The 44,740-nt window shown below is 68.7% G+C and carries 42 protein-coding genes and 1 tRNA gene (1 of these 43 running past the window's edge); 27 read left to right on the plus strand and 16 right to left on the minus strand.

The genetic code is table 11. The features are described 5' to 3' along the window. Nucleotides 1-2,510, minus strand: partial view of a YhgE/Pip domain-containing protein gene (locus AAY78_RS07185; RefSeq protein WP_046747626.1) — the 5' portion only. It extends 457 nt beyond the left edge of the window; 2,510 of the gene's 2,967 nt are visible here — the first part of the coding sequence; it begins with the start codon at nucleotides 2,508-2,510; its stop codon lies off the left edge, out of view. Nucleotides 2,511-2,576: 66 nt separating this feature from the next. Next, on the minus strand, nucleotides 2,577-3,131 hold the full coding sequence (locus AAY78_RS07190) for a hypothetical protein (RefSeq protein ID WP_046747627.1): 555 nt from the start codon (nucleotides 3,129-3,131) through the stop codon (nucleotides 2,577-2,579). A gap of 122 nt (nucleotides 3,132-3,253) precedes the next feature. Here AAY78_RS07190 and AAY78_RS07195 point away from each other — a divergent pair, with 122 nt between their 5' ends. Next, nucleotides 3,254-4,081, plus strand: coding sequence for an SDR family NAD(P)-dependent oxidoreductase (locus AAY78_RS07195; RefSeq protein ID WP_046747628.1), 828 nt, complete (start codon nucleotides 3,254-3,256; stop codon nucleotides 4,079-4,081). On the opposite strand, the gene AAY78_RS07200 is transcribed toward AAY78_RS07195, so the two are convergent. Then, nucleotides 4,082-4,735, minus strand: coding sequence for an NADPH-dependent F420 reductase (locus tag AAY78_RS07200; protein WP_046747629.1), 654 nt, complete (start codon nucleotides 4,733-4,735; stop codon nucleotides 4,082-4,084). Between the two features lie 11 nt (nucleotides 4,736-4,746). Then, nucleotides 4,747-5,847, minus strand: a complete 1,101-nt coding sequence (locus tag AAY78_RS07205; RefSeq protein WP_082108608.1) for an LLM class flavin-dependent oxidoreductase — start codon at nucleotides 5,845-5,847, stop codon at nucleotides 4,747-4,749. 96 nt (nucleotides 5,848-5,943) lie between these two features. On the opposite strand from AAY78_RS07205, the gene AAY78_RS07210 reads away from it, so the two are divergent. Next, nucleotides 5,944-6,444 (plus strand): MarR family winged helix-turn-helix transcriptional regulator, encoded by a 501-nt coding sequence (locus AAY78_RS07210; RefSeq protein WP_046747630.1) that lies wholly within the window; start codon nucleotides 5,944-5,946, stop codon nucleotides 6,442-6,444. Between the two features lie 49 nt (nucleotides 6,445-6,493). Here AAY78_RS07210 and AAY78_RS07215 read toward each other — a convergent pair whose 3' ends face one another. Further along, nucleotides 6,494-7,066, minus strand: coding sequence for a GNAT family N-acetyltransferase (locus tag AAY78_RS07215; protein WP_046747631.1), 573 nt, complete (start codon nucleotides 7,064-7,066; stop codon nucleotides 6,494-6,496). Nucleotides 7,067-7,068: 2 nt separating this feature from the next. After that, a complete protein-coding gene (locus tag AAY78_RS07220) occupies nucleotides 7,069-7,380 on the minus strand; it encodes an NIPSNAP family protein (RefSeq protein WP_046747632.1) in 312 nt (103 codons plus the stop codon). A gap of 77 nt (nucleotides 7,381-7,457) precedes the next feature. On the opposite strand from AAY78_RS07220, the gene AAY78_RS07225 reads away from it, so the two are divergent. Continuing rightward, entirely contained in the window at nucleotides 7,458-8,351 is an 894-nt protein-coding gene (locus tag AAY78_RS07225) for a formylglycine-generating enzyme family protein (RefSeq protein WP_046747633.1), read from the plus strand. 87 nt (nucleotides 8,352-8,438) lie between these two features. Beyond that, nucleotides 8,439-9,941 (plus strand): arylsulfatase, encoded by a 1,503-nt coding sequence (locus AAY78_RS07230; RefSeq protein WP_046747634.1) that lies wholly within the window; start codon nucleotides 8,439-8,441, stop codon nucleotides 9,939-9,941. A gap of 44 nt (nucleotides 9,942-9,985) precedes the next feature. Here the strand turns inward: AAY78_RS07230 and AAY78_RS07235 are convergent, their stop codons facing one another. Further along, nucleotides 9,986-11,014 (minus strand): LacI family DNA-binding transcriptional regulator, encoded by a 1,029-nt coding sequence (locus AAY78_RS07235; RefSeq protein ID WP_046747635.1) that lies wholly within the window; start codon nucleotides 11,012-11,014, stop codon nucleotides 9,986-9,988. Nucleotides 11,015-11,141: 127 nt separating this feature from the next. Here AAY78_RS07235 and AAY78_RS07240 point away from each other — a divergent pair, with 127 nt between their 5' ends. From AAY78_RS07240 to AAY78_RS07270, 7 genes are all read left to right on the plus strand, one after another. Beyond that, entirely contained in the window at nucleotides 11,142-12,377 is a 1,236-nt protein-coding gene (locus AAY78_RS07240) for an amino acid ABC transporter substrate-binding protein (protein WP_046747636.1), read from the plus strand. 7 nt (nucleotides 12,378-12,384) lie between these two features. Beyond that, a complete protein-coding gene (locus tag AAY78_RS07245) occupies nucleotides 12,385-13,269 on the plus strand; it encodes a branched-chain amino acid ABC transporter permease (protein ID WP_046747637.1) in 885 nt (294 codons plus the stop codon). Next, the gene (locus AAY78_RS07250) at nucleotides 13,253-14,368 is read left to right on the plus strand and encodes a branched-chain amino acid ABC transporter permease (protein ID WP_231589676.1); all 1,116 of its coding nucleotides are present in this window, start codon (nucleotides 13,253-13,255) and stop codon (nucleotides 14,366-14,368) included. Before AAY78_RS07245 ends, AAY78_RS07250 begins: the two co-directional genes overlap by 17 nt. Next, nucleotides 14,365-15,144, plus strand: a complete 780-nt coding sequence (locus AAY78_RS07255; RefSeq protein WP_046747638.1) for an ABC transporter ATP-binding protein — start codon at nucleotides 14,365-14,367, stop codon at nucleotides 15,142-15,144. The genes AAY78_RS07250 and AAY78_RS07255 overlap by 4 nt, the downstream gene beginning before the upstream one ends. Next, nucleotides 15,134-15,886 carry an ABC transporter ATP-binding protein gene (locus AAY78_RS07260; protein WP_046747639.1) on the plus strand — a complete coding sequence of 251 codons (753 nt, stop codon included), beginning with the start codon at nucleotides 15,134-15,136 and terminating at the stop codon, nucleotides 15,884-15,886. The genes AAY78_RS07255 and AAY78_RS07260 overlap by 11 nt, the downstream gene beginning before the upstream one ends. A gap of 261 nt (nucleotides 15,887-16,147) precedes the next feature. Continuing rightward, entirely contained in the window at nucleotides 16,148-20,266 is a 4,119-nt protein-coding gene (locus tag AAY78_RS07265; protein ID WP_231589677.1) for a PQQ-dependent sugar dehydrogenase, read from the plus strand. A 139-nt stretch (nucleotides 20,267-20,405) separates the two neighbouring features. Then, nucleotides 20,406-21,704, plus strand: coding sequence for an MFS transporter (locus tag AAY78_RS07270; RefSeq protein ID WP_052748684.1), 1,299 nt, complete (start codon nucleotides 20,406-20,408; stop codon nucleotides 21,702-21,704). Nucleotides 21,705-21,719: 15 nt separating this feature from the next. Here the strand turns inward: AAY78_RS07270 and AAY78_RS07275 are convergent, their stop codons facing one another. Genes AAY78_RS07275 through AAY78_RS07285 form a run of 3 tightly spaced genes read right to left on the minus strand, consistent with a single transcriptional unit; the run spans nucleotide 21,720 to nucleotide 25,044 of the window. Continuing rightward, the gene (locus AAY78_RS07275) at nucleotides 21,720-22,937 is read right to left on the minus strand and encodes an LCP family protein (protein ID WP_046747640.1); all 1,218 of its coding nucleotides are present in this window, start codon (nucleotides 22,935-22,937) and stop codon (nucleotides 21,720-21,722) included. Between the two features lie 59 nt (nucleotides 22,938-22,996). Beyond that, a complete protein-coding gene (locus tag AAY78_RS19220; protein WP_052748685.1) occupies nucleotides 22,997-24,382 on the minus strand; it encodes a sensor histidine kinase in 1,386 nt (461 codons plus the stop codon). Continuing rightward, nucleotides 24,379-25,044 carry a response regulator transcription factor gene (locus AAY78_RS07285; RefSeq protein ID WP_052748686.1) on the minus strand — a complete coding sequence of 222 codons (666 nt, stop codon included), beginning with the start codon at nucleotides 25,042-25,044 and terminating at the stop codon, nucleotides 24,379-24,381. The genes AAY78_RS19220 and AAY78_RS07285 overlap by 4 nt, the downstream gene beginning before the upstream one ends. A 125-nt stretch (nucleotides 25,045-25,169) precedes the next feature. Here AAY78_RS07285 and AAY78_RS07290 point away from each other — a divergent pair, with 125 nt between their 5' ends. Continuing rightward, nucleotides 25,170-25,550, plus strand: a complete 381-nt coding sequence (locus AAY78_RS07290; protein WP_046747641.1) for a hypothetical protein — start codon at nucleotides 25,170-25,172, stop codon at nucleotides 25,548-25,550. A gap of 27 nt (nucleotides 25,551-25,577) precedes the next feature. After that, the gene (locus AAY78_RS07295; protein WP_046747642.1) at nucleotides 25,578-26,429 is read left to right on the plus strand and encodes a hypothetical protein; all 852 of its coding nucleotides are present in this window, start codon (nucleotides 25,578-25,580) and stop codon (nucleotides 26,427-26,429) included. Nucleotides 26,430-26,457: 28 nt separating this feature from the next. On the opposite strand, the gene AAY78_RS07300 is transcribed toward AAY78_RS07295, so the two are convergent. Then, the gene (locus AAY78_RS07300) at nucleotides 26,458-26,823 is read right to left on the minus strand and encodes a winged helix-turn-helix transcriptional regulator (RefSeq protein WP_046747643.1); all 366 of its coding nucleotides are present in this window, start codon (nucleotides 26,821-26,823) and stop codon (nucleotides 26,458-26,460) included. A 99-nt stretch (nucleotides 26,824-26,922) separates the two neighbouring features. Between AAY78_RS07300 and AAY78_RS07305 the strand changes: the two genes are divergently transcribed. Continuing rightward, a complete protein-coding gene (locus tag AAY78_RS07305; protein WP_052748687.1) occupies nucleotides 26,923-28,278 on the plus strand; it encodes an MFS transporter in 1,356 nt (451 codons plus the stop codon). Nucleotides 28,279-28,288: 10 nt separating this feature from the next. Here AAY78_RS07305 and AAY78_RS07310 read toward each other — a convergent pair whose 3' ends face one another. Further along, the gene (locus tag AAY78_RS07310; protein ID WP_046747644.1) at nucleotides 28,289-28,888 is read right to left on the minus strand and encodes a TetR/AcrR family transcriptional regulator; all 600 of its coding nucleotides are present in this window, start codon (nucleotides 28,886-28,888) and stop codon (nucleotides 28,289-28,291) included. Nucleotides 28,889-28,934: 46 nt separating this feature from the next. Here AAY78_RS07310 and AAY78_RS07315 point away from each other — a divergent pair, with 46 nt between their 5' ends. The 4 genes from AAY78_RS07315 (at nucleotide 28,935) to AAY78_RS07330 (ending at nucleotide 33,121) form a co-directional block, all read left to right on the plus strand. After that, entirely contained in the window at nucleotides 28,935-29,954 is a 1,020-nt protein-coding gene (locus AAY78_RS07315) for a DMT family transporter (protein WP_231589678.1), read from the plus strand. A gap of 77 nt (nucleotides 29,955-30,031) precedes the next feature. After that, nucleotides 30,032-31,333: an aspartate--tRNA(Asn) ligase gene (gene aspS, locus AAY78_RS07320; RefSeq protein WP_046747645.1), complete on the plus strand. Its 1,302-nt coding sequence runs from the start codon at nucleotides 30,032-30,034 to the stop codon at nucleotides 31,331-31,333. A 188-nt stretch (nucleotides 31,334-31,521) separates the two neighbouring features. Further along, a complete protein-coding gene (gene trpS / locus AAY78_RS07325; protein WP_046747646.1) occupies nucleotides 31,522-32,562 on the plus strand; it encodes a tryptophan--tRNA ligase in 1,041 nt (346 codons plus the stop codon). 91 nt (nucleotides 32,563-32,653) lie between these two features. Continuing rightward, a complete protein-coding gene (locus tag AAY78_RS07330) occupies nucleotides 32,654-33,121 on the plus strand; it encodes an acetyltransferase (protein WP_046747647.1) in 468 nt (155 codons plus the stop codon). A gap of 21 nt (nucleotides 33,122-33,142) precedes the next feature. Here the strand turns inward: AAY78_RS07330 and AAY78_RS07335 are convergent, their stop codons facing one another. Then, complete coding sequence (locus AAY78_RS07335; RefSeq protein ID WP_046747648.1) at nucleotides 33,143-33,757, minus strand: HAD family hydrolase; 615 nt, start codon at nucleotides 33,755-33,757, stop codon at nucleotides 33,143-33,145. A gap of 85 nt (nucleotides 33,758-33,842) precedes the next feature. On the opposite strand from AAY78_RS07335, the gene AAY78_RS07340 reads away from it, so the two are divergent. After that, nucleotides 33,843-34,613, plus strand: a complete 771-nt coding sequence (locus AAY78_RS07340) for a glycosyltransferase family 2 protein (RefSeq protein WP_046747649.1) — start codon at nucleotides 33,843-33,845, stop codon at nucleotides 34,611-34,613. Between the two features lie 25 nt (nucleotides 34,614-34,638). Here the strand turns inward: AAY78_RS07340 and AAY78_RS07345 are convergent, their stop codons facing one another. Continuing rightward, nucleotides 34,639-35,529: an alpha/beta fold hydrolase gene (locus AAY78_RS07345; protein ID WP_231589679.1), complete on the minus strand. Its 891-nt coding sequence runs from the start codon at nucleotides 35,527-35,529 to the stop codon at nucleotides 34,639-34,641. 93 nt (nucleotides 35,530-35,622) lie between these two features. Between AAY78_RS07345 and AAY78_RS07350 the strand changes: the two genes are divergently transcribed. The 4 genes from AAY78_RS07350 to AAY78_RS07365 all read left to right on the plus strand — a co-directional run bounded on the left by AAY78_RS07350 (nucleotide 35,623) and on the right by AAY78_RS07365 (nucleotide 39,568). Beyond that, nucleotides 35,623-37,377, plus strand: coding sequence for an MDR family MFS transporter (locus AAY78_RS07350; RefSeq protein ID WP_218867287.1), 1,755 nt, complete (start codon nucleotides 35,623-35,625; stop codon nucleotides 37,375-37,377). Between the two features lies 1 nt (nucleotide 37,378). Continuing rightward, on the plus strand, nucleotides 37,379-37,834 hold the full coding sequence (locus AAY78_RS07355) for a MarR family winged helix-turn-helix transcriptional regulator (protein ID WP_046747651.1): 456 nt from the start codon (nucleotides 37,379-37,381) through the stop codon (nucleotides 37,832-37,834). Between the two features lie 66 nt (nucleotides 37,835-37,900). Next, on the plus strand, nucleotides 37,901-38,416 hold the full coding sequence (locus AAY78_RS07360; RefSeq protein WP_046747652.1) for a MarR family winged helix-turn-helix transcriptional regulator: 516 nt from the start codon (nucleotides 37,901-37,903) through the stop codon (nucleotides 38,414-38,416). A gap of 63 nt (nucleotides 38,417-38,479) precedes the next feature. Beyond that, nucleotides 38,480-39,568 (plus strand): alkene reductase, encoded by a 1,089-nt coding sequence (locus AAY78_RS07365; RefSeq protein WP_046747653.1) that lies wholly within the window; start codon nucleotides 38,480-38,482, stop codon nucleotides 39,566-39,568. 15 nt (nucleotides 39,569-39,583) lie between these two features. Here the strand turns inward: AAY78_RS07365 and AAY78_RS07370 are convergent, their stop codons facing one another. Further along, nucleotides 39,584-40,369 carry a DNA/RNA non-specific endonuclease gene (locus tag AAY78_RS07370; RefSeq protein WP_046747654.1) on the minus strand — a complete coding sequence of 262 codons (786 nt, stop codon included), beginning with the start codon at nucleotides 40,367-40,369 and terminating at the stop codon, nucleotides 39,584-39,586. 99 nt (nucleotides 40,370-40,468) lie between these two features. Here AAY78_RS07370 and AAY78_RS07375 point away from each other — a divergent pair, with 99 nt between their 5' ends. From AAY78_RS07375 to AAY78_RS07385, 3 genes are all read left to right on the plus strand, one after another. Further along, nucleotides 40,469-41,830: an aminotransferase class I/II-fold pyridoxal phosphate-dependent enzyme gene (locus AAY78_RS07375; RefSeq protein WP_046747655.1), complete on the plus strand. Its 1,362-nt coding sequence runs from the start codon at nucleotides 40,469-40,471 to the stop codon at nucleotides 41,828-41,830. Then, nucleotides 41,827-43,077, plus strand: a complete 1,251-nt coding sequence (locus AAY78_RS07380) for an aminotransferase class I/II-fold pyridoxal phosphate-dependent enzyme (RefSeq protein ID WP_231589680.1) — start codon at nucleotides 41,827-41,829, stop codon at nucleotides 43,075-43,077. Before AAY78_RS07375 ends, AAY78_RS07380 begins: the two co-directional genes overlap by 4 nt. A gap of 13 nt (nucleotides 43,078-43,090) precedes the next feature. After that, nucleotides 43,091-43,161 (plus strand) — tRNA-Cys (locus AAY78_RS07385). A 30-nt stretch (nucleotides 43,162-43,191) separates the two neighbouring features. Here AAY78_RS07385 and AAY78_RS07390 read toward each other — a convergent pair. Then, the gene (locus AAY78_RS07390; protein WP_046747657.1) at nucleotides 43,192-44,043 is read right to left on the minus strand and encodes an AraC family transcriptional regulator; all 852 of its coding nucleotides are present in this window, start codon (nucleotides 44,041-44,043) and stop codon (nucleotides 43,192-43,194) included. 123 nt (nucleotides 44,044-44,166) lie between these two features. On the opposite strand from AAY78_RS07390, the gene AAY78_RS07395 reads away from it, so the two are divergent. Beyond that, on the plus strand, nucleotides 44,167-44,712 hold the full coding sequence (locus AAY78_RS07395) for a carboxymuconolactone decarboxylase family protein (protein ID WP_046747658.1): 546 nt from the start codon (nucleotides 44,167-44,169) through the stop codon (nucleotides 44,710-44,712). Nucleotides 44,713-44,740: the final 28 nt, after the last annotated feature.

Here is a 44,740-nt window from a genome sequence, read left to right on the forward strand (position 1 = left end):
CGGCGCAGCTCGGTGTCGTCGAGCGCCGCGACCTCGGCACCGTTCTCGAAGCTGTGCTTGATGTATTCGATGGCGACGAGGAATCCGATGACGAGGAGGATCCACAGGGTCCACAGGCCCAGCAGCAGGGCTTTGGATCCGGGGAGAGCCCAGGTGAGGACACCGAGCACGACGAGGCCCGCCACCCCGGTGAGCACCGTGCCCTTCAACAGCATCGGGTACCGGCGCGTGAACGGTTCGGCGCGCCGTGCCAGATCGTCGCGGTAGTCGCTGCGGTTCGAGAGGGCGCGGATCACGTCGGTGAGCCGGTATCCGTTCCCGACGACCTGCACCTTCTCGCCGATGAGCAGGTCGGTGGCGAGCACCTGTCGGTTGAAGAGCAGGGTGAAGTTCGCGAGACGGCGGCGCAGGACGAGTCCGATGAGGAAGGCGAGCACCACGAACACGGCGAGGGCGCCGAGGAAGCGCCAGTAGTGACCGTCGTAGAAACCGCCGATGGTCTCGCGCATCGCGTCGATGCCGTAGGAGAACGGCAGGAGCGGATAGATCGCGCGGAAGAAGCCTGGCATCAGCTCGATCGGGTACAGGCCGGAGGCGCCGGGGATCTGCATGATCACGAGGAGGATGCACAGTCCGCGGCCGACGTGCCCGAACGCCACGCACAGGGCGTAGACGATGCTCACGTAGGCGAGGGCGATGAGCACGCCCGTGCCGACGAAGGCGAGTGCGCTGACCGTCTGCACCCCGATGATGAGGTTCCCGGTGCACACGATCAGCGCTTGGCCGACGGCGAGCGTCGCGAAGAGGAAGAAGCGGCCGAAGTAGGCCTCTCGCACCGTCACACCCTCGACCCCCTCGGTGTCGACCTCGACGCGGAAGATGACCATGAGCACGAAAGCGCCGATCCACAGCGACAGGTTCGTGAACAGCGCGGCCATCGCCGAGCCGTAGGTGTCGACGGGGAACACCAGGTGCTCGTCCACCTCGACCGGGGAGGAGATGAACTGGGCGATCTGCTCGGGCTCCAGGTCGGTGAGGGTGCCGAGCAGACCCCATTCGGATGCGGCGTTCAGCGCGACCACGTCGGTGCGCGAGGTCTGCAGGCCCTGTTCGATGCCGGCGAGGTCGCCGTCGAAGCTCGTGAGTGCCGCGGAGGTCGCGACGAGCTGTGAGTCCAGTCCGCCGAGCAGCTGGTCCGCCTGGGCGAGCACACCCTTCTGCGCATCCAGAGCGGCGGAGAACGAGCCGACGCTCGCCGACAGCTGCGCCATGGCGCTGTTCAGCGCGGGGACGGTGCCGGTGAGGATGTCGCGCATCGAGGACGACGCGTCCCTGGTGTCCTGCATCGCGCGGTCCACGGCATCGGCCGTCGCCTGGATCGAGCCGACGGTGTCGGCGGCGCCGGCCTTGAGGGTCTTCAGGTCGGCGAGCAGCTGCTGGTCGGTGGCGTTGCGCTCCTGCAGGGAGGCGATCACCTCGGTCAGGCGCTGCTTCGTGTCCTCGCTGAGGTCGGTGTCGTCGAGGAGCGCCTGCAACCGGGCGGCTGCCGCCTCGTTCGCCTTCAGCACGGTGGAGACGTCGTCGATACCGGCATCGATGCGCACGCCTGCCTGCTCGAGGCTCTGGGTGAGGCGCGTGATGGAGACGTTCGCCTTCGAGGAGGCGTCGGCGAGCAGGGTCGTCCCCTGCAGGAACGCGGTGGTGGCGCTGTCGGTAAAGGTGATCACCTCCTTCTGCGTCTCGGCGATGATCGACTGCGTCTGGGCGAGCGATCTCTGTACGTCACCGAGGGTCGTGTCGACGTCGCCGAGGGTGCTCCGTGCGGACGAGAGCGTGTTGCGGGAGGAGGCGAGACCGTCCTGCGTCTCGGCGAGGTTCTCTCGAGCCGAGGCGAGTGTCTGCGCTGCCTGGTCGAAGGCGTCGAGGGTGTTGTCCCTCGCGTTCAGCAGGCGGAGCTCGGTGGAGTCGCCGACCTCTTTGAGGGCGTTCGTCGCCGCCAGGGCGACCTGCTCCTTGAAGGCGCTCGTGACCTGCTTGTCGAGCTCGGAGGCACCGACATCCGTGATCTTCGGGGCGATCGCCCCGGCCTTCTCGTTGACGTAGTACTTCAGCGCCGGCTGCGTGAAGTCGTCGCTGGTGATGCTGATCAGGTCTTCGCTGAACGACGCCGGGATGACGATGGCGGCGTAGACGTCGCCGCTCTTCACGGCCTCCTGGGCTTCGTCCTCGCCCATGAACGTCCACCCGAGCTGGTCGTTGTCCTCGAGCTGTGTCGTCACCTGCTCGCCGATGTCGATGTGGCCGGTGAGATCGGAGGTGGCTCCCTCGTCGAGATCGACCACCGCCACGCGGATGTTCGCCGTATTGGCGTAGGGGTCCCAGAACGCGTTGATGTTGAACCACGCGTACAGGGCCGGCGTGATGAGCACGCCGATGATGATGATCCACGCCTTGGGCACGCGGGAGAGTCTCTTGACGTCGCGCTTGTAGACCCGCCAGCTCTGTTTCACAGGACGAGTTTACACATTACGTGCACACCAACGTGCAAGTTAGCTGAAGAAACGGCGTCGCGCACATCAGTCGAGAGTGGTGACGGTCATCTCGTTGGTCGCGGTATCGCACATCGTCAGCTGCCACGACGGTGCGCCGTCCTTCATGACGCGCGCCATCTCGACGATGAGCGGACTCGGATAGGTCTCACCCGAGAGCTGGGCCGCGCTGTAGGCGCTGCTGCCGTCCATCTGCTGCTCCGCTGCGGTGAGCTCGGTCTCGCCCGTGGCGATGACCTCCAGCGTGCGGACATCGACCAGGGACTCCTTGCCGAAGCTCGGATCGTCGACCGGCTCGCCGAACATGTCGTGCCGGGTGTCGGCGCTGCGCAGGCGCCAGACGAAATCCCCGTCGACCCACTCGAGGCGAAGGCCGACGATGCGCCCGCCGATCGCCTCGGACTCCCCGGGGAGGGATTCGAGGAAGTCGGAGGGCCACGAGACCTCCGCCGGCAGGAAGGTGCCGGGGAAGCCGTCGCCGACGGCCGTCGGCGCGCTCGGGATCGCGGCGGAACACCCGGCGCACGCCAGGACTCCGGCGAGGAGGAGCGCGCTCGCGCGCAGGCGGGGGGAGCTGGGCATCGGTGCCTCCATGGTCTGTGGTGCGCGTCGTGATCGGCCGCTGACGGGCCGCGTCGTCGCGCTCCTGGGATCCTAGCCGTGGGCTCTCGCCCGGTCAGCGGCGACAGGTCTAGAGTCACCCCATGAACGACATCGCATTGATCACCGGCACTTCATCGGGCATGGGGCTGCACGCCGCCGTCGAGCTGGCACGGCACGGGCTGCACGTCGTCGCCACGATGCGCGACACGGGGAAGGCCGCAGCGCTGCGGGAGGCGGCGGCCGTGGCCGGCGTGGAGCTCGACGTGCGCGCCCTCGACGTGGTCGACCACGGGGCGGCGGCACGTCTGGTGGCCGAGGTCGAGGCCGAGCTCGGCGGTATCCGCGTGCTGGTGAACAACGCGGGGCAGGGGAGCGTCGCCACCGCGGAGCAGCTGACGATGGCGCAGATCCAGGCACAGCTGGACGTGAACTACCTGGCGCCGGTCAACCTCGCCAAGCTCGTGCTGCCCGGCATGCGCGAGCGCGGCACCGGTCGCATCCTCACCGTGACGAGCGTGGGCGGGGCCGTCGGGCAGCCGTTCGCCGATGCGTACTGCGGGGCGAAGTTCGCCGTGGAGGGATTCATGCAATCGCTGGCGGTGGTCGCCGAGCGCTTCGGCGTGGGGGTCAGCGTGATCGAGCCGGCCGCAGTCGCGAGTGCCTTCGTCGAGAACGCCGTGCGTCCGGAAGGCGGTGGACCTTACGGCGCGCTGTTGGATGCGTACATCGCACGGACCGCCGGCGCCTTCGCGAACGCGCAGACCGCGGAATCGGCAGGGGCCGCCATCGCCGCCGCAGCGCTGGCGGACGAGTACCGGTTCCGTTGGCAGAGCTCGGAGGGGGCGACGCGATTCGTCGGCGTCTCGCTCGCCGACACCGACGGCGGCGCGGTGCTCGACTTCACCCGCCCATGGATCGCCGCGGGCTGATCACCGCGCCGCCACCTGCTGCAGGATCAGCCCGCGCAGCTCCGCCGCCGTGACGTCGGCGCCGAAGGCGCGTGTGCCCGGCTGCAATGCGGCTCCCGATGCCAGGGTGTCCATCACCACCGGATCGAAGCCGAGCCTGTCGATGAGCGCCGCGACGACGGCGGTGTCCGAGGCGTCGTCCCCGGCGATGGCGATCGCCTTCCGTCCCGGCGCTCCTGCCGGTCGGGCCTCGTCTTCCAGGTCGTGGTAACCCATGTGGTTCAGTGCCTTCACGACGCGTGCGCCCGAGAGGTGCTCCTGCACCAGCTCGCTGGTCGAGGTGCGCGGATCGCTCAGATCGTCGCGGATGCCGTCGGTCTCCCACCAATAGTTCATGGCATCGAGCACGAGCGTGCCGCGCAGCTGCTCGACCGGAAGGGTGCGGTACCTGCCGAGCGGGAGAGCGAGGATCACGGCGTCCGCTCCGGCTGCCGCCTCCTCGGCTGTCGTCGCGACCGCACCGGGGGCGAACACGTCGACGGTCAGGGCGATGCGCTCCGGAGCGCCGGAGCCGGCGATGAGCACGCGGTAGCCCGCAGCCAGCGCCAGGCGTGCGATCGTGGTGCCGACCTTGCCGGCGCCGAGGATCCCGATGGTCTCGATCGTGTCGTTCATGACGCTCTCCTTCAGGCGTGGACGGCCTTGCCGTCCTTCGTGATGCGGGCGAGACCGGGGTCGGCGAACGCGCCCTCTCCCGGGTCCTCCGCGAGCAGTTCGCGCACGCGCGGCGCGACCACCTCCCCGAAGAGGCGGATGCTGCGCTCCCGCACATCCTTCGGCAGGTGCATGATGTCGTACTTCAGGTCGAACCGCGACAGGTGGTTGCTGCGAACGGCCGCCGCGACCTTGTGCGCGACCGACTCGGGGGAGCCGACGTAGAGGGCACCGGTGTCGACCTCCTCCCGGTAGCGCTCGAGGGTGGGTGCATAGAAGCCGCGTTCCTTGCTCATCTGCGTCACGACCGGCTCCCAGAACTTCCAGTGCACGTTCTTGGCCTCGTCGTCGGTGTCGGCGATCAGGCCGATCGAGTGCTGCCCGATCGGGAGCTCGGGCCGACCGAACTGCTCCAGCGCGCGCAGGTACAGGCGTGCGTGCCCGGCGAACCGCTCAGGACGACCGCCGATGATCGCCATCATGAGGGGCAGTCCGTGCTCGGCGGCACGGATGACGGAGTCGGGGCTGCCGCCGATGCCGATCCACGCGGGGATGCCGCCCTCCGGCATCCGAGGGTGCAGTCGCACGTTCTCCAGGGGACTGCGGTAGGCGCCGTTCCAGGTGACGCTGTCCTCCCGCATCAGGCGCAGGAACAGGTCGAGCTTCTCCTCGAAGATCTGCTCGTACTCCGCGATGTCGTAGCCGAAGAGGGGGAACGACTCGATCGCCGATGCGCGCCCCAGGATGAGCTGCGCTCGGCCGTTCGAGATGCCGTCCACCGTGGCGAACTCCTGGTACAGCCGCACCGGATCCTGCGTCGACAGCACGGTCACCGACGTGCCGAGCCCGATCGTCGACGTCGCCTGCGCCGCGGCAGCCAGCAGTACGGGGGTCGCGGAATCCACCTGCCCCTCGCGGTAGTGCTCGCCGATGCTGAACACGTCGAGGCCGACGGACTCCGCCAGCTGCGCCTCGTCGATGAGCAGCCGTACCGTCTCGCCGTCGGACATGACCCGGCCTGCGTCCGTCGCCACCTCGCCGAAGGAGTTCAGTCCGAACTCGAGTTCCTTCATGTCCGCCACGACCTTTCTCGCGTCACCGGCCACTCCGGATTGACGTGTCAATAGGCTGCAACCGTAGGATTGACACATCAATTCCCGGGAGGTCGCATGACCGACGAACGTCATCGCCGTACGCCGACACCCGAGCAGCTGCGCGTCTGGCGAGGCTTCGTCGAGACGTCAGCGACGCTGCGGGAACGACTCGCCGCCCGACTGCAGACGTCATCGGCGCTCTCCACCGGCGATTACCAGGTGCTCCTCGCCCTGAGCGAAGCGCCAGGACACACGGCGCGGTCGTCGGAGCTCGCTGCCCTCATCGACTGGGAGCGCAGCCGCCTCTCGCACCACCTCGGGCGGATGGAGAAGCGGGGCCTCGTGCGACGGGCCCCACGTGCCGATGGGGTGCACGGGGTCGAGGTGCACCTCACCGACGAGGGCGCCGCCGCGTTCCGGTCCGCGAACGTGCCGCACCTCCGCGCCATCCGAGACGTCTTCGTCGACGCGCTGTCCCCGGAGCAGCTCGCGAACCTCGACGACATCACCTCCGCCCTGCGTCGGCACCTCGACCTCGAGAGGGAGGACGGGAACGACGGGCCGGGTCGGCGGTAGCGCCGATCAGAGGTCCCGCCTGGGCGGACGACCTTCCGTCTCCTCCCGATCAGCGTGCGGGGCGCTCGTCCGTGCTCAGCGCCGACATGAGGATGGAGTCGACCCACTCGCCGTCCCAGAACAGCGTGTGGCGTTGCCGTCCTTCGTACCGGAACCCGGCCTTCTCGTAGGAGCGCTGGGCGCGGGGATTGAACGAGAAGACATCGAGACTCACGCGGTGCAGCCGGATGCGGTCGAACGCGTGGTCGAGAACGGCGTGCGTGGCCTCGGTGCCGAAGCCGCGTCCGAGGCGACCGGGGTTCAGGGCGATGCGGAAGTTCATCGCCGCATCGTCCGCCTCCAGTTCGTTGAGCACGACCTCGCCGACGTACCCGCCGGTCTCGAGGTCGATGATCGCCCAGTCCGCGCGGTCGTCTCTGCCGCCGATCGATTCGAGATGCCGCACGACCGCCTCGCGGGTGAACGTCTGGCGCGTGCCGGTGAGCCGCATGCTCTCCTCGTCGAACAGCCCCTCCCACACGCCGTCGATGTGCGCGACGCCGAGCGGTTCCAGTCGCAGCCGCGGGGTCGTCAGGGTGGCGACTTCCGTGAGCGCGGAGACGTCGACGGCCGGTGCGTCCACGCCTACGCTCCGTCGAAGACCGGGCTGAGGAAGCGGCGCTCGTATCGACGGATGCACTGCGTCCTGCGCGCGAAGTCGAAGGCCTCGATGCACTCCGGATCGGTCTTGGATGCCGTCCGATACACCTCGTACTCCGCGAGGGAGGGGAAGGTGAACAGGGCGAAGGCCTCGTCGCTGTCGCCCTCGCTCGGCAGGAAGTAGCCGTGGTGGGTGCCGCCGTGCTTCTCGACGAGACGGATCCAGGTGCGGCCGTAGTCGGTGAACTCGTCCAGCTTGTCCGGATCGATCTCGTAGCGCAGATGAACGGTGATCATGCGGATGATCTTCCCAGATCACCCGGACCGCGGGCGAACCGGACACTACGCTCGGTCTCGTGACGAACTCCCGCGACATGGTCCACATCCCCGGCGGTACGTTCCTGATGGGATCCGAGGACTTCTACCCCGATGAGCGCCCGGTGCACGAGCGCGAGGTCGCCTCGTTCTTCATCGATCGCTACCAGGTGACCAACGCCCAGTACGCCGAGTTCGTCGATGCGACCGGGTACGTCACGGTCGCGGAGCGTCCACTCGATCCCGCGGCCTTCGCCGGTGCGGATCCGGCCGACCTCGTGCCCGGGGCGATGGTGTTCACGCCGACGTCGGGCCCGACGAACCTCGGGGACTGGCGCAACTGGTGGCGCTGGCAGCCGGGAGCGTACTGGCGTCGGCCGTTCGGCCCCGACTCGTCGATCGACGACCGGCTGCAGCATCCGGTCGTGCACGTCGCCTTCGAGGATGCGGTCGCGTACGCCGACTGGGTGGGGATGCGACTGCCCACCGAGGCCGAGCACGAGTACGCGGCCCGCGGCGGTCTCGAGGGTGCTCGTTTCGCATGGGGTGACGAGGCCTACCCGGGCGGCGTCGCGCAGGCGAACTCGTGGCTCGGACGCTTCCCCTACGACAACCAGGGGGTGGGCGGCACGGCCCCGGTCGGCTCGTACCCTCCGAACGGCTACGGCCTCTACGACATGATCGCGAACGTCTGGGAGTGGACGACCGACTTCTACACCCCGCGCCACCTCCGCCTTTCGGGCACCCCCGTCGATGCCGGCAAGCGCACGAACCTCCTGGCTGCCGCGAGCGCGCAGGAGGGATTCCCCGACATTCCGCGCCGCGTTCTCAAAGGCGGATCGCACCTCTGCTCGCCCGACTACTGCCTGCGCTTCCGGCCGGCGGCGCGCTCCCCGCAGGCCGAGGACACGGGCATGTCGCACATCGGGTTCCGGCTCACCCGCTCCGAGTGAGACCCGCTGGGTTTCCGTGAGGGGAACTGTTTGGCTTCGACCGAGGGTGATCGCCCTCGCCTCACCGGTTGAAGCAAGGAGTCTCCCATGGCTGAGAAGCCCAACATCCTCATCATCTGGGGCGATGACATCGGCATCAGCAACCTGAGCACCTACTCCGATGGTCTGATGGGCTATCGGACCCCCAACATCGACCGGATCGCCGACGAGGGCGTGAAGTTCACCGACTACTACGGCGAGCAGAGCTGCACCGCCGGGCGCGCGGCCTTCATCACGGGGCAGAACCCGTACCGCACCGGACTCACCAAGGTCGGGATGCCGGGGGCGAAGCTGGGACTGCAGCCCGAAGACCCCACGATCGCCGACGCGCTCAAGCACCACGGCTACGCGACGGGACAGTTCGGCAAGAACCACCTCGGTGACCGCGACGAGCACCTGCCGACGGCGCACGGCTTCGACGAGTTCTTCGGCAACCTGTATCACCTCAACGCCGAGGAGGAGCCGGAGCACCCCGACTACCCGACGGATGAGGAGTTCCCCGGCTTCAGTGAGCGGTTCCGTCCGCGCGGCGTCATCCATTCCTGGGCGAACGGCGACGGCACCCAGCGCATCGAGGACACCGGCCCCCTGACGAAGAAGCGGATGGAGACGGTCGACGAGGAGTTCCGCGACGCGGCGGCCGACTTCATCCGTACCCAGGCAGAGGACGACACTCCCTTCTTCGTCTGGTTCAACTCCACGCATATGCACTTCCGCACCCACACCAAGGAGGAGAGCAAGGGGCGTGCCGGCCGCTGGCAGTCGAACTACCACGACACGATGCTCGATCACGACGACGTCGTCGGCAGTCTGCTCGACCTTCTCGACGAGCTCGGCCTCGCCGAGAACACCATCGTGATGTACTCCACCGACAACGGACCCCACATGAACAGCTGGCCGGACGCGGGCATGACGCCGTTCCGCAACGAGAAGAACTCCAACTGGGAGGGCGCGTATCGAGTGCCGGCGATGGTCCGCTGGCCCGGACGCATCCCGGCGGGGACGACTCTCAACGGCATCGTCAGCCACAACGACTGGTTCGTGACGCTGCTGGCGGCCGTGGGCGACGGTGACATCGCCGAGAGGCTGGCAGCGGGGACCGAGCTGCACGGCGAGCAGTTCACAGTGCACCTCGATGGTCATGACCAGCTCGACTACATCACCGGCGCCGTCGAGCACAGTCCGCGTCGGCACTTCTTCTACGTCTCCGACGACGGCGATCTCACGGCCCTGCGCTTCGAGAACTGGAAGCTCGTGTTCCTCGAGCAGCGCGCCGTGGGAACGCTGCAGGTCTGGCAGGAGCCGTACATCGAGCTGAGATTCCCGAAGTTGTTCAACCTGCGCACCGACCCGTATGAGCGCGCGGACATCACCTCGAACACCTACTGGGACTGGGTGCTCGACCACGTCTTCCTGTTCGTGCCGGCGCAGGCCTACGTGGGCCGGATGCTGCAGTCCCTCGCCGAGTTCCCCGCTCGTCAGAAGTCGGCGTCCTTCACGATCAATCAGGTGATGTCGAAGCTGGAGTCAGCGACCGCGGGCGCCTCCTGACTGCTCCCGTCGCGATATGACAGCCAGAAGTCGGACTGGGGCTGTCATATCGCGACGGGAGCGGTGCGCGGTGGGCCGGAGGAACCCCGCACGATCAGCTCGTGCGTGGTCTCGATCGTGCGAGCCTCATCGCTCGCGGGTCGGAGGATGAGGGACACCGCGTGCCGGCCCATGTCGAACATGGGGATCCGCGCGGTCGTGAGAGCCGGGGCCACATCGGCGGCCACGGCGATGTCGTCGAACCCGACGACGGACATCTCCTCTGGCACGCGGATGCCGTGCTGTCGCAGCTCGCTGAGGATGCCGATGGCCATGGCGTCGTTGAGCCCGACGATGGCCGTGACGTCGCGATCGAGCAGCTCCCTTGCGCCCTCGATGCCGCCTTCGCGGGTGAACGCGCGCGAGATGACGGTGAGCTCCACGCCGGTGCCGTCGGTGCCCTCGCGCAGCCCGGCGATGCGGTCGGCGACCGTGTTGAGGTCGAGGGGGCCGGCGACGACACCGATCCTGCGGTGCCCCAGCCCGGCCAGGTGACGCCCGACGGAGACGCCGGCGCCGTGGTTGTCCGGCAGCACGGCGTCGACGGGGAGGTGGTGTCGACCGATGACCGCGGCGCGTCCGCCGGCGAGGGTGAAGTCGAGGAGCGCTTCGGACATGCCCTGCTCGCGATCGGAGTCGGCGTACCCGGAACCCGCGATGATGATCGAGCCGACGCGCTGACGCAGCAGCGACTTCACCTGGGCGAGCTCGCTGTCGGGTGTGCGGTCGGCCTGCGCGATCTGCACCGAGCGGTTCTCGAGGGTCGCACTGCGGATGACGCCGCTGGCGATGTCGGAGAAGTACGGGTCGCCGATCTCGTGCACCACGAGCCCGATGGTCGGCACGAGCCCGCCGGCCAGGCCCCGTGCGTGCATGTTCGGCTCATAGCCGAGCTGCTTCGCGATCACGCGCACGTGTGCCGCCACCTCGGGGGAGATGCCCGAGCCGCCGGTCATCGCCCGGGAGGCACTCGCCAGGGAGACCCCGGCAGCCTCGGCCACGTCGATGAGTCGTGGCGCGCCCTCACGCTTCACGAAGCCTCCCCCTGAGGAGCAAGATCGACGCTGATTGCGCTGTAGGTTGCTCTTCGTTCTTCCGTCCCACTATAGTGGCGGAAGCGCTTACGAAAGCGCTTTCGCTACGATGACGTAGGAGACTCGGATGACTGCACCCAGACACGGTCGACGGATCGCTGCGGCGATCGGAACGCTCTCGATCGCCGCGCTCACGGTTACGGCCTGTTCCGGAACCGGCGACCAGGGTGGGGGAGGTGGCGCCGATGATCCCATCGTCATCGGCATTTCGCTTCCCCTCACCGGAGACTTCTCGGAGCCGGGGAAGGGCGTCGAGCGCGGGTACGAAGCCTGGCGCGACATCGTCAACGAGAACGGCGGACTGCTCGGGCGGCAGGTCGAGCTGAAGATCCTCGACGACCAGTCCAACGCCGACCGGGTCGTCTCCGACTACGAGTCGCTGATCGCGCAGGACGGCGTCGACCTCGTGTTCGGCCCGTTCTCCACTCGTCTCGTCGTCCCCTCCGCCCGCGTCGCGCAGGAGTACGGCATGTTGTTCGTCGAGCCGGCCGGTGCCGCGGAGGAGGTCTTCGAGCAGGGCTTCGACAACCTCTTCTACGCCGCCCCCGCGATCGCGAACGACCACTACAACAACCTCGCCGAGTACCTGCTGGCCCTTCCCGAGGACCAGCGTCCCGAGACCGCGGCCGTCGCGGCGATGGACGACCCCTTCGCGCAGGGCACTGCCTATGGCCTGCGCGACAAGCTCGAGGATGCGGGCGTCGATATCCTCGTGAACGAGGTCTACCCGCCCAACACCACCGACTTCTCCACGATCGCCGCGAAGATCGCGCAGTCGAACGCCGACATCGTGATCGGCGGGACGCAGTACCAGGACGCGGTCAACCTGATCATCGCGCTGCAGCAGCTGAACTATCAGCCCGAGCTCGCCGCGTTCTCCACCGCTCCCACCAACCCGGAGTTCGCGTCGGCGATCGGCGGCGCGACCGAGGGGATCCTGGCGCCGACCGGCTACTCGCCGAAGTCGCAGTTCCCGAGCAACGTCGAGTTCGTCGAGAAGTACACCGAGATGCACGGCAACCCGCCATCCGAGGATGAGGCGAACGCCTATACGACCGGTCAGGTCGTCGCGGCGGCGGTGGAGGCCGTGGGCTGCGCCGAGCAGGGCGACTGCCAGCAGAAGCTCATCGACTGGTTGCGCGACAACGAGGTCGAGACGGTCGTCGGTCCCCTCAGCTGGGACGAGACGGGCAAGCCCACCGGCGCCCACCTCATCCAGCAGTGGATCGACGGCGAGATCCTGATCGTCCTCCCCGAGGACGTCAAGGAAGCCGACTTCCTGTACCCGAAGCCGACGTGGTGATCTGCGCGTGAGTGGAGCACTGCTGCTGCAAAGCCTGATCCTCGGCATCCTGCTGGGAGGGCTCTACGCCCTCCTGGCGGCCGGGCTCACGCTGTACTTCGGGATCATGCGCGTCGTCATGATCGCGCACTCGGCCTTCCTCATCCTGGCCGCCTACCTCGCCTGGTGGTTCAACCGGGAGACGGGCATCGATCCGCTGGTGTCGCTCGTGGTCACCGTGCCGCTGTTCTTCGTGACCGGCGTCGTGATGCAGCGTCTGCTGGTGTCGAGGCTCAAGCCCCTGACCCTGACCATGATGTCGGTGCTGCTCACCTTCGCGGTGGCGCTCATCATCGAGGGAGCGCTCGGGTTCTTCTTCTCCGGCACCCAACGCCGCATCCCGCTGCCGTACGCGAGCGCGAGCCTCGAGGTCTTCGGCGCGCAGGTTCCGGTGGTCAAGCTCATCGCCTTCGGTCTCGCGGCCGTGGCCCTCGCCCTCCTGTTCGTGCTGCTCAAGTACACCAAGTTCGGCCAGGCGCTGCGGGCGACGATCCAGCACCCCGAGGCTGCACGGCTGGTCGGCATCAACACCGACCGCGTCGCCGGCTACGGATTCGGGCTCGGACTCGCGACGGCGGCGATTGGGGGCACCGCGCTCTCGCTCGACGCCACGATCTACCCCTCGCTGCACTGGCACTGGATCGGCCCGCTCATGGCGATCATCGTCGTCGGCGGCCTCGGCAGCATCCCCGGTGCCGCCATCGCCGCCCTCGTGCTCGGGGTCGCGCAGAGCCTGCTCCAGCTCCCGCTGGGGCCGACGTGGGCGCAGACGATCTTCTACGTCGCCCTGTTCGCCACGCTCATGTTCCGTCCGCAAGGTTTCTTCGGAGGTCGTCTTGCCCAGCGTTTCTAGCCGAGAGCCGATCGCCACCGAGACGGTCGTGATCGCTCCACCCGCCCCGGTCCGCAGGACCTCCACGAAGTGGGTGAACATCGTCCTCCTGATCGTGGGGGCGGCGCTCGTCCTCTCGTTCCCCACCATCGCCCCGAACCCCTACATCCTGTCGGCGGGCGTGGTGATCCTCAACTACGCCGTGCTGTCGACCGGGTGGAACTTCATGGGCGGCTTCACGGGGTACATCTCCCTCGGCCACGCCGCCTACTTCGGGCTCGGAGCCTATGGCACCGGGCTGCTGATCAAGTACCTCGACCTCCCGGGATTCCTGGCCTGGATCCTGGCCGCGGTCCTCGTGGCGGTCATCGCGATCCCGATCGGCATCGCGGCCCTCCGCGTGCGCGGAGCCTCGTTCGTGATCGTCTCGATCGCCTTCGTGCTGATCATGCTCCTGGTGTTCCAGAGCTGGCGGGATGTGACCGGCGGATCGGAGGGACTGAACGTCCCGCGTCCGTTCGACGTGCTGCGGCCGGAGCACCACCGCATCTTCTACTATCTGTTCGCCGGCCTCCTCGCGGTGGCCCTCGTGGCGTGGTGGATCATCGACCGGTCGAAGTTCGGCACGGCGCTGAAGTCCATCCGCGAAGACGAGGACAAAGCCCAGGCGCTGGGCGTGCCGACGACGAGGTACAAGCTGATCGCCTACGTGCTGTCGGCCCTGTTCGTCTCGCTCGGCGGCGGACTTTACGCCCTCTGGTTCGGCGACCTGGATCCGATCTTCCAGTTCTCGATCCTGATCGGCTCGTACATGGTGCTGATGGCGCTGCTCGGCGGGGTGCGGAACCTCTTCGGTCCCCTGCTCGGAGCGGTCGTCGTCGGCATCGCGCTGGAGTACTTCAAGCTCGAGTTCGGCGACACGCAGTTCCACCTGATCGCGACGGGCATCCTGCTCGGCATCGTCGTGCTCTTCATGCCGGACGGCATCATCCCGGCGGTGAAGGGCCTCTTCACCCGGTCGTCGAGCGCCGCGTCGATCCGTGAGGTGACCGCCGGCGAGCTGCTGGAGCAGAACAGGACGCGAACAGCGGATGCCTCGACGAAGGAGACGTCGTCATGAATGCCCCCACGGCTCAGCACACAGCCGCTCAGCCCACAGCCACGCTCGAGAGCCTCAGCACCGTCGCGATGACGAAGTCGTTCGGCGGCGTCACAGCGGTCGACGGCGCCACGGTCACGTTCCAGGAGGGCAAGGTCAACGGACTGATCGGGCCGAACGGCTCCGGGAAGACCACCTTCTTCAACTGCGTGACCGGCATGATCAAGCCGGACTCCGGAGAAGTGCGCTATCGAGGACAGGCGATCACGCGCAAGTCACCCGACCGCATCGCACGCGCGGGCATCGGACGCAGCTTCCAGCTGTGCCGGGTGTTCCCCCGCATGACGGTGATGGAGAACCTGCTCGTTGCCGTGCGCAGCACGAGCATCCGTCAGCAGCTGCGCTCGGCCCACGACCCCGATGAGCTGGAGCGGGCGCGCGGTTGGCTGCGGCGCGTCGGCATCGACCACCTCGAGCACGCCGAGGCGCGCAACCTCAGCTACGGCCAGCAGAAGCTGCTCGAACTGGCCGGCGTGCTCATGGGCGAACCCGACACGATCATGCTCGACGAGCCGGCAGGAGGTGTGAACCCCGCCCTCATCGGACGCATCGCCACCCTGGTGCGCGAGCTCAACGACGAGGGCAAGACGTTCATCATCGTCGAGCACAACATGGAGATGGTCATGAGCCTGTGCGATCACGTCGTGGTGTTCGACCGCGGTCGCCAGATCGCCGAGGGAACGCCGGAGATCATCCAGCAAGACCCGCGAGTCCTGGAGGCCTACCTTGGAGTCTGAAACGAAGAACCTGCTCGAGCTGCGTGACATCGAGGCGGGCTACGGACGTGCCGCTCTCGTGCTCAGGGGTCTCACGGTCGAAGTGCCACCGGGATCGGTGGTGTGCCTGGTCGGCCCGAACGGCGCCGGCAAATCGACCGTGCTCAAGGTGGCCAGCGGCATGCTCAAGCCCCGATCCGGACACATCACCGTCGACGGCCGGGACATCACGGGCGAGGGGCCGCAGTCGATGCTGCGTCACGGACTCGCGCACGTCTTGCAGGGGCACAGCGTCTTCCGCGAGATGACGGTCGGCGAGAACGTGATGCTGGGTGCCTTCACCCTGAAGGACCAGAAGGTCATCCAGGAGCGCGTCGAGTTCGTGCAGAACCTCTTCCCCATCGTGGGGGAGCGGTGGAAGCAGCTCGCGGGCCTCCTGTCCGGCGGTCAGCAGAAGCAGGTGGAGTTCGCGCGGTCGCTCATGGTCAGCCCCAAGGTGGTTCTGCTCGATGAGCCGTCGATGGGGCTCGACCCGAAGACGACCGAGAAGGTGTTCGAGCAGATCGTGCGGATGCGCGATGCAGGGACCGCCGTGCTGCTCGTGGAGCAGAATGCGCGGCGGGCCCTCGAGACCGCTGACATCGGGTGCGTCCTCGACCTCGGCCGGGTGCACATCTCGGGCCCCGCGTCCGAGCTGCTCGCCGACCCGACCCTGGCCGCACTGTATCTCGGCGGCAAACCTTCGGTCGCCGACGCGGGCTGATCCTCGGCGGAAGGAGGCAGTCGCTGCCTCCTTCCGCCTCTCTCGTCCATTCGGCGGAAGCGCTTGCGAGAGCGCTTCCGCCCTGAGCTGCAGTACCGCTTCACGTCTTCCCCGCTGCAGTGCCGCCCCGGGGAAGGGGCACGAACCATCGGCACGACACCGCACGACGACGACGTTGAGAGGTTTCTGATGCACGAACGAATCATGCGACCCGCAAGCTCGAGCACCCGGTCGGCGGCACCACCCCCTCGATCCTTCGGGGTGCGACGAACAGGTGCGCTGGTCGCTGCAGCGGCCGTCGTCGGAGCCCTGCTGACCGCGACGCCCGCTGCCGCAGCGGAGCCTTTCACCGAGCTGATCGATTTCGAGACGTACGAGCGCGTGGCGCTGAACGGTCAGGACGGATGGGCGGCGTCGGCGGCCCCGCGCGTGATCGCCGATCCGCTGAACGGCAACAACCAGGTCGTCGAGTCCGTCGGGGGAGGGCAGCAGTCGTATCGCGCCATTCCCGCCATCGCGGAGGGAGACACCGGCACACTGTTCTTCCGGTTCCTCCGCACCGGCAGCGTCGACACCTCGTTCGGGCTCACCGACGTGGATGCGCCGAACGACTACGCGAACAGTCGGGCCTACGTGAACAACCAGAACGACGACGTGCTGCGCGTGCGCGACGGCGGCGCCTTCAAGCCCGCCGGCGTGTGGTCGAAGGACGCCTGGCAGTGCGTGTGGATCGTCGCCGACAACGCGACCGACAAGGTCACCGTGTACAGCCAGGGTGGCGCGTACGAGGAGCAGACCCGCCTCCCGGAGGGGACAGAGCAGCAGTTCGGCTTCCGGCAGGCCGTGAACGGCGCGCTCGACCGGTTCTTCTGGAAGAACGGCGCCACGAGCACCGGGCGCCTGCTCCTCGACGACGTCGCGGTCGACAACACCGGGGAGAACCTCGCGATCGCGACGGGCAACCCCGGCGACTGCGCGCCCGGCGACACGGCGAGCGAGCCGCTGCTCAACCCGCTTCCCGACCCCGCACTCGCCGATCTCGGCATCGAGGTGACCGAGCTCGCGCAGCTGCCGAAGTCGCAGACGACGCCGGCCACGCAGGACCAGCGCCTGGTGCGCCATAACCGCATCACGCACCTCGATGAGGTGCCGGACGACTCCGGTCGGCTGATGGTCCCCGACAACAACGACATCCTCTACCTGGTCGACAAGGAATCGGGCGAGTACGTGCCGTACCTCAACGTCCGCAACGAGTTCATCGACAACTTCCACAACAGCGCGGGGCTCGGAACGGGTCTCGGATCCGCCGAGTTCCACCCCGACTTCGCCGAGAACGGGCTGTTCTACACCGTTCACACCGAGGGCGGCACGGCGCTGACCGAAGACACTCCCGACTTCCCGGCCTTCGGCACCACGGCATTCCACAGTGTGATCACCGAATGGAAGGCGAGCGATCCCTCCGCTGAGACCTTCTCGGGAACGCACCGCGAGGTGATGCGGATCCCCTTCGCCGGACGCGTGCACACCGTGCAGCAGATCGCGTTCAACCCGACCGTGTCCGCGGGCGACGCCGACTACGGCAACCTGTACATCCTCGTCGGCGACGGCGGCAACGGTGTGGGCAACGGCAACCCGCAGGACCTGGCGACGCCGCAGGGGAAGATCCTGCGCGTGAATCCGACAGGCGACGACAGCGAGAACGGCGAGTACGGCGTGCCGGGGGACAACCCGTTCGTCGACGAGGCCGGTGCTCTTCCCGAGATCTACGCCGTCGGCATGCGCGACCCGCACCGCATCAGCTGGGACCCCGAGGGTGACCACACCATGTACCTCGCGCACATCGGCGAATGGCAGGTCGAGTCGGTCTATGCCGTCGAGCCGGGAGACAACTTCGGCTGGTCGGTGCGCGAAGGCTCCTTCCTGGCGGAGAACCGACAGATCTTCCCGCTGCCGGAGGACGACGCCGAGAACGGCTTCACCTATCCGGTGGCCGCCTACGACCACAACCGCGACCCCGGTCAGACCGGTGACGCGGGAGTGGCCGTGAACGGCGGGTTCGTCTACCGCGGCGAGATCCCCGAGCTGCAGGGGCGATACCTCTTCACCGATCTGGTGCGCGGCTGGGTGCTCTCCACGGACGCCGCGGAGATGGTGCGCAATGACGGCGACATCGCCGACCTCGCCACGATCGAGGAGCTGCGAGTCTTCGCCGACGGCGTGGAGACCACGTTCCAGGAGCTGGTGGGCGACAAGCGCGTCGACCTGCGGTTCGGCTCCGATGCCGACGGCGAGCTCTACCTGGTGTCCAAGGCGAACGGCAAGATCTGGAAGGTGACGGGTGCGCGTTCGGTCGATGAGCCGGCCAACCCGTTCGTCCTCCCGGCGCTCGCGCCGAACCTCGTCACGCATCACGACTTCGATCACCCGGATGACGCGAAGCCGACGGTCGAGCTCGACCAGGGACGCTCCGGCACCCCCATCTCGCTGATCAACGGCGGAGTGGAGATGCGGGTCGCGGATCGCGCCTACCCGGGTGCGGGCGACGCGCTGCAGACGCAGCAGATGAGTCCGCGCACCGCCTCGAACGACGACTGGAAGGCGGGCATCTACGACGCGAAGGGTGTGGAGTCGCTCGACCGATTCGCCGATACCGACAAGGCGTCCGTCATGGGCTGGTTCAAGCCGACCGGTGACCACCCTGCCCTGAACTCGGGGACCGCGAATCCCGACGACGTGTACAACGCTATCGGCCTCGCGGGTGTGCTCACCGGCACCTCCGACGGACATGCCGTGCGGGCGCTGCTCGAGGTCATCACCGTCGACGGCGAACTCAAGCTCGTGGCACTCGGGCGCCGCGTCGACGGTGCCGGCTCCTGGACGTTCGCGGCTGACCTGCCCTGGAACGAGATCCTCAAGAAGGGGCAGTGGGTGCATCTCGCCGCGACCTTCGACTTCGCCGCGGGTGAGATGAAGCTGTTCATGAACGGCGAGGAACTCGCGGGGAAGTACACCGCGGCGAATCCGTGGGGAGAGGGGGCCACGTCAGACACCGCGCCGGCCGGCATCAAGATCGGCGGGAGCTTCCCGCAGAACACGAAGGAGGCCAACCCGTTCAACGGACGGATGGATGACATCATGCTGCTCGACACGGTGCCGACGCCGGAACAGGTCGCCGCGCAGTACGCGCTGTACGCGGTGCCGCCCGTCGTGCCGCCGGCCCCGCCCGCGTGCACTCCGGACGGGGAGACCCTCACCGATGTGATGGCGAAGGACGACTGGGCGCCGCGGACTCCGGCGAAGTGGAGTTTCCCCGGTGACGAGGTCGTGCTCACCGAGGCGGGAACCAACCCGAACGACGGGATCCGCCGACCGTTCGAGTACGCCGTGCTCACGCAGGGTGAAGAGCTCGGCTCGTTCGACCTCACCGGGCAGGTGCGGCTGGACGAGAAGGCATCGGTCAACAACCGCGACGTCATCATCGTCTTCGGGTGGAAGTCGGACACGGAGTACTACTACGCGCACCTCTCGCAGGACAACTCGATCTACCCGCACAACGGCATCTTCAAGGTGGACAAGGCCGACCGGGAGCGGATCGACGACCAGTGGGACGGCGCGGTCGGTGCACCGCCGGCGGTCACCGACGAGGAGTGGCACGACGTGCGCGTGCTCCGTTGTGCCGACAGCGGCGACATCGCCGTCTACGTCGACGGGCTCGACACCCCGCTGATGACCGCGAACGACAAGACCTTCCCCGAGGGGCGGGTGGGCTTCGGCTCGTTCGACAACTTCGGGCGTCTTCGCGACCTCTCGGTCACGGCCGCTGCCGAGGACACCACCGCACCCGTCGCGACCGTCAAGAGCGGGCCCGACTTCACGGTCGGACGTGACGGCGTCTACAGCAAGGTGTCGTTCAAGCTCCAGGATGCCGGCAAGATCGATCGGCTGACGCTCAACGGCGTCGAGAAGGATCTGACGAACGATGTCTGGTCCGACCTGAACTCGGTGGTGCCAGGGGCGTTCGGCGCAGTGGAAGGGTCCAACACGCTCGTTGTGTACGACGTGGCCGGCAACACGGCCACCGTGAACTTCACCCTCGATGTCACCGCCCCCACGGTCACGGTCAAGGACGGCGGACAGTTCACCGTCGGGGCCGACGGCGCCCACAGTCTGGTGTCGTACAAGCTCCACGACGCGGGCAAGGTGGATCGACTGACCCTCAACGGGGTGGCGAAGGATCTGACGGACAACGTCTGGTCCGACCTCAACTTCGTGAAGCCTGGAGCCTTCGGAGCCGTCGCCGGGGCGAACACCCTGGTCGTGTACGACGTCGCGGGAAACGCTGCGACCGTCCCGTTCACGCTGACGGCCACAGCCGGATAGCGGGGGTCCGGACAGCGGCAGTCCGGACAGCAGCAGTGGAGACTCGAGCCGGCACCGCCGGCTCGAGTCTCCACGCGCTCCGTCCTCGATAGCATGGCCGTTCCCCCCCCTTTCGCACGGCACACGAGGATGGTTCTGCGTGGCATCTCGGCTTTCGGAGACCGCGGAATCGTCGAGCAGACCGCTGTCCGCGTCGCGCTACATCCTCCGCTCCCGGCTCCTGCGCGGAGTCTTCATCAGCCTGGTCATCTCCGGTATCGGGATCTCCGTCACCGTCCCGCAGATCACGCTGTTCCTCGTGGGAGAGCTGCATCTGTCCACGGCTCAGGCCGGCCTCTACTTCCTGACCAACCTCACCGCGCCGATCGCCGGATACCTCGTGGGCTCACTGTCCGACCGCGCCGGCTCGCGACTGCTGGTCTTCCGGCTCTCCGCCATCGCGGGGTTCCTCGGATGGGTCCTGATGGCGGTCGCCATGCAGGCGTGGATGCCGTTCGCCATCAACATGCTGCTGCTGAGCACAGCCGGAGCGGGGGCGGCGCAGTTGCAGGCCGCGGTGCGGGACGAGCTCAACCGCAGGCCGACGCCCGCCGACAACGAGGTCGTCGCCGTGATGCGGATGGCCATGGCGTTCGGGTGGATCGTCGGGCCGGTCATCGGCGCCGTCCTTGGCGCTGTCATCGGTCTGCGTCCCCTGCTGCTCGTGACCGGCCTCTGCGTGCTGCTCTCGCTCGTGCCCCTCATCGGTGTGAAGTCCGACTCGGCCGCGGCACGGCGGGCGCTGTCCACGCCGATCCGTGAGCCAGGCCAGGCCGTCTCCTCGCCCACCGAGCCGCCCGTTCCGCACCCGCGCTCCATGTTGCCCCTCCTGGTCTTCACCGCGATCTACGTGCTCATCATGTGCGGTGAGACCGTGAAGCTCGCCTACCTGCCGCTGTACATGGACGGCGAGCTGCGCGTCGACGCCGGCGTGCGCGGGGCGATCATCGGCTTCCAGCCCCTCGTCGAGCTCCTCCTCATGCCGTTCGCCGCACGACTCGCGACACGCTTCGGCCTCGCCCGCGTGCTCACGGCAGGTGCGCTGATGGCGGTCGCCGCGCACATCTCCTATGCCGCGGCGGGCCAGATCACGCCGCACATCGTCCCGCTCATCGTGGGGCAGGTGCTGATGGCAGGAGTGATCGCCACCTTCGGAGTGCTGGGCATCACCGTGGCCCAACGCCTCGTCCCCACCCGCGTCGGCATGGCCACGAGCGTCTTCATGAGCTCCTATGCGATCAACGCCGCCGTCGGAGGTTTCGTGGGAAGCATCGGCTCGCTGTGGCTCGGCCTTCCCCAGCTGTTCTGGATCCCCGCCGCGATCTCCGCCGTCGGGGGCGTCGCGCTGCTCATCCTGAACTCCCGCGTTCCGCTCGATCCGCCCGCACGCGACCACTGACCTGTCGCGGCGCCGCTATCCGGCGTTCGGACGCACGCAGGTGTCCTGGGCCGCGCTCTGCCCGTCGACGTTCGACGGCAGGGTGTTCGCATCGGGCCGTGTCGTATCGGGCTGTGTCGTCTCCGGTGGCGTCGTCTCCGCGCCCTCGGAGTCGTCGGACGGCGGGGTGGCCGGCGGGGAGAGCTCGCTGCCACGGCCGGTGTGGTCGGAGCTGATGCTCACCGTCTCACCGGAGATCACCCGCTCCATCAGCGCGGCGGCCGACTGCTCGTCGGGGACGACGCGGTCACCCGCGGGAAGGTGCGGGTACGACACGAACGCGATGTTCTCGAGCGGCAGGTCGCTGAACACCTTCGCCATCGAGGCGAGCGTGCCGAGGTCGGCGAGCGGGGTCGACAGCGTCATGTTCCTGGTCGCCGCGTCGGCGATGCCGTACAGCTTCACCGGGTCGGTCAGGGTCGACTGGTCACGGAGCGTCCGCACGAGCGAGGAGAGGAACACCTGCTGGGTCGAGATGCGAGCCAGATCGCTCCCGTCCCCGATGCCGTAGCGCGAACGCAGAAGCGCCAGGGCCTGCTCGCCGCTGAGGTCGTAGGTCCCGGCCTCGGGGATCTCCAGTCCGGAGTGGCGATCGTGGACGGGGCCGGCGAAGCAGATCGGCACGCCGCCGACGGCGTTCGAGGCATCGATCACCCCCGTGAAGCTGATCTCCGCCGCGTAGGCGAGATCGATACCGGTGAGGGCCGTGACCGTCGAGGCGACGCAGCCCAGCCCGCCGCGGGAGAGCGACTCGTTGAACTGCACCCGGTGCCCCGCAGCCCACGTCTTCCCGGTGTCGGGATCGCTGCAGGAGGGCATGTCGACGAGCAGGTCGCGGGGGAAGGAGATCACGGTCGCCGCGTCGTGAGCGTCGTTCACGTGCAGCAGCAGGGTGACGTCGTTCCGGCTGCCTTCGACGTCTCCGCCCTCTCCGTACTGGGCTCCCTGCCCCGCGCGGCCGTCCGAGCCGACGAGCAGCACATCGAATGCGCCGTCGAAATCCGCCACGACGGGAGGCTCATCCGTACGGGCGGGGTGCAGTTCGACCGTGGTGACGTTCTGGGACAGCCGGAGCGCCGCGACGGCCACCGTGCCCCCGCCGATGACCAGGACCGCGACGGCGGCCAGGGTGAGGAAGCGCCGGAGGCGCCTCCGGCGCCGTCGGCTCGGAGCAGGAAGCGGGGGAAGACTCATGGGGAAGACCTCTCGGCATCGGCGAGCAGCCAGTGTCGAGCACGAATGTCACACGAGTGTCACAGCCGAGGAACGGTCACCCGGAAGGTCGCGCCCGGGGATCCGGACAGCAGCGCGAGATCACCGCCGAGGAGGCGGGCGTTGTCACGAGCGATCGCGAGTCCGAGTCCGGTCCCGGCGCCGTCCGAGCGCGACCGATCCGTCGTGACGAACCGGTCGAACACCCGCTCGCTGTCGGCGCCGGCGATGCCGGGCCCGTGGTCGCCGACGTCGATGTGCAGCACGTCACCGTCCTCCCGCACGCGGATGACGACCGGCGGGCGCCCGTGGCGGGAGGCGTTCGTGAGCAGATTGGCCACCACGGTGTGCAGTCGTGCCGCATCGGTACGCAGTCGCAGGCTCGGCGCGACCGACAGCTCGTCGACGTCGACTCCCGTCGTGTCGACCACATCGGCGAGCAGGTCGTGCAGCACCACGGTCGTGCGGTGCACGCGTGCGACTCCGGCGTCGAGGCGGGAGAGCTCGAGCAGGTGCTCGATCAGGGTGTGCAGCCGGCGCGTCCCCGTGCGCACGACCGCTGTGGCGACCGCTCGCTCCTCGGCCGTCGTCTGCTCGTCGTCGTCGAGCATCTCGTCGACCGCCATCATCGAGGTGAGGGGGGTGCGCAGCTCGTGGGCGACGTCGCTCACGAGCTGCCTCGACTCCGCCTCGCGCTGTCGAAGCCGCCCGATGGTGTCGCCCAGGCGTTCCGAAGAGAGGCGGAGTGCGTCGGCCACACGGTCGACGTCGTCGAACGACGCCTTCCACGCCGGAGGGCCCTCGCCGGAGCCCACGGCCCGCGCCGTGTCGACGAGGCGGCGGAGCGGACGCGTCAGCGCACCGCCCAGCAGGCGCTCGAGCAGGACGACGAGGACCACGACGCCCGCGCTGAGGAGCACCCCGGAGACGACCAGCTCCCGCACCTGCTCCTGCTGCGGCTGCATCGAGTACGCGGTGACCACGGCGAGGCGGCCGCTCGGGTCCTGGGGGAGGTCGTCGCGGACGACGGAGACGAAGAACACCTCTCGGTCGTCGAGCGTGGTCATCAGCGAGGTCACCTCGCCGGAGCGGCGGCTGTCGTCGATGCGCAGGGCGTCCGGCACCTGATCCGGTCGGAGTTCGCCCGCGCTGCGGCCACTGCCGAGGTCGATGATGACCGTCTCGCCGGGGAGGATCTCGGCGTAGTAGCTCCACGTGTCTTCGGGAGACACCGTGGAGATGGACGTGAACAGGGCATCCGCCGTCGTCGAGAACTCGTCGAGCAGACCCTGCTGCCTGGACTCGTAGACGATCCTGCCCGCGGTGAAGACGACGACGCCGGTGACGAGGACGGAGACGGCGACCGTGCTGCCGATGAGGGCGAGGGCGATGGCGGTGCGGAGCGTGAGCCGGCGACGGGCCGTCATCGCAGCCGGTATCCGATCCCGCGCACGGTCTCCAGCTGCGGAGTCGCGACGTTCGCAGCGGTCAGCTTCGCACGCAGCCGCTGGATGGCGGTGTCGACGACGCGGGAGGTGTCGGGCGGTGACTGCGCCCAGACGGCGTCGATCAGGCGCGAACGGCTGAGGGTGTGCCCGTCGTTCAGCGCCAGCTCATGCAGCAGGCGGAACTCGGTCGCGCTCAGCGGCAGGGCCTCGCCCCCCGCCAGAGCTTCCGCCGAGTCCTCGTGCAGCTCGAGGGATCCGACCCGCAGCGGCTCCGCGCTGAGCCGGGAGCTGCGACGCAGAACCGTCCGAAGACGCGCCTCGAGCACGGCCACGCTGACCGGCTTGGCGATGTAATCGTCCGCTCCCGCGTCGAGACCGACGACGACGTCGGCATCCTCGTCACGGGCGGTCAGCATCACGGTGGGGAAGCCCCAGCGCGCCCGGATCTCCCGGCACAGCGAGAACCCGTCGCCGTCGGGGAGCATGACGTCGATGATCGCGACGTCGGGGGTCGTGCGTTCCGCGAGCAGGCGTGCGGAGGCGACGTCCTCGGCGGTCTCGACGGTGTGACCGCGACGTCGCAGCGCGGTGGTGAGACCGAGACGGATCTCCGCGTCGTCGTCCACGAGCATGACCTTCATCCCACCCCACCTCCCGGACACCGCGCGCTTGCGATGATAGACGGCGGCGCCCGTGCATCGGCTCCGAGCAGGGGCGCCGAGGCGGGTCGCAGGGGCTCGTCAGGTCGAGCGGCTACCCTCGTGCCATGCGCCGAATCGTGGTCCTACCTCTCGTCCTCGCTGCCGGACTCGGTGCCGGGGCGCTCGCCGGCTGCTCGCAGGTCACGCAGATGGCGGGCGACGCCGTCGGGATCGACGTGCAGGCGACCTGCACCACGATCGACGATGCCTACGGGCAGTACCAGGCGCTGCTCGATCAGGGCGCGGTCTCGGCCGAGCAGGCCGACGCCGCACGCGACGACCTCGTCGCCTCGCTCGAGGGGATCGCGGCGAACGTCGACGGACAGCTGGGCGATCTGATCCGCTCCGGCGCCACGCAGATCGGCGGCATGACAGACCTGCAGGCTCCGGAGACGGTCGAAGCGATCGAACAGCTCAAGGACTCGGCCTCGGCGTTCTGCGGCTGAGCTCCGCCGTGTGAGACGATGCCGGAGATGAGCACTGCGGCTGATGAAGAGCTTCGCGCCCTCCGGGCCCGCGCCTATGGTCCGACGGCGGACATCGAGGACGATCCCGCCGCACTCCGACGGCTCCAGCAGCTGGAGGCACGGAGACAGCCGAGGCCCAGGGCCGAGGACGTCGTCCCGCCCGCACCGGCGATGGAGACCATCGACTCGGAGCCGATGCGCGCTGTGGAACCGGTGATCCGCACCAGACGGTCGAGGCGACAGCCCGAGGACGCGGAAGACGATGCGCTCGGCGTCTTCGACACCTCGGCCGACGACGCCGATGCGGCCCCGCCGACGGCGGAACCCGCCGAGCGTCTGGCGGCGTGGTTCTCGGTGCGCACGACGAGGATCCTGTGGGTGGTCGCGATCGTCGCGGCGGCAGCGATGTCGGCTGCCGTCACGTTCGCCTTGGTGAAGGTCACCCCCGTCGCCTCCTCCGCTGGCGCTCCGCAGATCGCCACGCTCGACGCGACCTCCGACGTGGTGATCCCGGCCGGATGGATGGGGGTGGGTCCGAGCTCCGCGGTGTTCGACTTCTACGGGTTGGTCATCGTGGAGAGCTCAGGCGGTTACTACAACGGTTCGGTCGGCTCGGACTGCCTCACGGTGGCCAGAGCGGATCAGGTGCCGGACAAGGACGACTTCGACTCGTCCAACGGCTGGACCTATGACGGGCCCATGTACACGGGGTGCGCCGTCGGCGCGTTCCCCGCGACCGTCGAGGTGCCGTTCGACACCAACATGCCCAAGGAGCTGACCGAGCGCTTCCCCGACGGGACGGCGCTGCAGTTCGTGTACGAGGCCGATCACGTCGGGGTTTTCCTCGACAGCGAGTGACCGGCCCCCGCGAACTCACACCGCGGGCTCAGGAGACGGTCGTCGCAGCGCGCTGCTGCTCGGCGTACTGCGTGCCCCACCGCGTCAACTCGACGAGCAGGGGCGTCGCGCTCGTGCCCAGCTCGCTGAGGCGGTACTCGACCTTCGGCGGCACCTGCCGGTAGACGGTGCGGGTGATGAGGCCGTCTTCCTCCAGCTCGCGCAGCTGTCGGGTGAGCACGCGGGCTGTCGGGTTCTCCAACAGGCGGCCGAGTTCCCCGAACCGCAGCACCTCGTGCTCGCCCAGCAGCGTGAGGATGCTCGGTTTCCAGGCGCCGCCGAGCACAGCGATGGACACTTCCGCATCGCATGACTCCGACCACTCGCGCACGATCCGCTCGGTCTTCTCCCGCATCGCACGCTCCTCTGTCGTCCTTCTCGGTATCCGAAGTGTCAGTACGTGACAGAAATGACAGTACTTGCAGCTTCTGTCTGTACTTTACAGACTGAGCACGTGACTTCCACCCCCACTCAGTCCCCGTCGCGTTCGACCCTCCGTCTCTGGTTCGCGATGGTGCCCCTGCTCCTCGGAATACTCATCGGCGCCCTCGCCATCAGCAGCGTCTCCACGGCGCTCCCGGCCATCCGCGGCGAGCTGGCACTCAGCGACACCGAGGGGCTCTGGCTGGCCGACGTCTATGCACTCTCCCTCGCCGCCACCCTCATCCTCGCTGCGCGGATCGGCGACGCCTTCGGGCGCAAACGGATCGTGCTGATCGGTCTCGGCGGATTCGCCGTGCTCAACGCGGTGGGCGGATTCGCGCAGAGCGGTCTGCTGCTCATCGTGATCCGGGCGCTCCTCGGTGTGGCCGAGGCGTTCGTCGTCGCCGGGGTGGTCGCCACGATCGGGGCCAAGTATCACGCCAGGGAGCGGGTGCTCGCCTATGGGCTGTGGACCGCGACCTTCGGAGTGGGCAGCGCGCTCGGTCCCGTTCTCGGCGGACTCCTGGCGGAGGGTCCAGGGTGGCGCTGGCTGCTGCTGGGGAGCGTCCCGCTGGCGGCGCTCGCCGGAGTGCTGGCCGTGTGGCTGGTGCCCGACTCCCGCAGCGCGCGGACGCCGTCGTGGGATCTCCCGAGCATCGTCACGTCGATCGTGGCCCTCGGCGCACTCGCCTTCGCACTGCATGAGGCGCTCGCCGCCCCCGTGCCGGCGGTGATCGCTGCGGTGGTCGCTGTCGGCAGCCTCGTGTACTTCATCCTGCGCCAGCGCCGACTGCCCGAACCGCTCATCGACATGCGCCTGTTCGCGATCCCCGGCTTCAGCCCCGCGATCACCCGCATCCTCGTCGCCAGCGGGGTGTCCTCGGCGTCCGTCCTGCTCGTCAGCCTGCATCTGCAGGACACGAGGGGCTGGACCGCGGCGGAGGCCGGCCTCGCGATCCTGCCGCAGGCCGCCGCGATCGCCATCGGCGGGGTGATCGCCCCGATCGCGCTCCGCTGGCTGCGGACCGAGACCCTGACCGTGGGTGCGCTCCTGCTGCAGGCGGTCGGGATGCTGTGGCTGTTCACCGACCCCGAGGTCGTGGCTGCTCCGCTGGTGCTCGTCGGTCTGGGGTTCGGCATCGGCGCGACGCTCGCCGCGACCGCGCTGTTCGACGTCACCGTCGAAGACGACGCCGGACAGGTCGGAGCGATCCAGGAGGTCGGCTTCGCCCTCGGTGGAGGTCTCGGCATCGCGGTGCTCGGAACGATCGCCGTCGTAGCGACGGGCGGTTTCGGCACGGCTGCGCTCGCCGCCGCGATCGTCGTGGTGGCGTCCGCCGTCGTGCCGCTCCTGCGTCGCAGGGTTCCTCGCCCCTCGAACAGCTGAGGGGGGCGGGTCAGCCTCGATCCTGATCCACCAGGGTCGAGCGCGCGAGTCGCCGTGCGACGACGAACGGCTCGCTGAACGTCTCCATGCCGACCGTGACGATCGCGCCCTCGTAGAGCAGCATCATCGCCTTCGACATCAGCTCGGGTTCGGTGACCCCGGCCTCGCGGCACAGCTCGAGGAAGAGGTCGAGCAGCCACGCCTTCTGGCGCGACACCTCGGGGAAGACCGGGTGACCGTCGTGGCCGTCGCCGATCTCCGCCCGCGCGTTGATGGCGCTGCACCCTTTCGGGCTGTACTCGTCGGACCAGGTGATCGCGGCGTCGAATACGGCGAGCACCCGCTCGACCCCGGGTCCGGAGACGGATTCCAGGTGTCGTGCGACGTGGGCGCGCCACAGGGCGTCGCGGTGCTGCAGGTAGGAGACGACCAGGGCCTCCTTCGACCCGAAGCGGTCGTAGAGCGTCTTCTTCGTGACCCCGGCCGCCTCTGCGATCGTGTCGACGCCGACGGCGTGGATGCCGCGCTCGTAGAAGAGCCGGGACGCCGCGTCGAGCACGCGTGTGGCGCCCGGCGTGAGCGGGGCGAGTTCGGGTACCGGGACGGCCATGCCTCCACTATAGCCGCTGAGTAAACCGACCTGTATAGTCACACAGATGAGTAAACTGATCGGTCTACTTCACGGCATGGTGACGGTTCTGGCGGCCGCGGCGTTCGTGGTGACCTGGAGCTCCGGATTCCTCGTGCCCGCGATCGCCGTCGACGCCGTCTCTCCCCTGACACTGCTCGTCTGGCGATTCGTGCCGCTGGCCGTGGTCCTGCTCGTGGCCGTCGCCGCCACAGGGGCAGCGCGAGGCGTGAGCCGGGCGGATCTCGGGCGGCAGGCGCTCATCGGCCTGTTCGCGCAGTTCGGGTACTGCGTGTCGGTCTACGCGGCGATCGCCGCGGGGGTCGCGACCGGAACGACCGCGCTGATCGATGCGGTGCAGCCGCTCATCGTCGCGGTCCTCGTCGGGCCGCTGCTCGGGTTGCGTGTGCGCGGTGCGCAGTGGCTCGGACTCGTGGTCGGAGCCGGCGGTGTCCTGCTGGTGGTGCGGTCGCAGCTCGACGATTCAGAGGCGCATCCCGCCGCTTACGTCTGGCCCGCTCTCGCGATGGCGTGCCTGATCGTCGGCACCTTCCTGCAACGGCGCTCGGCTCCGCGCACCGGAACCCTCCTGACCCTGGCCATCCACGTGACGGTGACGACCGTGGCGCTCGTGCCGATCGCCGCGGTGTCCGGGGCTCTCGTTCCTCCGGCGTCGGTATCGTTCTGGCTGGCAGCAGGGTTCGCGGCCGCCTCTCCGACGCTCGCCGCGTACGGGCTGTACTGGTGGCTGCTCCGCCGGGTGGGCATCACAGCGCTCAACGCGCTGCTGTTCCTCGTCGCACCGACCACCGCGGCAGCGGGGGCGCTCCTCCTCGGCGAGCCGCTCACCGGCGTCACCCTCCTCGGATTCGGACTCTGCGCGGCGGGTGTCGCGGCCGTGCTGGTGAGCGAGACGCGAGGCGGGAGCGAGGTGAGCGAGCCGGAGCCCGATGATACGCTGGCGGCGGCAGCTGCGAGGAGTGACGACCCTCGGCCTCTCGGGGCGAGCGGCTCCCGCGCGTCCGGCGTATCGACGAGAGGCCGATGAGCGATCGGCGAAGGTGTGGTGGCACCGCGATCTAGCCCCCGCCCGCACCTCCAGGGCTTTCGCCACCTGGAGGAATCATGTCGCCATCCGACCCCGCCCGCACGCTCGCCACGGAACTCTCCACCATGCCCGATGGCGCCCGGATCACGCTCCTGGGTCACGTTCATCGGCGCAGGGAACTCGCCACCGTGTCGTTCCTGATCCTGCGCGACCGCACGGGGCTCGCGCAGATCGTGTTCCGACCCGAACAGCTGCCGGTGGATGGTCTGCCCGGTGAGGAGACGGTCGTGCGCATCGAAGGCACGGCCACCGCGAACGCCCATGCCCCCGGCGGGATCGAGGTGACGGCGCCGGAGATCACCCTGCTCTCCGAACCTGCGCGCACGCCGGTCGTCGAGCTCTGGCGTCCCACGCTCGACGCGGCGCTGCCGACCGTGCTCGACCATGCCGCCGTCACCTGGCGCCACCCTGCGCAGCGGGCGAAGTGGGAGCTCGCCGCGGCGAGCCTGCGCGGATTCCGTCGCACGCTCGACGCCGAGGGATTCACCGAGATCCAGACGCCGAAGCTCGTCGACTCCGTGACGGAGTCGGGGGCGAACGTGTTCCCGGTCGACTACTTCGGCTCGACCGCGTACCTCGCGCAGAGCCCGCAGTTCTTCAAGCAGCAACTCGTCGGCGTCTTCGAGCGCGTCTACGAGACAGGCCCGGTGTTCCGTGCGGAGCCGCACGACACGGTGAGACATCTCGCCGAGTACGTGTCGCTCGACGCCGAGCTCGGCTTCATCCGCGACCACCGCGATGTGCTCGCGCTGCTGCATCGGGTGCTGGCGGGCATGATCGACGGCATCCGCACCGAGAGCGGCGACGCCGTCGAGCGCCTCGACATCGCGCTCCCCGCGATCCCCGACGAGATCCCGGTGATCCACTTCCAGGACGCGCTTCGACGGGTCGGCGCCCCGGAAGACGAGCCCGACCTCGCGCCGGCGCACGAGCGCGCGCTGGGGGAGTGGGCGCGGGAGCGGTACGGCAGCGACGTGCTCGCTGTCGAGGGGTACCCGATGCGCAAACGCCCGTTCTACACGCACCCCCAGACCGACGACCCGCGCTGGAGCAACAGCTTCGACCTGATCTTCCGTGGGCTCGAACTCGTCACCGGCGGACAGCGACTGCACCGGCACTCCGACTACGTCGCCGCCATCGAGGCGCGCGGTGAGTCGCCCGATGCCTACGCCTCGTACCTCTCCGCGTTCGCGCACGGCATGCCCCCGCACGGCGGCTTCGCGATCGGGCTGGAGCGCTGGGTGTCGCGGCTCATCGAGGCGTCGAACATCCGGGAGGTGACGCTGTTCCCGCGCGACCTGCACCGGCTCACGCCCTGAGCGGTCACCGGGGGCTCGCTCCGTGAACTCGTGGTCGCGGTGCGCGATAGCATCTGTTCCATGACGATCAACCGCTCTGCATGGTGGTGGCTGCGATAGCAGCCGGTTGACGTATGTTCATGGGCTGCACGGCAGTTCGTGAACAGCACCCGTGAACTCCGTGCGGCTCCCGATTCAGGGAGAGACAGATGGATTCGTTCACCGCGACCGCACACCGTTCGACGGAGGTCGCCGACGTCGTGGCCCGGCATCCGGAGAGGTTCCGTGTGCTCACGGGGGAGCGCCCGACCGGGGCACTGCACCTCGGGCACTACTTCGGCACGATCCGGGAGCGGGTGCGGCTGCAGGATGCCGGGGTCGAGGCGTTCCTCGTGCTCGCCGACTACCAGGTCATCACCGATCGGGATACGACGGCGCACGTGCGCGACAACGTGCACGGCGCCGTGCTCGACTACCTCGCCGCGGGGATCGATCCAGAGCGGACGACGATCTTCACGCACTCGTCGATCCCTGCGCTGAACCAGCTGCTGTTGCCGTTCCTCAGCCTCGTCACCGAAGCCGAACTGCACCGGAACCCCACGGTCAAGTCCGAGCTCGAGGCGTCGGGTCGCGCCCTGAGCGGGTTGCTGCTGACCTACCCGGTGCATCAGGCCGCCGACATCCTCTTCTGCAAGGGGAACCTGGTGCCGGTGGGGAAGGACAACCTGCCGCACGTGGAGATGACGCGGGTGATCGCCCGGAGGTTCAACGAACGCTACGGGGCGATCTTCCCGATCCCGGAAGCGTTGATCACCGCGACGCCCGAGGTCCCCGGCCTCGACGGTCGCAAGATGTCGAAGAGCTACGGGAACGCGATCGCCCTGTCGATGACCGCGGATGAGACGGTCGCCGTGATCCGACGCACGCGGACGGATCAGGATCGGCGGATCACGTTCGACCCGGAGCGTCGGCCCGGCGTCTCGGCGCTGCTGTCGACGGCCGCTCTGTGCCTGGGCGCCGTGCCCGAGGAGCTGGCCGCTGCCGTCGGAGACGGTGGCAGCGGCGAGCTGAAGGCGCTGACCGCGACGGCGGTGAACGACTTCCTGGCGCCTCTGCGGGCCCGACGGCGAGAACTCGCGGCGGACGGGGACCTCGTGCGCTCCGTTCTGCAGCGCGGCAACGAGCACGCCCGTGCGATCGCGGACGTCACCCTCGACGAGGTGCGTGCGGCGATGGGGACCGTGTACTGACGGGGCAGCAGGCGAGGGCTCGGCGACAAGCGACACAGGGTCGCTGCGTGCTCTGGAAGGATGTACCGATGTCGTCCCGGAAGGAACTCGCATGACCGATCTCACCGTTCGACCGTCGCACGGGCCGGAGGAGTACCCAGCGCTCGTCGCGATCTGGCGGAGCGCCGTCGACGCCACGCACGACTTCCTCGCGGAAGCGGATCGGAACGCGATCGAGGCCAGACTCGCTTCGGACTACTTCCCCGCGGTCGCCCTCTCGGTGGCGGAGCGCGAAGGTCGACCGGTGGGATTCTTCGGCGTGCTCGACGGGAAACTCGAGATGCTGTTCGTCGATGCGGCCGCACGCGGCGGTGGGATCGGCACGGTACTCCTCGCCCACGCGATCGAGGAACGGGGCGTCACGGCGGTCGACGTCAACGAACAGAACGTCTCGGCCGCCGGGTTCTATGTCCACCGCGGGTTCGAGGTCGTCGGTCGCAGCGAGACGGACGAGGCGGGTCGACCGTATCCGCTGCTGCACCTGCGTCTCGGCGCCGACCGGTCTTCGCCCGACGCGTAGGGGCACTCCGCTCCGAACCCCTCAGCTGCGAACTCTGCCTCCGTTCGCCGCGACGTCCACGCCCGCCCTGGCGAGGTGTGCGCGCAGATCGTCGACTCCGGCGAAGTGATGGGTGTTGATGGAAAGGTGCTGCGCTCCCACGAGTTTGGACGCCGAATCGTCGGTGAAGAAGACCTCGGCCGCCTTCACGTCGAGCGCGTCGAGCACGTGACGGAACGCCCGGGTGTCGGGCTTCGCGTATCCGATCTCGGCGGAGTTGAAGACCGCGTCGAACCGGGAGGCGATGCCGTGGGCCGCGATCTCGGCGGGGATCGTGTCCGTGCCGTTGGTGAGTACGGCGGTGCGGACTCCTGTCTCCCGGACGTCGTCGATCAGCTCCACGACGCCGTCGTCGATCGCCGCGGGCTGCGCGCTCCACTCTTCGGCAGCAGCCGTCCCGACCCGCGCGCCGATACGGCGCACCCACTCGGCTCTCGTGATGCGGCCGGTCGTGACCTCGTCGATCAGCGGGCGGGCGAAGGCGATGCGCTCGATGTCTCCGGGGGCGAGATCGTAGCGGCGCTCGATCATCGCCGTGTTCCTGGCGTCGAAGTGCCGGATCACGCCATCGAGGTCGAACAGGACGACACGGATCATCCGACCATCCTCGCTCAATCGCCGCGCTCGGCCGTCCACAGAGGAGACTGTGTCTGGAAACCGCCGGTCCAGGGGGAGGAGAACGATGGTGTCCGTGTTCCCGCGCTCCGTCTCGGTGGTCATCCCCGTGCGCGACGACGCCCGGCTGCTCGAGGTGTGCCTCGCCGCTCTCGCACGGCAGACCCGGCACGCCGACGAGATCGTCATCGTCGACAACGGCAGCAGCGATGACACGGTCGACGTGGCCGAGAGGTTCGGCGCGCGGGTGGTGAGCGAGCCGATTCCGGGGATACCCCGAGCATCGGCGGCCGGTTATGACGCAGCCACGGGCGACATCATCGCGAGGCTCGACGCCGACTCCCGCCCCCACCCTGACTGGGTGGAGCGTATCGAGCGGACTTTCCGTGAGCGCCCGGACGTCGACTTCCTCACCGGCGACCCGCGCTTCTACGGATCGACGCGGCTCGTGCACTGGATGGGGGAGCACCTCTACATCGGCGGCATGTACGCGACCATGGCGCCCGTCCTCGGGCATGCGCCGCTCTACGGGTCGAACATGGCGATGCGCGCCGCGGTCTGGCGCACGCTGAGCGCCGAGGTGCACCGCGAGGAGACCAACATCCACGATGATTTCGATCTGTCGTTCCACGTGCGGCCGGAGATGACGGTGCTGCGGGACCGTGACCTCGTCGTCGAGGTGTCGGCCCGACCGTTCCAGGATTGGGCGTCGCTCCGGCGGCGGTTGAGCTACGTCGTGCCCACCGTGCGCCTGCATCTGTCGCCGGAGTCATTGCGCCTTCGACGGCAGGCGCGTCGCGAGGTCGACCGATCGGGTGGATCGTCCGTCGGCCGGTGAAGCGGGCGGTGACGCGTGCGGCGAGTCAGTCGCGCGCGCGGGAGTACAGATCGAGCAGGTCGGCGGTGAGCTGATGCGGTGTCGTCTCGCTCGGGCTGTGCCCCGTCGCATACGCGCGGAACTCCGCGTCGATGTCGTGCGCGTACCGTTCATGCGCGGCCAGGGGCCACAGGTCGTGCGAGCCCGCGACGACGAGCTTGGGCACGGGCAGCGCCCGCACGCGGTCGCGCAGGTCGGGCGCGACCATCATGAGTCCCACGATCTCGTCGACACTGCGACGGCTCGTCAGGGCGAACCGTGAGCGCACGAACTCGAGTCGCCGCGGCGGGACGCGGTTCTTGTTCGTCACGATCCCCCAGATCATGAGTCCAGCGCCGCGCCGAGGACTCGCGATGGGCGCCAGCGGCCCCAGCCACTTCATGCTCGCGAACACGTTGCCGGAACCGGGGGGAGTGGTGAGCAGGGTGAGGGATCGGACGAGGTCAGGACGGCGGACGGCGACGACCTGGGCGATCGTGCCGGCGAAGGAGTACCCCAACAGGTGCGCTCGAGTCCCTGCCTCGAGGAAGGCGATCAGATCGCCCGTGAACAGCTCATAGGTGTACCTCGCATTCGCACCGGCGGCGTGCGACTCGTACTGCCCCGCCAGGTCGAACGACTGCACGAAGTACCCCGCCTCCGCCAGCAGGGGGAGCATCAGGGCGAAGTCCTCCTTCGATCCCGTCGCTCCCGGCACCAGCACCACGCGCGGATTCGCGGGGTCGCCGAGGGAGATCACCGACAGTTCTCCGCTCGGCGCAGAGAACCAGGACCGCCGCGAGCCAGCGGGCGGCACCGTCCAATCGACGTCGCCGATGACCGCGTCGAGGTCTGCCGGGGCACCGAGCGCCCGCCCACTCCTCGAATCCGTCGACACGCTCACAAGGTACTCCCCGGCGTGTTCGAGGGGGAGGTGCGCTCGCCGCAGCGTCGCATACGCCTTTAGTTGCACTTTGGCAACTAAAGGCGTATGGTTGACCTCGATCAACTTTCTACGCAGGAGCGTTACCCCGTGACACAGACCCCCATCCCCGCTTCCGAGACACGCTCGGCTCGCGAGGTCTTCACCGCGATCTCCGGCCTCGTCGTCGGCATGTTCGTCGCCGTGCTCTCCGGCACGGTCGTGTCGACCTCGATGCCCGTCATCATCGCCGACCTCGGCGGCACCCAGTCCCAGTACACCTGGGTCATCACCGCGAGCCTTCTCGCCACCGCCGTCTCGACCCCGATCTGGGGCAAGCTGGCCGACCTTGTGGACCGCAAGGTGCTCGTCCAGATCTCCCTCATCCTCTTCACGGTCGGCACCGTGATCGCCGGATTCTCGACCGACACGAACATGCTCATCGCCGTTCGCGTCATCCAGGGCATCGGCGTGGGCGGCCTCATGTCGCTCGTGATGATCGCCGTCGCGCTCATCATCTCCCCGCGCGAGCGCGGCAAGTACATGGGCGTCGTCGGCGGCATCATGGCCCTCGGCACGATCGGCGGCCCGCTGCTCGGCGGACTCCTCACCGACGTGTGGGGCTGGCGCTCCAACTTCTTCGTCGGCGTGCCGTTCGCGATCCTCGCCCTCGTGCTGCTGCAGTTCACGCTGCACCTGCCGAAGCCGCAGCGTGACACCAAGGTGTCGATCGACTACTTCGGCATCGTGCTGCTCGCCGTCGGCGTCTCGACCCTGCTCATCTGGGTCTCCATGGGCGGCAACCAGTTCGACTGGGACTCCTCGACGAGCATCATGCTCATCGTCACCGCGGCGGTCGCGATCGCGGCGTTCATCACGGTCGAGTTCTTCGTCAAGGAACCGATCGTGCCGATGTCGCTGTTCCGCAACCGCACCTTCACCCTGTCGGTCATCGCATCGATCGCGATCGGCGTCTCGATGTTCGCCACCTCGGTGTTCCTCGCGCAGTATTTCCAGCTCGCCCGCGGTGCCACGCCCACCGAGTCCGGCCTCATGACCATCCCGATGATCATCGGCCAGATGGGCGCGTCGATCATCATCGGACAGCTCGTCAGCCGTTTCGGCAAGTGGAAGGGCTGGATGCTCACGGGCTCGGTCCTCGCCACCATCGGCGTCAGCCTGATGGCCACCCTGCGCTACGACACGCCGTTCCCGCTCGTCGCCGTCTACATGTTCGTGCTCGGTGCCGGACTCGGCATGGTCATGCAGAACCTCACGCTGATCGTGCAGAACGACACTGCGCCGCAGCAGCTGGGCGCTGCGTCGTCGAACGTGAACTTCTTCCGCACGATCGCCGGCACGATCGGCGTCACCGTGATGGGGTCGCTGCTGTCCACGAGCGTCGCGAACTACATCACCGATGCGCTCGACGGTTTCGTGCCGACGACACCTGCCGAGATCGAGGCGCTCAAGCACCTCGCCTCCGGAGACGTGCCGAAGGTAGGCCAGCTGCCCGACACCATCCGCGCGATGGTCGAGGGTGCATACGGGCACGGCATCGCGGATGCGTTCATCATCGCGATTCCGCTCGCCGTGATCGCCATCATCGCGATCGCGTTCATCAAGAACAAGCCGCTGTCGACGAAGAACGCCGCGGAGCAGATGCTCGAGCAGGCCGAGGAATCGGTGATCGAGGTCTCCGAGGCCGAGGTCGGCGCGTCACTCGCCACCGGATCCATCCGGATCGACGGCGCGGAGTCGGCGTCCCCCACCACCGGGTCGGTACGCGTGCTCGAGCGCGAGGATCGGGACCAGGAGCGCTGAGATGCTCGCCCCCGGAGCGGTGGAGTCGGCGGACGTCGACAGTGCGCTCGGTGACCTCCAGGCGCATCTGAACCTCATCTTCGCGAGGACCCGGTCGCTGTGGAGGGAGTCCGCGGCCCGGGTCCACCCGGAGTTGCAGGTGGCCGGCTACAAGCTGCTCACCTTCATCGACCGGGCGGGAACCGCGAATGCGCACGAGATCGCGGAGCGGTTCGAGATGGACAAGTCGGTCATCAGCCGGCAGGTGCGGATGCTGGAGGAGCTCGGGCTGCTCGAGTCCCGCCCTGATGAGCGGGATGGGCGCCTCCGGGTGCTGAGCGCGACCCCCGTGGCATGCACCGCGCTGGCCGAGGTCCGCCGCGAGTACGGCACCCGCCTTCAGGCCGTGATCGACGAGTTGACTCCCGAGGAGATCCGGGCGGCGTCCAAGGCCTTCCGGTTGCTCGCCGAAGTCTGAGCCGAAGTCCGAGCCGAGGCCCCGCTGTCACGATCGGCAGCGGGGCTTCGCCGTACACTGGCGAGCATGAGCGCCTCTCCCGACGCCCCTGCCGATCGCCCTGCATCCGCCTCGACGACGGATCGGCTCGGCGACGAAGATCTCGATCAGGCCGTCACCAGGGTCGAGCAGGAGTTGGGCCGTCTGTTCGCGCGGATCCGCATCGGCTGGCGCGAGGCGGCGGCGACCGTCCACCCCGATCTGCAGCCCCTCGGCTACCAGGTCCTCACCTCCATCGCGACGGGCAAGGCGACCTCGGCTGGTGCGATCATCGAGCGTCTGCAGACCGACAAGTCCGCGGTGAGTCGTCAGGTGCGCCAGCTCGAACAGCTGGGACTCGTCGAGAGCGTGCCGGACCCGGATGACCGCAGGGCTCGCGTCCTCGTCGCGACCGATCTCGCCCAGGAGCGCGTGGCCCTCGCCCGCTCGCAGTATGAAGGACGCATCGGAGAGCGGCTGCGCAACTGGACCGCGGCCGACCTCGACCACTTCGCCGACCTGCTCGCCGGGCTCGGGGGCGGAGAGGCGTCGGCGGCGAGGTGAGACGGCCGGCGAGGTGAGATGCCGCAGGGAATACAGCGCTCCGCCCGTGCCTTGTCTCCCACTGTGACTCTCTACGAACCCGCCGTTTTCGGCGCCCTGCAGCTGTCCAACCGCGTCGTGATGGCGCCCCTCACGCGCACCCGCGCAGACGACGAGGGTGTGCCGACCGAGACCATGGCGCAGTACTACCGCCAGCGTGCGGGGCAGGGCCTGATCATCTCCGAAGGCACCTGGCCGGCTGCGGAGGGCAAGTCGTACCCTGGTCAGCCCGGCATCGTCACCCCGGCGCAGATCGACGGATGGAAGCAGATCGCCGACGCCGTGCACGACGAGGGCGGAACCATCGTCATGCAGCTCATGCACGGGGGACGCGTGGGGCACCCCGCGATCTCGGGCGAGGCGCGCGTCGTGGCCCCGAGCGCGCTCGCCGCCCCCGGACAGACGCGCACGCCGCAGGGCAGGGCCGATCTCCCGGTCGCGCATGCGCTCACCCTCGCGGAGATCCCCGTCGTCGTCGAGCAGTTCGCCCAGGCGGCGCGCAACGCGATCGCCGCGGGCTTCGACGGCGTCGAGGTGCACGGCGCGAACGGGTACCTGGTGCACGAGTTCCTGTCTCCGGTGTCGAACACGCGTGACGACGGCTACGGCGGATCACCCGCGAACCGGGCACGCTTCGCGATCGAGGTCACGGAGGCCGTCGCTGCGGCGATCGGAGCCGATCGCACCGGCATCCGCCTTTCGCCGCAGCACAACATCCAGGGTGTGCTGGAAGAGGACGCCGCCGACGTGCACGCGACCTACACCGCGGTCGCCGAAGGGCTCGCACCTCTCGGTCTCGCGTTCGTCGACGTGCTCCACGTAGACCCCGCCGGCGAGCTCGTGCAGCACATCCGCCGCACGGCCGGTGCGCCGCTGATCGTCAACACCGGCTTCGGGATCGACACGACCAGGGATGCCGCCGAGAGCCTCGTGGACGACGGGTGGGCGGATGCCGTCGCCGCCGGCCGTCCCGTGATCGCCAACCCCGACCTGGTGGAGCGCTGGACCCAGGGGGCCGAGCTCAACCCTCCGCGCCCCGAGCTGTTCTACGGTCGCACGGCGGAGGGGTACACCGACTACCCGTCGCTGGAGTCGGTGCGCGCCGGAGTCTGAGGCGCCGCGCTCGCCTCAGAGCACGATGTCCTTCGCCGTGTCGAGGGGCAGCCATCCCGTCTCACGGGCGCCCGGTCGCGCGAGCACGTCGGCCTCGGTCAGTGCGCCGAGGTCGACGCCGGTGAGGGCGGCGATGTCGATGATCGGCACCTGGAACGTGCGGAAGCCGCCGAGCGGCGGGACGGCTTTCTGCTCCTCGCGGGTGTCGACCAGGTCGGACTGATCGAGGACGAAGCCGGCTGCGGCGAACCCATCCGGTCCTCGCCAGGCCGCCACCTTCCAGAACCGGAGCGGCACTCGGATACCGCGGTAGGGAGGGTCGCTGTCCTCGAGCACCGGCGCGGTGAACACCGACACCCGCTGGTCGGTGCTCTCCGCATAGGCGAGCACGTGATCCTCCAGGCCGAGCCAGAGCTCCTTGGACTGGTTGAACCCGGCCGCCTGCGGAGCCGCGTTCGGGTAGAAGAAGGTCGCTTCGCTGGCCGCGCGGGCGGTGGCAGGCGGTCCCCAGCCCGGATCGCGTCGGCGCACGAGGTGTCCGCGGTCGAGATCGTTGCGGGCGTACACCTCGGGCCCGGTCTGCTCGTCGGGCCGCAGGCGTTCGTCCAGCCGCCAGTCGCCGGTGCGGGGGAGGCTCTGCAACGTGGCGCCGTCGATGTTCACGGCCGTGACCGCTGCCAGGCGCCGCTCAGGGTCGAGCAGCACCGTGAACCGGGGGTAAGGGAGTGTGCGCACGTCGTGCCCAGGGCGCGGGAGGGGGAGGGGCGTCCCGAGGAACTCCGCGTCGTAGCCGTCGCTCATGGTCCCATCGTGCACCGGGCCTCCGACGTGCACCCGTACGATCTCGAAAACAACGAGTCGAGTTTTGACATAGGTCAAACGATCCCCTACGGTCGAAGCATGGCTCAGGCACCGGATCGTGAAGAAGTCTCGGAGGCGATCGTGGGCTCGACCGCTGCGGAGATCTCCGAGAGCGTGCGCGACCTCGTCGAGCGCGGGGCCTATGCTCCGGGCGATCAGCTGCCGCCCGTGCGTTCCCTCGCGGCCCGCCTCGGCGTGAACCGGAACACGGTGCTGGCCGCCTATCGATCGCTGGTCACCGCGCGCATCGCCGCCACGGGCGGTCGCACCGGGACCACCGTGCTCGGGCCGGCGGAGAATCATGACGAGGGGTTCACCCCGGGCTCGGTGCTGCGCGACATCGGCAGCGGCAACCCCGATGCCGCGCGTCTTCCCGACCTCGCGGCCGCGTTCGCCACGGTCACTCCGGGGCACGTGCTCTACGGCGAATCGGTGATAGACCCCGACCTGGCCGAATGGGCGACCGACTGGCTCGCCGCCGATCACCCGCGTCCGTTCCGGCTGTCGATCACCGCAGGAGCGGTGGACGCCGTCGAGCGTCTCCTCGCGCAGACGCTCGTGCAGGGCGACCGGGTCGGCCTCGAGGATCCGTGCTTCCTCTCCAGCATCCATACGGCGCGGCTCGCCGGATATGTGCCGGTCGCCATCCCGGTCGATCGCGAGGGCATGACCGTCGCGGGCCTGAGGGCTGCACTCGAGAGCGGTGCGCGCGCGATCGTCTGCACCCCTCGCGCGCACAACCCCACGGGCGTCGGCACCAGCGCGGCCAGGGCTCTCGCGCTGCGCGAAGTCCTCGCCGACCATCCTCATGTCCTGGTCATCGAAGACGACCACTTCTCGCTGCTCGACCCCACGCCTTACGCCAGCATCATCGCGCCGACGCAGCAGCGGTGGGCGCTGGTGCGTTCGGTGTCGAAGTTCCTGGGGCCGGACATGCGCCTGGCGGTCACGGCATCCGATCCGGTGACCGCGCGACGTCTCGCGTTGCGGCTCAGCCCCGGAACGATGTGGGTGAGTCATGTGATGCAGCGGCTTGCGGCAGCGATGCTGCGCGATGACGAGGTGCAGCGGTCGATCGTCGCAGCGGGCGAGCACTATGCCGGACGGAACGAGGCCTTCGTGTCGAAGCTCGTTGCGCGCGGCGTCCAGGCGCAGGCGGACAGTGGCCTCAACGTGTGGGTCGATGTCCGCGACGATGCGACCAAGGTCGGTCGACGTCTCGCGTCGCGCGGGTGGCTCGTGCGGCCCGGCTCCGAGTTCGCCCTGGACACCGAGAGCGCGCAGGGCTCCACGCATCTCCGTCTGACCGTGCACGCCCTCGATGATGCCGAGACTCAGCGACTCGTGGACGATCTCGTGGCTGTAGCCGGCGGGTCGCACTCGTCCGGAGCGGACGCATGATGGCCGGCCGGCCTCGGGGCGCCGAATCGCGCATCGGTCGCTCTTCGCGCCTGGAAGGTGTGCTGTACGACCTGCGTGGCCCGGTCGCCGACCGGGCGGCCGAGCTGGAGAAGCGCGGGGAGTCCATCCTCCGTCTCAACATCGGCAACCCGGCACCGTTCGGGTTCGATGCTCCTCCGGCCATCGTCGAGGCGCTCCGCTCAGCCCTGCCCCATGCGCACGGCTACTCCGAGTCCGCGGGGCTTCCGGAGACGCGCGAGGCGATCAGCGCGCACTATGCCCTCCGCCCGGGCTTCCCCGCGCTTGCCATCGATGACATCACCGTCGGCAACGGTGTCTCGGAACTCGTTGGCCTCACGCTGCAGGCGTTGCTCGAGCCCGGCGACGAGGTGCTGATCCCGAGTCCCGACTACCCGCTGTGGACGGCATCGACGGTGCTGGCCGGTGGGCGGGCGGTGCACTACCCGTGCATCGAAGCCGAGGGGTGGGCGCCGGACCTCGCGGCGATGGAGGCATCGATCGGTCCTCGGACTGTGGCCATCGTCGTGATCAACCCGAACAACCCGACCGGCGCGGTGTACGGGCGACAGGTTCTCGAGCAGATCGCCGAGCTCGCGCGGCGGCATGGCCTGCTGCTGCTCTCCGACGAGATCTACGACCGCGTCGTCTACCCGGGGTTCGAGCACGTCTCGACCGCACAGGTCGCTCCTGACGTGCCCTGCGTCACCTTCGCGGGACTCTCGAAGACGCACCGGGTCGCGGGCTATCGCGCCGCGTGGATGACCGCGACCGGATTCCACTCCGACGATCCCTTCCTCTCCGGGGTGCGTCTGCTCGCCTCGATGCGCATGTGCGCCTCCGTTCCGGCGCAGCACGCGATCACCGCGGCGCTGACCCATGATGCCTCGCTCGACGAGCTGGTCGCGCAGGACGGACGGCTCACGCGGCAGCGGGATGCCGCGCTCGACGCACTCGGCGGGATTGCCGGGTTGGACGTGCAGGTGGCGGGCGGGGGACTGTACCTGTTCCCTCGCCTCGACCCGGAGGTGCACGGCATCGTCGACGACGAGCGGCTGGTGCTGGACTTCCTCGACGCCGAGCGGATCCTCCTCGTGCATGGGCGGGCCTTCAATCTGCAGACTCCCGATCACCTCCGCATCGCCTTCCTCCCGGAGGCCGATGTGCTCACCGATGCACTCCGACGTCTCGGTGCCTTCCTGGACGGGTACTCACCGCCTCAGCGCTGAGCTCGTCCGACCCGGTGGAGTGACCGAGTGGCCAGGTCGCGGTCCGCAAGACCGTGCACGCAGGTTCGATTCCTGCCTCCACCTCTCAACGGCCCGGCGCCGGAACGCACACCCTCAGGCGGCCAGCGTCAGCCACGTCCTCGGCGAGTGTCCGATGCGCTGGGCGAAGACCCGAGAAAAGGCGGAGGAGCTCGCGTAGCCGAGCTGCGCCGCGACCGCGCTCACCGACATGCCGCCACGCAGCTGCTCCTGTGCGATCGTGAGCCGCCACTCGGTGAGGTAGTCGCCGGGCGAGCGTCCGAGCACCTCCTTGAATCGCGCGGCGAACGCGCTGCGCGACATGTTCGCCGTGCGGGCGAGGGACTCCAGGCTCCACGCTTCCCCCGGTTCCTCGTGCATGGCGACGAGCGCGGGGGCGAGCCGCTCGTCGGCGAGGCCGGGGATGAGCCCCGGTGCGAGGTCGAGCTGCTCAGCGTGATCGAGCATCCATCGAAGCAGCTGGATGAGCACGACCTCGAACATGCGGTCCGCCACCAGCGGGCGTCCGCACCGCACGTTGTCGACCTCAGAGAACATCAGGTCGAGTGCGGGGCCGAGAGTCTCGACCTCATCGAGGGGCAGCACGATCGACGATGGCAGTGTGCGGACCAGCGGGTGGGTCGCGCCGCCGTCGAAATCGAGAGTCGCGCAGGCGAAGTCGGACTCCTCGGTCGGCGCGTTCAGGAACGAGTGGTCGACCGGCCGCGGGAAGAACAGCAGGCTCGGCCGTGAGATGAGCGCGCGCTCGCTGCTGCCGTCGGCCCGACGATGCGTCACCTCCATCTCGCCTCGTCGCAGCACGTGCAGGAAACCGTGTCCACCGCTCGCCGGGAACACCGTCGTGCCGCACAGCGGCCCGTTGTGGAACAGCCGCGTGCGCACGCGGAACCGCTCGAGGAGGGGAGAGAGGCGATCGATATCGGACACGCTCCCAGTATCCAGGACGATATGTCATGAAAGCAAGACGTTATGGTGCGCATCGTCCGCTCATTGTCGAAAGACTGGAGTCGGCTCAGATCCGGGCCGACTCGACAACCGAAGGAGCATCCCGTGCCCAACGTCCCTCTCATCGACCGTGACAACGCCACCGGAAACGTCAAGGAACAGCTTGATCAGATCGCTGGCGCCTTCGGGGCCGTGCCCGCGATGTTCCGCGCCGTCGCCAACTCTCCCGCGGCTCTCACCAGCATGTGGGGGGCGTTCGGCGCCTTCGGCGGCGGCTCGCTCGGTCCGGCCATCGGCGAGCAGATCGCCGTGGCCGTCGCCGACCGGAACTCCTGCCAGTACTGCCTCGCCGCGCACACCGCCCTCGGCAAGAAGGCGGGCCTCAGCCGTGAGGCCCTCACCGCCGCGCAGAGCGGCGAGTCCGACGACCCGCGCACCGCGGCGCTGCTCGCGTTCGCGCTCAAGCTGGTGGAGGAGCGGGGTCAGGTGTCGTCGGCGGATGTCGACGCGGTGCGCGCGCAGGGGTGGACCGACGAGCAGATCGTCGAGACGATCGCCCAGGTCGCGCTGAACCTGTTCACGAACTACGTGAACATCGCCCTCGACGTCCCGATCGACTTCCCGAGCGTGGCTCTTCGTCGCGCGAGCTGATCGCTGTCGCAGACGAAGGGGCCGGGTC

The sequence above is a fragment of the Microbacterium sp. Ag1 genome, from assembly GCF_001005635.1.
Lineage (GTDB): Bacteria > Actinomycetota > Actinomycetes > Actinomycetales > Microbacteriaceae > Microbacterium > Microbacterium oxydans.

Coding starts and splice junctions, on each gene's coding strand:
- AAY78_RS07380 (WP_231589680.1), top strand. CDS start 41,827: ATGATGGCCGGCCGGCCTCGGGGCGCCGAATCGCGCATCGGTCGCTCT.
- trpS (WP_046747646.1), top strand. CDS start 31,522: ATGGATTCGTTCACCGCGACCGCACACCGTTCGACGGAGGTCGCCGAC.
- AAY78_RS07240 (WP_046747636.1), top strand. CDS start 11,142: ATGACTGCACCCAGACACGGTCGACGGATCGCTGCGGCGATCGGAACG.
- AAY78_RS07330 (WP_046747647.1), top strand. CDS start 32,654: ATGACCGATCTCACCGTTCGACCGTCGCACGGGCCGGAGGAGTACCCA.
- AAY78_RS07275 (WP_046747640.1), bottom strand. CDS start 22,937: ATGAGTCTTCCCCCGCTTCCTGCTCCGAGCCGACGGCGCCGGAGGCGC.
- AAY78_RS07335 (WP_046747648.1), bottom strand. CDS start 33,757: ATGATCCGTGTCGTCCTGTTCGACCTCGATGGCGTGATCCGGCACTTC.
- AAY78_RS07315 (WP_231589678.1), top strand. CDS start 28,935: ATGAGTAAACTGATCGGTCTACTTCACGGCATGGTGACGGTTCTGGCG.
- AAY78_RS07340 (WP_046747649.1), top strand. CDS start 33,843: ATGGTGTCCGTGTTCCCGCGCTCCGTCTCGGTGGTCATCCCCGTGCGC.
- AAY78_RS07225 (WP_046747633.1), top strand. CDS start 7,458: ATGGTCCACATCCCCGGCGGTACGTTCCTGATGGGATCCGAGGACTTC.
- AAY78_RS07310 (WP_046747644.1), bottom strand. CDS start 28,888: ATGGCCGTCCCGGTACCCGAACTCGCCCCGCTCACGCCGGGCGCCACA.
- AAY78_RS07290 (WP_046747641.1), top strand. CDS start 25,170: ATGCGCCGAATCGTGGTCCTACCTCTCGTCCTCGCTGCCGGACTCGGT.
- AAY78_RS07350 (WP_218867287.1), top strand. CDS start 35,623: ATGGTTGACCTCGATCAACTTTCTACGCAGGAGCGTTACCCCGTGACA.
- AAY78_RS07195 (WP_046747628.1), top strand. CDS start 3,254: ATGAACGACATCGCATTGATCACCGGCACTTCATCGGGCATGGGGCTG.
- AAY78_RS07370 (WP_046747654.1), bottom strand. CDS start 40,369: ATGAGCGACGGCTACGACGCGGAGTTCCTCGGGACGCCCCTCCCCCTC.
- AAY78_RS07190 (WP_046747627.1), bottom strand. CDS start 3,131: ATGCCCAGCTCCCCCCGCCTGCGCGCGAGCGCGCTCCTCCTCGCCGGA.
- AAY78_RS07200 (WP_046747629.1), bottom strand. CDS start 4,735: ATGAACGACACGATCGAGACCATCGGGATCCTCGGCGCCGGCAAGGTC.
- AAY78_RS07285 (WP_052748686.1), bottom strand. CDS start 25,044: ATGAAGGTCATGCTCGTGGACGACGACGCGGAGATCCGTCTCGGTCTC.
- AAY78_RS07220 (WP_046747632.1), bottom strand. CDS start 7,380: ATGATCACCGTTCATCTGCGCTACGAGATCGATCCGGACAAGCTGGAC.
- AAY78_RS07255 (WP_046747638.1), top strand. CDS start 14,365: ATGAATGCCCCCACGGCTCAGCACACAGCCGCTCAGCCCACAGCCACG.
- AAY78_RS07300 (WP_046747643.1), bottom strand. CDS start 26,823: ATGCGGGAGAAGACCGAGCGGATCGTGCGCGAGTGGTCGGAGTCATGC.
- AAY78_RS07375 (WP_046747655.1), top strand. CDS start 40,469: ATGGCTCAGGCACCGGATCGTGAAGAAGTCTCGGAGGCGATCGTGGGC.
- AAY78_RS07230 (WP_046747634.1), top strand. CDS start 8,439: ATGGCTGAGAAGCCCAACATCCTCATCATCTGGGGCGATGACATCGGC.
- AAY78_RS07355 (WP_046747651.1), top strand. CDS start 37,379: ATGCTCGCCCCCGGAGCGGTGGAGTCGGCGGACGTCGACAGTGCGCTC.
- AAY78_RS07360 (WP_046747652.1), top strand. CDS start 37,901: ATGAGCGCCTCTCCCGACGCCCCTGCCGATCGCCCTGCATCCGCCTCG.
- AAY78_RS07205 (WP_082108608.1), bottom strand. CDS start 5,847: ATGAAGGAACTCGAGTTCGGACTGAACTCCTTCGGCGAGGTGGCGACG.
- AAY78_RS07295 (WP_046747642.1), top strand. CDS start 25,578: ATGAGCACTGCGGCTGATGAAGAGCTTCGCGCCCTCCGGGCCCGCGCC.
- aspS (WP_046747645.1), top strand. CDS start 30,032: ATGTCGCCATCCGACCCCGCCCGCACGCTCGCCACGGAACTCTCCACC.
- AAY78_RS07210 (WP_046747630.1), top strand. CDS start 5,944: ATGACCGACGAACGTCATCGCCGTACGCCGACACCCGAGCAGCTGCGC.
- AAY78_RS19220 (WP_052748685.1), bottom strand. CDS start 24,382: ATGACGGCCCGTCGCCGGCTCACGCTCCGCACCGCCATCGCCCTCGCC.